This window comes from Streptomyces torulosus, assembly GCF_001419765.1.
Classification (GTDB): Bacteria; Actinomycetota; Actinomycetes; order Streptomycetales; family Streptomycetaceae; genus Streptomyces; species Streptomyces torulosus.
Map to the genome: position 1 here is coordinate 1 of NZ_LIRK01000151.1, position 51711 is coordinate 51711.

61 protein-coding genes and 2 pseudogenes are annotated in these 51711 nt (G+C 70.1%); 45 read left to right on the plus strand and 18 right to left on the minus strand.

Annotated elements, in window-relative coordinates; translation table 11 throughout:
* Positions 1–26 precede the first annotated feature (26 nt).
* Positions 27–677 carry a bifunctional DNA primase/polymerase gene (locus AOK23_RS11285; RefSeq protein WP_055712596.1) on the minus strand — a complete coding sequence of 217 codons (651 nt, stop codon included), beginning with the start codon at positions 675–677 and terminating at the stop codon, positions 27–29.
* A 426-nt stretch (positions 678–1103) separates the two neighbouring features.
* On the opposite strand from AOK23_RS11285, the gene nsdA reads away from it, so the two are divergent.
* The 5 genes from nsdA to ffh all read left to right on the plus strand — a co-directional run bounded on the left by nsdA (position 1104) and on the right by ffh (position 8851).
* Complete coding sequence (nsdA, locus tag AOK23_RS11290) at positions 1104–2579, plus strand: transcriptional repressor NsdA (protein ID WP_055712597.1); 1476 nt, start codon at positions 1104–1106, stop codon at positions 2577–2579.
* Between the two features lie 450 nt (positions 2580–3029).
* Complete coding sequence (locus AOK23_RS11295; RefSeq protein ID WP_055712598.1) at positions 3030–4325, plus strand: ammonium transporter; 1296 nt, start codon at positions 3030–3032, stop codon at positions 4323–4325.
* Entirely contained in the window at positions 4322–4660 is a 339-nt protein-coding gene (locus AOK23_RS11300; RefSeq protein ID WP_003997576.1) for a P-II family nitrogen regulator, read from the plus strand. The genes AOK23_RS11295 and AOK23_RS11300 overlap by 4 nt, the downstream gene beginning before the upstream one ends.
* Positions 4661–4686: 26 nt before the next feature.
* Entirely contained in the window at positions 4687–7146 is a 2460-nt protein-coding gene (locus AOK23_RS11305; RefSeq protein ID WP_055712599.1) for a [protein-PII] uridylyltransferase, read from the plus strand.
* Positions 7147–7288: 142 nt separating this feature from the next.
* Positions 7289–8851 (plus strand): signal recognition particle protein, encoded by a 1563-nt coding sequence (ffh, locus tag AOK23_RS11310; RefSeq protein WP_055712600.1) that lies wholly within the window; start codon positions 7289–7291, stop codon positions 8849–8851.
* 374 nt (positions 8852–9225) lie between these two features.
* Here ffh and AOK23_RS11315 read toward each other — a convergent pair whose 3' ends face one another.
* Positions 9226–10086, minus strand: a complete 861-nt coding sequence (locus AOK23_RS11315) for an SAM-dependent methyltransferase (RefSeq protein WP_206336181.1) — start codon at positions 10084–10086, stop codon at positions 9226–9228.
* Positions 10087–10288: 202 nt separating this feature from the next.
* Here AOK23_RS11315 and proS point away from each other — a divergent pair, with 202 nt between their 5' ends.
* From proS to AOK23_RS11395, 16 genes and pseudogenes are all read left to right on the plus strand, one after another.
* Complete coding sequence (gene proS / locus AOK23_RS11320; RefSeq protein ID WP_055712601.1) at positions 10289–11704, plus strand: proline--tRNA ligase; 1416 nt, start codon at positions 10289–10291, stop codon at positions 11702–11704.
* Positions 11705–11963: 259 nt separating this feature from the next.
* The gene (locus AOK23_RS11325; protein ID WP_055517136.1) at positions 11964–12560 is read left to right on the plus strand and encodes a hypothetical protein; all 597 of its coding nucleotides are present in this window, start codon (positions 11964–11966) and stop codon (positions 12558–12560) included.
* Between the two features lie 358 nt (positions 12561–12918).
* On the plus strand, positions 12919–13347 hold the full coding sequence (gene rpsP, locus AOK23_RS11330) for a 30S ribosomal protein S16 (protein ID WP_055517138.1): 429 nt from the start codon (positions 12919–12921) through the stop codon (positions 13345–13347).
* 2 nt (positions 13348–13349) lie between these two features.
* The gene (locus tag AOK23_RS11335) at positions 13350–13589 is read left to right on the plus strand and encodes an RNA-binding protein (protein WP_033526925.1); all 240 of its coding nucleotides are present in this window, start codon (positions 13350–13352) and stop codon (positions 13587–13589) included.
* A 103-nt stretch (positions 13590–13692) separates the two neighbouring features.
* Positions 13693–14235, plus strand: a complete 543-nt coding sequence (gene rimM, locus AOK23_RS11340; protein ID WP_055712602.1) for a ribosome maturation factor RimM — start codon at positions 13693–13695, stop codon at positions 14233–14235.
* On the plus strand, positions 14235–15068 hold the full coding sequence (gene trmD, locus AOK23_RS11345; protein WP_055712603.1) for a tRNA (guanosine(37)-N1)-methyltransferase TrmD: 834 nt from the start codon (positions 14235–14237) through the stop codon (positions 15066–15068). The genes rimM and trmD overlap by 1 nt, the downstream gene beginning before the upstream one ends.
* A 134-nt stretch (positions 15069–15202) precedes the next feature.
* Positions 15203–15553, plus strand: coding sequence for a 50S ribosomal protein L19 (gene rplS / locus AOK23_RS11350; protein ID WP_053848457.1), 351 nt, complete (start codon positions 15203–15205; stop codon positions 15551–15553).
* A 46-nt stretch (positions 15554–15599) separates the two neighbouring features.
* A complete protein-coding gene (gene lepB / locus AOK23_RS11355; protein ID WP_055712604.1) occupies positions 15600–16346 on the plus strand; it encodes a signal peptidase I in 747 nt (248 codons plus the stop codon).
* On the plus strand, positions 16339–17457 hold the full coding sequence (gene lepB / locus AOK23_RS11360; RefSeq protein ID WP_055712605.1) for a signal peptidase I: 1119 nt from the start codon (positions 16339–16341) through the stop codon (positions 17455–17457). The genes lepB (AOK23_RS11355) and lepB (AOK23_RS11360) overlap by 8 nt, the downstream gene beginning before the upstream one ends.
* On the plus strand, positions 17423–18313 hold the full coding sequence (gene lepB / locus AOK23_RS11365; RefSeq protein ID WP_055712606.1) for a signal peptidase I: 891 nt from the start codon (positions 17423–17425) through the stop codon (positions 18311–18313). The genes lepB (AOK23_RS11360) and lepB (AOK23_RS11365) overlap by 35 nt, the downstream gene beginning before the upstream one ends.
* Positions 18314–18394: 81 nt before the next feature.
* On the plus strand, positions 18395–19138 hold the full coding sequence (gene lepB / locus AOK23_RS11370; protein ID WP_055712607.1) for a signal peptidase I: 744 nt from the start codon (positions 18395–18397) through the stop codon (positions 19136–19138).
* Between the two features lie 145 nt (positions 19139–19283).
* Positions 19284–19769, plus strand: coding sequence for an NUDIX hydrolase (locus AOK23_RS11375; RefSeq protein WP_055712645.1), 486 nt, complete (start codon positions 19284–19286; stop codon positions 19767–19769).
* Positions 19770–19825: 56 nt separating this feature from the next.
* Positions 19826–20134 (plus strand): DUF2469 domain-containing protein, encoded by a 309-nt coding sequence (locus AOK23_RS11380; RefSeq protein ID WP_005311352.1) that lies wholly within the window; start codon positions 19826–19828, stop codon positions 20132–20134.
* Positions 20135–20276: 142 nt separating this feature from the next.
* The gene (locus tag AOK23_RS11385) at positions 20277–20642 is read left to right on the plus strand and encodes a YraN family protein (protein ID WP_055712608.1); all 366 of its coding nucleotides are present in this window, start codon (positions 20277–20279) and stop codon (positions 20640–20642) included.
* Positions 20642–20893, plus strand: a pseudogene (locus tag AOK23_RS11390) (magnesium chelatase domain-containing protein); the annotation flags it as partial. The gene AOK23_RS11385 and the pseudogene AOK23_RS11390, both read left to right, overlap by 1 nt.
* Before the next feature lie 42 nt (positions 20894–20935).
* On the plus strand, positions 20936–22756 hold the full coding sequence (locus AOK23_RS11395; RefSeq protein ID WP_055712610.1) for a recombinase family protein: 1821 nt from the start codon (positions 20936–20938) through the stop codon (positions 22754–22756).
* 68 nt (positions 22757–22824) lie between these two features.
* Here AOK23_RS11395 and AOK23_RS48820 read toward each other — a convergent pair whose 3' ends face one another.
* On the minus strand, positions 22825–23403 hold the full coding sequence (locus AOK23_RS48820; RefSeq protein ID WP_055712611.1) for a hypothetical protein: 579 nt from the start codon (positions 23401–23403) through the stop codon (positions 22825–22827).
* Positions 23404–23516: 113 nt separating this feature from the next.
* Between AOK23_RS48820 and AOK23_RS44835 the strand changes: the two genes are divergently transcribed.
* The 14 genes from AOK23_RS44835 to AOK23_RS11465 all read left to right on the plus strand — a co-directional run bounded on the left by AOK23_RS44835 (position 23517) and on the right by AOK23_RS11465 (position 32945).
* Complete coding sequence (locus AOK23_RS44835; protein ID WP_079049421.1) at positions 23517–23756, plus strand: helix-turn-helix transcriptional regulator; 240 nt, start codon at positions 23517–23519, stop codon at positions 23754–23756.
* A complete protein-coding gene (locus AOK23_RS11405; protein ID WP_055712612.1) occupies positions 23753–23941 on the plus strand; it encodes a hypothetical protein in 189 nt (62 codons plus the stop codon). Before AOK23_RS44835 ends, AOK23_RS11405 begins: the two co-directional genes overlap by 4 nt.
* 126 nt (positions 23942–24067) lie before the next feature.
* On the plus strand, positions 24068–24754 hold the full coding sequence (locus AOK23_RS11410) for a hypothetical protein (protein WP_157878002.1): 687 nt from the start codon (positions 24068–24070) through the stop codon (positions 24752–24754).
* Positions 24755–24915: 161 nt separating this feature from the next.
* Positions 24916–25227 (plus strand): hypothetical protein, encoded by a 312-nt coding sequence (locus AOK23_RS11415; RefSeq protein ID WP_055712614.1) that lies wholly within the window; start codon positions 24916–24918, stop codon positions 25225–25227.
* A gap of 137 nt (positions 25228–25364) precedes the next feature.
* Complete coding sequence (locus AOK23_RS11420) at positions 25365–27653, plus strand: YfjI family protein (RefSeq protein WP_157878003.1); 2289 nt, start codon at positions 25365–25367, stop codon at positions 27651–27653.
* A gap of 333 nt (positions 27654–27986) precedes the next feature.
* A complete protein-coding gene (locus AOK23_RS11425; RefSeq protein WP_055712616.1) occupies positions 27987–28367 on the plus strand; it encodes a hypothetical protein in 381 nt (126 codons plus the stop codon).
* The gene (locus AOK23_RS47780; protein ID WP_157878004.1) at positions 28364–28519 is read left to right on the plus strand and encodes a hypothetical protein; all 156 of its coding nucleotides are present in this window, start codon (positions 28364–28366) and stop codon (positions 28517–28519) included. The genes AOK23_RS11425 and AOK23_RS47780 overlap by 4 nt, the downstream gene beginning before the upstream one ends.
* 65 nt (positions 28520–28584) lie before the next feature.
* On the plus strand, positions 28585–29016 hold the full coding sequence (locus AOK23_RS11430) for a hypothetical protein (protein ID WP_055712617.1): 432 nt from the start codon (positions 28585–28587) through the stop codon (positions 29014–29016).
* Positions 29017–29093: 77 nt separating this feature from the next.
* The gene (locus tag AOK23_RS11435; protein ID WP_055712618.1) at positions 29094–29420 is read left to right on the plus strand and encodes a hypothetical protein; all 327 of its coding nucleotides are present in this window, start codon (positions 29094–29096) and stop codon (positions 29418–29420) included.
* Between the two features lie 62 nt (positions 29421–29482).
* Entirely contained in the window at positions 29483–29878 is a 396-nt protein-coding gene (locus AOK23_RS11440) for a hypothetical protein (protein WP_055712619.1), read from the plus strand.
* Complete coding sequence (locus AOK23_RS11445; RefSeq protein WP_055712620.1) at positions 29875–30180, plus strand: hypothetical protein; 306 nt, start codon at positions 29875–29877, stop codon at positions 30178–30180. The genes AOK23_RS11440 and AOK23_RS11445 overlap by 4 nt, the downstream gene beginning before the upstream one ends.
* The gene (locus tag AOK23_RS11450) at positions 30177–30368 is read left to right on the plus strand and encodes a hypothetical protein (RefSeq protein WP_055712621.1); all 192 of its coding nucleotides are present in this window, start codon (positions 30177–30179) and stop codon (positions 30366–30368) included. Before AOK23_RS11445 ends, AOK23_RS11450 begins: the two co-directional genes overlap by 4 nt.
* A 47-nt stretch (positions 30369–30415) precedes the next feature.
* Positions 30416–30904 carry a hypothetical protein gene (locus AOK23_RS11455; RefSeq protein WP_055712622.1) on the plus strand — a complete coding sequence of 163 codons (489 nt, stop codon included), beginning with the start codon at positions 30416–30418 and terminating at the stop codon, positions 30902–30904.
* A 997-nt stretch (positions 30905–31901) separates the two neighbouring features.
* Positions 31902–32945 (plus strand): site-specific integrase, encoded by a 1044-nt coding sequence (locus AOK23_RS11465; RefSeq protein WP_063791320.1) that lies wholly within the window; start codon positions 31902–31904, stop codon positions 32943–32945.
* On the opposite strand, the gene AOK23_RS44845 is transcribed toward AOK23_RS11465, so the two are convergent.
* On the minus strand, positions 32888–33397 hold the full coding sequence (locus AOK23_RS44845; RefSeq protein WP_079049423.1) for a helix-turn-helix domain-containing protein: 510 nt from the start codon (positions 33395–33397) through the stop codon (positions 32888–32890). The genes AOK23_RS11465 and AOK23_RS44845 overlap by 58 nt on opposite strands.
* Before the next feature lie 309 nt (positions 33398–33706).
* Between AOK23_RS44845 and AOK23_RS11470 the strand changes: the two genes are divergently transcribed.
* The 4 genes from AOK23_RS11470 to AOK23_RS11485 are packed head-to-tail and all read left to right on the plus strand — an operon-like array spanning position 33707 to position 39112.
* The gene (locus tag AOK23_RS11470) at positions 33707–33928 is read left to right on the plus strand and encodes a helix-turn-helix transcriptional regulator (protein WP_240496354.1); all 222 of its coding nucleotides are present in this window, start codon (positions 33707–33709) and stop codon (positions 33926–33928) included.
* Positions 33928–38571 (plus strand): hypothetical protein, encoded by a 4644-nt coding sequence (locus tag AOK23_RS11475; RefSeq protein ID WP_055712625.1) that lies wholly within the window; start codon positions 33928–33930, stop codon positions 38569–38571. The genes AOK23_RS11470 and AOK23_RS11475 overlap by 1 nt, the downstream gene beginning before the upstream one ends.
* The gene (locus AOK23_RS11480; protein ID WP_055712626.1) at positions 38568–38873 is read left to right on the plus strand and encodes a hypothetical protein; all 306 of its coding nucleotides are present in this window, start codon (positions 38568–38570) and stop codon (positions 38871–38873) included. Before AOK23_RS11475 ends, AOK23_RS11480 begins: the two co-directional genes overlap by 4 nt.
* Complete coding sequence (locus AOK23_RS11485) at positions 38870–39112, plus strand: hypothetical protein (RefSeq protein WP_055712627.1); 243 nt, start codon at positions 38870–38872, stop codon at positions 39110–39112. The genes AOK23_RS11480 and AOK23_RS11485 overlap by 4 nt, the downstream gene beginning before the upstream one ends.
* Positions 39113–39187: 75 nt before the next feature.
* On the opposite strand, the gene AOK23_RS11490 is transcribed toward AOK23_RS11485, so the two are convergent.
* The 3 genes from AOK23_RS11490 to AOK23_RS11500 are packed head-to-tail and all read right to left on the minus strand — an operon-like array spanning position 39188 to position 40822.
* Positions 39188–40039, minus strand: coding sequence for a helix-turn-helix domain-containing protein (locus AOK23_RS11490; protein ID WP_055712628.1), 852 nt, complete (start codon positions 40037–40039; stop codon positions 39188–39190).
* 23 nt (positions 40040–40062) lie between these two features.
* On the minus strand, positions 40063–40590 hold the full coding sequence (locus tag AOK23_RS11495; protein ID WP_055712629.1) for a DUF6879 family protein: 528 nt from the start codon (positions 40588–40590) through the stop codon (positions 40063–40065).
* The gene (locus AOK23_RS11500; RefSeq protein WP_055712630.1) at positions 40562–40822 is read right to left on the minus strand and encodes a hypothetical protein; all 261 of its coding nucleotides are present in this window, start codon (positions 40820–40822) and stop codon (positions 40562–40564) included. The genes AOK23_RS11495 and AOK23_RS11500 overlap by 29 nt, the downstream gene beginning before the upstream one ends.
* 208 nt (positions 40823–41030) lie before the next feature.
* Here AOK23_RS11500 and AOK23_RS11505 point away from each other — a divergent pair, with 208 nt between their 5' ends.
* From AOK23_RS11505 to AOK23_RS47785, 3 genes are read left to right on the plus strand one after another with little or no spacing between them, the layout of a single operon-like run.
* Complete coding sequence (locus AOK23_RS11505; RefSeq protein WP_055712631.1) at positions 41031–41255, plus strand: hypothetical protein; 225 nt, start codon at positions 41031–41033, stop codon at positions 41253–41255.
* Positions 41252–41449 (plus strand): hypothetical protein, encoded by a 198-nt coding sequence (locus tag AOK23_RS11510; protein ID WP_055712632.1) that lies wholly within the window; start codon positions 41252–41254, stop codon positions 41447–41449. Before AOK23_RS11505 ends, AOK23_RS11510 begins: the two co-directional genes overlap by 4 nt.
* Positions 41446–41643, plus strand: coding sequence for a hypothetical protein (locus AOK23_RS47785; protein WP_157878005.1), 198 nt, complete (start codon positions 41446–41448; stop codon positions 41641–41643). The genes AOK23_RS11510 and AOK23_RS47785 overlap by 4 nt, the downstream gene beginning before the upstream one ends.
* Before the next feature lie 80 nt (positions 41644–41723).
* Here the strand turns inward: AOK23_RS47785 and AOK23_RS11515 are convergent, their stop codons facing one another.
* The 11 genes from AOK23_RS11515 to AOK23_RS11560 form a co-directional block, all read right to left on the minus strand.
* The gene (locus tag AOK23_RS11515; protein ID WP_055712633.1) at positions 41724–41948 is read right to left on the minus strand and encodes a hypothetical protein; all 225 of its coding nucleotides are present in this window, start codon (positions 41946–41948) and stop codon (positions 41724–41726) included.
* A 151-nt stretch (positions 41949–42099) separates the two neighbouring features.
* Positions 42100–44157, minus strand: coding sequence for a cell division protein FtsK (locus AOK23_RS11520; protein WP_055712634.1), 2058 nt, complete (start codon positions 44155–44157; stop codon positions 42100–42102).
* Positions 44158–44242: 85 nt separating this feature from the next.
* Positions 44243–44425 carry a DUF6257 family protein gene (locus AOK23_RS11525; RefSeq protein ID WP_055712635.1) on the minus strand — a complete coding sequence of 61 codons (183 nt, stop codon included), beginning with the start codon at positions 44423–44425 and terminating at the stop codon, positions 44243–44245.
* Positions 44425–44631: a hypothetical protein gene (locus AOK23_RS11530; RefSeq protein WP_055712636.1), complete on the minus strand. Its 207-nt coding sequence runs from the start codon at positions 44629–44631 to the stop codon at positions 44425–44427. Before AOK23_RS11530 ends, AOK23_RS11525 begins: the two co-directional genes overlap by 1 nt.
* 98 nt (positions 44632–44729) lie before the next feature.
* Entirely contained in the window at positions 44730–45062 is a 333-nt protein-coding gene (locus tag AOK23_RS11535; RefSeq protein ID WP_063791323.1) for a hypothetical protein, read from the minus strand.
* Positions 45059–45220 carry a hypothetical protein gene (locus AOK23_RS48420; protein WP_169800292.1) on the minus strand — a complete coding sequence of 54 codons (162 nt, stop codon included), beginning with the start codon at positions 45218–45220 and terminating at the stop codon, positions 45059–45061. The genes AOK23_RS11535 and AOK23_RS48420 overlap by 4 nt, the downstream gene beginning before the upstream one ends.
* Complete coding sequence (locus AOK23_RS44020) at positions 45217–46215, minus strand: DUF2637 domain-containing protein (RefSeq protein ID WP_063791321.1); 999 nt, start codon at positions 46213–46215, stop codon at positions 45217–45219. Before AOK23_RS44020 ends, AOK23_RS48420 begins: the two co-directional genes overlap by 4 nt.
* Positions 46212–46415, minus strand: coding sequence for a hypothetical protein (locus tag AOK23_RS11545; RefSeq protein ID WP_055712638.1), 204 nt, complete (start codon positions 46413–46415; stop codon positions 46212–46214). Before AOK23_RS11545 ends, AOK23_RS44020 begins: the two co-directional genes overlap by 4 nt.
* A gap of 82 nt (positions 46416–46497) precedes the next feature.
* Positions 46498–46872 (minus strand): DUF6907 domain-containing protein, encoded by a 375-nt coding sequence (locus tag AOK23_RS11550; protein ID WP_055712639.1) that lies wholly within the window; start codon positions 46870–46872, stop codon positions 46498–46500.
* The gene (locus AOK23_RS11555) at positions 46869–47399 is read right to left on the minus strand and encodes a hypothetical protein (RefSeq protein ID WP_055712640.1); all 531 of its coding nucleotides are present in this window, start codon (positions 47397–47399) and stop codon (positions 46869–46871) included. Before AOK23_RS11555 ends, AOK23_RS11550 begins: the two co-directional genes overlap by 4 nt.
* The gene (locus tag AOK23_RS11560) at positions 47399–47869 is read right to left on the minus strand and encodes a hypothetical protein (protein WP_055712641.1); all 471 of its coding nucleotides are present in this window, start codon (positions 47867–47869) and stop codon (positions 47399–47401) included. The genes AOK23_RS11555 and AOK23_RS11560 overlap by 1 nt, the downstream gene beginning before the upstream one ends.
* 74 nt (positions 47870–47943) lie before the next feature.
* Between AOK23_RS11560 and AOK23_RS11565 the strand changes: the two are divergent.
* The 3 genes and pseudogenes from AOK23_RS11565 to whiG all read left to right on the plus strand — a co-directional run.
* Positions 47944–49365 (plus strand): annotated as a pseudogene (locus tag AOK23_RS11565) (YifB family Mg chelatase-like AAA ATPase); the annotation flags it as partial.
* Positions 49366–49399: 34 nt separating this feature from the next.
* Positions 49400–50560 (plus strand): DNA-processing protein DprA, encoded by a 1161-nt coding sequence (dprA, locus tag AOK23_RS11570; RefSeq protein ID WP_055712643.1) that lies wholly within the window; start codon positions 49400–49402, stop codon positions 50558–50560.
* Positions 50561–50832: 272 nt separating this feature from the next.
* Positions 50833–51669, plus strand: a complete 837-nt coding sequence (gene whiG, locus AOK23_RS11575; RefSeq protein WP_055541821.1) for an RNA polymerase sigma factor WhiG — start codon at positions 50833–50835, stop codon at positions 51667–51669.
* The last annotated feature ends 42 nt before the right edge of the window (positions 51670–51711 follow it).

Below are 51711 nucleotides of genomic sequence, written 5' to 3' on the forward strand. Positions count from 1 at the left end.
GGGTGGCGGGCCGGATGCCGAGCGGGCTACGCCCGTGACCGGTGTGCCACGTACGCCAGGGTGCCCAGCAGCAGCCGCGCGGCCGGTGGCCTCGTCGCCGAGTCGAGGGCGGGGGAGCGGAGCCAGCGGACCGGGCCGAGGCCACCACGGTCGGACGGCGGGGCGGTGATGTGGGCGCCGGGGCCGAGGCCGCGCAGGTCGAGGGCGGACGGGTCGTCCCAGCCCATGCGGTAGAGCAGCTCCGGCAGCTCGGCGGCGGCCCCGGGCGCGACGAGGAAGTGGGCGCGGCCCTCGGGGGTGGCGATCACCGGGCCGAGCGGCAGGCCCATGCGTTCGAGCCGGACCAGCGCGTGCCGCCCGGCGGACTCGGCGACCTCGATCACGTCGAACGAGCGGCCGACCGGCAGCATGATCGAGGCGCCGGGGTGCTCGGCCCAGGCTGCGCTCACCTCGTCGAGGGTGGCGCCGGCGGGCACCGGGGGAGCGAAGTCGAGGGGGTGCGCGCCGGGCGCGTCACAGGTCGTCCTGCCGCAGGAACAGGCGCCCGAGACCGCCCGTGCGCCGGGGGCGACGTCCCAGCCCCAGAGGCCGGTGAACTCGGCCACCGCCGTGCAGTCCGAGGAACGGCCGCGCCGCCCAGATCGCAACTCGCGAATGCCGCCGATCGTGAAGCCCATGCCCCCTCCAACGGGTCCAGCGCGCCGGTGGTTACGTGACGGAGGCGGATCGTGACGCTCCGTCTCCGCCGGGGCGGCGCACTGCGGCACCCCCGGGTGGTGCGATCGGAGCGCACGCCCTTGAATGCATCGCTCCGCCGACCCCCGGCCGTCATGTGTCAAGTGAATCGCGTACGGGGGACCGTTAGTTCATTCGAAGGGGTGGCGAATGGTGGCGATTCTGGGATCGCCGTGGCCGGACGCGTGATCGTGGGATTACTTTGAGTGCACAGATCCTGGGGATGCACGCGCTCGTGGGTATGCCGGAGGCAAGTCGTCTTTCCGTTCGACGGGTGACAACGGACGGACGTACGGCGCGGTAACCGGCATTCTGGTAGGGCTTGGCGCACACAGCGCACAAGTGGTTTCAGGGATGGGGGCGTTCCAGTGGGCGGCAACGGCGGAAGCGGTACGAACGCTGAGAAGCGCCCGAACGAACTGCTGGGCTCGTGGTTCGTCCGCAGCGGCTGGTCCAAGGGGGAACTCGCCCGTCAGGTGAACCGCCGCGCCCGCCAGCTCGGGGCCAACCACATCTCCACCGACACCTCGCGCGTACGGCGCTGGCTCGACGGGGAGAATCCGCGCGAGCCGATCCCGCGGATCCTGTCCGAGCTGTTCTCCGAACGGTTCGGCTGCGTCGTCGCCGTCGAGGACCTGGGGCTGCGCGCCGCGCACCAGGCGCCGTCCGTGTCCGGCGTCGATCTGCCCTGGACGGGCCCGCAGACCGTGGCGCTGATCAGTGAGTTCTCGCGCAGCGACCTGATGCTGGCGCGGCGCGGCTTCCTCGGGAACTCACTGGCCCTGTCCGCGGGCCCGGCCCTCATCGAGCCGATGCAGCGCTGGCTCGTCCCCACATTGCCCGCGCCCCGCCCGGAGCCCGAACCCTCCGCCGCCGCGCGCCGCGGCGGTCGCCTGTCCAAACCCGAGCTGGACCTCCTGGAGTCCACCACGGTGATGTTCCGGCAGTGGGACGCCCAGTGCGGGGGCGGCCTGCGCCGCAAGGCGGTCGTCGGCCAGCTGCACGAGGTGACCGACCTCCTCCAGGAGCCCCAGCCCGAGGCCACCAACCGGCGTCTGTTCAAGGTCGCCGCCGAGCTGGCGGAGCTGGCCGGCTGGATGAGCTACGACATCGGCCTCCAGCCCACCGCCCAGAAGTACTTCGTCCTCGCCCTGCACGCGGCGAAGGAAGCGGGCGACAAGCCCCTCGGCTCGTACGTCCTCTCCAGCATGAGCCGCCAGATGATCCACCTCGGCCGGCCCGACGACGCGCTCGAACTGATCCACCTCGCCCAGTACGGCAGCCGCGACTGCGCGAGCCCGCGCACCCAGGCGATGCTGTATGCGATGGAGGCCCGCGCCTACGCCAACATGGGACAGCCCGGCAAGTGCAAGAGGGCCGTCCGGATGGCCGAGGACACCTTCGCCGACGCCGAGGAATGGGACGACCCGGACCCCGACTGGATCCGCTTCTTCAGCGAGGCCGAACTGCACGGCGAGAACTCCCACTCCTACCGCGACCTCGCCTATGTCGCCGGCCGCAGCCCCACGTACGCCTCCCTGGCCGAGCCCGTGATGCGCCGCGCGGTCGAACTCTTCGCGACGGACACCGACCACCAGCGGTCGTACGCGCTGAACCTGATCGGCATGGCCACGGTCCATCTGCTGCAGCGTGAGCCCGAACAGGGCGCCGACCTGGCGCAGCAGGCCATGACGGTCGCCCGGAAGGTCCGCTCGGAGCGGCTCAACACCCGTATCCGCAAGACCGTCGACACGGCCGTACGCGATTTCGGCGACCTCGCCGAGGTCGTCGAGCTCACCGACCAGCTCGCCGTGCACCTCCCGGAGACCGCCGAAGCGGTCTGACCCGGCCCGGCCCGCCGACCCCGAGGGCCCCCGACTCCGGCCGCGGCCGGTCATCCCTACTGCCCGACTCGGCTCCCCCATGCCAGGTCATCGGATGGCCGCCGTGGCCGGTCCCGTACACGACACGCGCGAAGGCGACGCACCGTCGCGCCCCTGCCGCGGCGGGTGCGTCGTCCCCCGCACGGCCCACGGCCGGAGTTCCATCGGATACGAAGCCGGTGCCCGCGGACCCGCCCGCAGGGGCCGGGCCCCGCGTGGTCCCAATCCGCCGTGACCCACGTTTCACCCGCCCGTAACGCGACATGCGGGTTCGTCACGTGCAGGAAACAATTCCAATCTCCCCGTGAAACGGTGCTGCGCCAGTCTCCTCAGCACAGTCGGCCCTCCCCGAGAGCTCCCCCAGGCTTCAGCATCCGCACGGGCCGTTCCGACCACGAGGAGATACCGGCATTGAACGGCACAGATACCGGATTCGTATTGATCAGCGCGGCGCTCGTCATGGTGATGACGCCGGGCCTCGCGCTCTTCTACGGCGGCATGGTCCGGGCCAAGAGCGTGCTGAACATGCTGATGATGTCCTTCATCTCGCTGGGCATCGTCAGCATCCTGTGGGTGTTGTTCGGCTACTCGCTCGCCTTCAGCGGTGACGTCGGCCACTTCATCGGCAACTTCGACGCCATCGGCCTCAAGGGCATCGACGTCACGAGCACGGTCGACAGCTTCGTCACCAACGCCAAGGGCGAACCGCACAAGATCGCCGCGTTCTCGTTCATCCTCTTCCAGATGCTGTTCGCGGTGATCACCCCGGCCCTGATGAGCGGCGCCCTCGCCGACCGCGTCAAGTTCAGCGCCTGGATGGTCTTCGTCGCACTCTGGGTCACCCTGGCGTACTTCCCGGTCGCGCACTGGGTCTGGGCGCCCGGCGGCTGGCTCTTCGACATGGGTGTCATCGACTTCGCCGGTGGTACCGCGGTCCACATCAACGCCGGTATCGGCGCGCTCGCCGCGGTCCTCGTCGTGGGCAAGCGGATCGGCTTCAAGAAGGACCCGATGCGGCCGCACAGCCTGCCGCTGGTCCTGATCGGCACCGCCCTGCTGTGGTTCGGCTGGTTCGGCTTCAACGCCGGTTCGTGGCTCGGCGTCGACGGCACCACCGCCCGCATGGCGATCAACACGCAGATCGCGACCGCCGCGGCCATCATCGGCTGGCTGATCTACGAGCGCATCCGCCACGGCGCGTTCACCACCCTCGGTGCCTGCTCCGGCGCCGTCGCCGGCCTCGTCGCGATCACCCCGTCCGGCGGTCACGTCAACGCCTTCGGCGCCATCCTCATCGGTGTCGTCGCCGGTGTCGTCTGCTCCTGGGCCGTCAGCCTCAAGTACAAGCTCGGCTACGACGACTCCCTCGACGTCGTCGGCGTCCACCTGGTCGGCGGTGTCATCGGCACCCTGATGGTCGGCTTCCTGGCCACCGGCGGCGTGGGCGGCCTCGACCAGTTCGGCAAGCAGGCCACGGGCGCCTTCTCCGTCATGGGCTACACCTTCGTGGTGACCTGGATCATCGCCTTCGCCATCCAGAAGACGATCGGCTTCCGCGCCTCCGAGGAGGACGAGACCACCGGCGTCGACCAGACCCAGCACGCCGAGACCGCGTACGACTTCAGCTCGGCCGCCGGTTCGCACATCTCCTCCGGCGTCACGAGCCCCGTCGCCGCCGCCACCCAGAGCAAGAAGGTCGAGGCATGAAGCTGATCACCGCCGTCGTCAAGCCCCACCGGCTCGACGAGATCAAGGAAGCGCTGCAGGCCTTCGGGGTGCACGGACTTACGGTCACCGAGGCCAGTGGGTACGGTCGGCAGCGGGGACACACCGAGGTGTACCGCGGCGCCGAGTACACGGTGGACCTGGTTCCCAAGATCCGGATCGAGGTACTGGCCGAGGACGACGACGCCGAGCAGTTGATCGACGTCATCGTCAAGGCCGCCCGCACCGGCAAGATCGGTGACGGCAAGGTCTGGTCCCTCCCGGTCGAGACGGCCGTACGGGTCCGGACGGGTGAGCGCGGCCCGGACGCGCTCTGACCGCACAGAAGAACAGGAGTCACTGGGTGACGAGTACGGACGTACGTACGGATGCAGAGGACTCGGGACCCAGCGGCTACGCGGCGGCCCGGCTGCGCCTCCTCCAGGAGGAGGCGCGGTCCGGGCCGCCGCGCCGTGGCGCCCTCGCCGAGCTGACCGACGACTGGCTCGCCGGACTCTTCGGCGCGGGCGCCGGCGAGCTGCGGGGCGCCTCCCTCGTCGCCGTCGGCGGATACGGGCGCGGCGAGCTGTCCCCCCGCAGCGACCTCGATCTGCTGCTCCTGCACGACGGCTCCGACGACAAGGCCGTGGCCGCCCTCGCCGACCGCATCTGGTACCCGGTCTGGGACCTGGGGCTCGCCCTCGACCACTCGGTCCGCACCCCCGCCGAGGCCCGCAAGACCGCCGCCGAGGACCTCAAGGTGCAGCTGGGGCTGCTGGACGCCCGGCACCTCGCCGGTGACCTCGGTCTCACCGCCGGACTGCGCACCGCCGTCCTCGCCGACTGGCGCAACCAGGCGCCCAAACGCCTCCCCGAGCTCCAGGAGCTGTGCGCCGAGCGCGCCGAGCGGCAGGGGGAGCTGCAGTACCTCCTCGAACCCGACCTGAAGGAGGCGCGCGGCGGGCTGCGCGACGCCACCGCCCTCCGCGCGGTCGCCGCCTCGTGGCTCGCCGACGCCCCGCGCGAGGGGCTCGCCGACGCCCGGCGCCGCCTCCTCGACGTACGGGACGCGCTGCACCTCACCACCGGGCGCGCCACCGACCGGCTCGCGCTCCAGGAGCAGGACCAGGTAGCGGCCGACCTCGGGCTGCTGGACGCCGACACCCTGCTGCGCCAGGTGTACGAGGCGGCGCGGGTCATCTCGTACGCCAGCGATGTCACCTGGCGTGAAGTGGGGCGCGTACTGCGTTCGCGCGCCGTGCGGCCCAGGCTGCGCGCCATGCTCGGCGGTGGCAAGCCGGTCGCCGAGCGGTCACCGCTGGCCGAGGGCGTGGTCGAACAGGACGGCGAGGTCGTGCTCGCGCGCGCCGCCCGGCCCGAACGCGACCCGGTGCTGCCCCTGCGCGCCGCCGCCGCGGCGGCCCAGGCCGGACTGCCGCTGTCCCTGCACGCCGTACGGCGGCTCGCGGCCACCGCCCGGCCGCTGCCCACGCCCTGGCCCGCCGAGGCCAGGGAGCAGCTCGTCACCCTGCTGGGGTCCGGGCGGCCGACCGTCGACGTCTGGGAGGCCCTGGAGGCCGAGGGGCTCATCACCCGCCTGCTGCCCGACTGGGAGCGGGTCCGCTGTCGCCCGCAGCGCAACGCCGTCCACATCTGGACCGTCGACCGGCACCTCATCGAGACCGCCGTCCGCGCCTCCGCGCTGACCCGCCGGGTCCACCGGCCCGACCTCCTCCTCGTCGCCGCGCTGCTACACGACATCGGCAAGGGCTGGCCCGGCGACCACTCCGTGGCCGGGGAGATCATCGCCAAGGACGTGGCGGCCAGGATCGGCTTCGACCGCGAGGACGTGGCCGTGCTCGCCACCCTCGTCCGCCACCACCTGCTGCTCGTCGACACCGCCACCCGGCGTGACCTGGAGGACCCGGCCACCGTGCGGTCCGTGGCCGAGGCCGTCGGGTCGCCGGGCACCCTCGAACTGCTGCACGCCCTCACCGAGTCGGACGCCCTGGCGACCGGACCGGCCGCGTGGTCGTCGTGGCGGGCCTCGCTCGTGTCCGACCTGGTCCAGCGGGTGGCCGCGCTGTTCGCCGGGGACGTCCCGGAGGAGCCGGAGCCGGCCGCGCCCACCGCGGAGCAGGAGCGGCTCGCCGTCGAGGCGTTCCGCACCGGTGGACCCGTGCTGTCGCTGCGCGCGCAGACGGAGGCGCCGGCGGAGGACAACGACGACAAGGACGAGAAGGCCGACCCGGAGCCGCTCGGCGTGGAACTCCTCATCGCCGTGCCCGACCAGCCCGGCGTCCTGCCCGCGGTCGCCGGAGTCCTCGCCATGCACCGGCTCACGGTGCGCACGGCGGAGCTCCGGGCGCTCGACCTGCCGGACGGCGTCGAGGGCTCCGTCCTGCTGCTGGACTGGCGGGTCGCCGCCGAGTACGGCTCGCTGCCCCAGGCGGCCCGGCTCCGCGCCGACCTCGTACGGGCCCTCGAGGGCTCGCTGGACATCGCGGGACGGCTCGCCGAGCGCGACGCCGCCTACCCCCGGCGCCGGGGCGTGGTCGCGCCCCCGCCGCGCGTCACGGTGGCCGCGGCCGCCTCCCGGCACGCGACGGTGATCGAGGTCCGCGCCCAGGACGCCCCCGGTCTGCTGCACCGCATCGGGCGGGCGCTGGAGGACGCGCGCGTGCGGGTGCGCAGCGCCCACGTCAGCACGCTCGGGGCCAACGCGGTGGACGCCTTCTACGTCACCGGCCGCGACGGCGCCCCCCTCCCGGGCGACGACGCGGCCTCCGTGGCGCGGAAACTGGAGGAGACGCTGCGCGGCTGAAGCCCGGGGTCACGGGGCCGCGACCTGCTCCGTGACCCCGGGCCGGGCACCGTTGTCCACAGGGGTGGAGACCCGACCACACCCAGACAGATACCCTGGAGGGCACGTCAGACTGCCCCCGACTCCGAGGACCGACACCGCCGTGTTCGATACGCTCTCCGATCGCCTCTCAGCGACTTTCAAGAACCTGCGCGGCAAGGGGCGCCTCTCCGAGGCGGACATCGACGCCACGGCACGCGAGATCCGCATCGCGCTCCTCGAGGCGGACGTGGCGCTGCCGGTCGTCCGGGGCTTCATCAAGAACGTCAAGGAGAGGGCGCTCGGCGCCGAGGTCTCCAAGGCGCTCAACCCCGCCCAGCAGGTCCTCAAGATCGTCAACGAGGAGCTGGTCGGGATCCTGGGCGGCGAGACCCGCCGCCTCCGCTTCGCCAAGAACCCGCCGACCGTGATCATGCTCGCGGGTCTCCAGGGTGCCGGTAAGACGACCCTCGCGGGCAAGCTCGGCAGGTGGCTGAAGGAGCAGGGCCACTCCCCGCTGCTGGTCGCCTGTGACCTCCAGCGGCCGAACGCGGTGAACCAGCTGAGCGTCGTCGCCGAGCGCGCGGGTGTGGCGGTCTACGCCCCCGAGCCGGGCAACGGCGTGGGCGACCCGGTCAAGGTCGCCAAGGACTCCATCGAGTTCGCGAAGTCGAAGGTCCACGACATCGTGGTCGTCGACACCGCCGGTCGTCTGGGCATCGACCAGGAGATGATGCGGCAGGCGGCGGACATCAGGGACGCCGTCTCCCCGGACGAGATCCTCTTCGTCGTCGACGCGATGATCGGTCAGGACGCGGTCAACACCGCCGAGGCCTTCCGCGACGGCGTCGGCTTCGACGGCGTGGTGCTCTCCAAGCTCGACGGTGACGCCCGCGGTGGTGCCGCCCTGTCGATCCGCCAGGTCACCGGCAAGCCGATCATGTTCGCGTCGAACGGCGAGAAGCTCGACGACTTCGACCAGTTCCACCCGGACCGGATGGCCTCCCGCATCCTCGACATGGGTGACCTGCTCACCCTGATCGAGCAGGCGGAGAAGACCTTCAGCCAGGAAGAGGCCGCCAAGATGGCCTCCAAGCTGGCGTCCAAGAAGGGTCAGGACTTCACCCTCGACGACTTCCTGGCCCAGATGGAGCAGGTCAGGAAGATGGGCAGCATCAGCAAGCTGCTCGGCATGCTGCCCGGCATGGGCCAGATCAAGGACCAGATCAACAGCATCGACGAGCGCGACGTCGACCGCACCGCCGCGATCATCAAGTCGATGACCCCGGGCGAGCGCCAGGACCCGACGATCATCAACGGCTCCCGCCGGGCCCGCATCGCCAAGGGTTCCGGTGTCGAGGTCAGCGCGGTGAAGAACCTGGTCGAGCGGTTCTTCGAGGCCCGCAAGATGATGTCCCGCATGGCCCAGGGCGGCGGCATGCCCGGGATGCCGGGCATCCCCGGCATGGGCGGCGGCCCCGGCCGGTCCAAGAAGCAGCCCAAGAGGGCCAAGGGCAAGCAGCGCTCCGGCAACCCGATGAAGCGCAAGCAGCAGGAGCAGGAGGAGGCCGCCCGCCGGGCGGCCGCCGCCCAGGGCGGCGCTCCGGGCGGTGCCCTCGGTCTGCCGGGCCAGCAGGCCGGGCAGGACTTCGAACTGCCGGACGAGTTCAAGAAGTTCATGGGCTGACGGTCGCCCGCGTTCGACCGCTCCGCCCGTGTTCGCGGCCGTGTACGGTCCCGGGCCCGCATACGCCACTTGGGGCGCCCTCCGAGCGGAGGGCGCCCCAAGTGGCGTGTCAGGTGTGGCGGCGGGCGCCGCGCGGTCGGCCGGGGGGTGTGGCCGGGCGCGCGGCGCCCGTGCCGTGCGTGGACGGCACATTCGTGGTTGTCGGCATCCGAGTGCGTGTTTCGGCCGGACGGTGCGTCAGGCTATGAGGATGGTGCTTCACTTCGCGAAGTGAGAGGCACCCCGTCCCGCTTTCTCCACATCATTCACACGTGTATCGGCCGAAAGTGTCGAAGACCTTCTCAGCGCACCCATGTCGGGGCCGTCCACGCCTCTCAGGGCGTCCGCGCGATCAGATACCGGAACACGTTCGGCATCCACACCGTGCCGTCCTGGCGGCGGTACGGGTGCAGGGCCTCGGTCAGTTCCTTGTTCACCTGGACCGGGTCCGTGGCCGCGATCGCCGCGTCGAACAGCCCCGTCGACAGCAGCCCCCGCACCGCGTTGTCCACGTTCGCGTACCCGAAGGGGCAGGCCACGCGCCCGGAGCCGTCCGGCCTCAGGCCGGCCCGTTGGGCGACCTCCTCCAGGTCGTCCCGCAGCGCGAGGCGCCAGCCACCGGTGCCGCGCAGCGGATCGGCGAGCTTGGTGGCGACACGGAGCACCGTGGACGTGGCACAGCGCTCGGGGGGACCCCATCCCGCGAGCACCACGGGGGTGCCCCGCCCGGCGAGCGGGGTCGCGCGGGCGAGCAGCTCGCCCAGGCCCTCGGAGTCCCCGGCCAGACAGCCGATCGGCTCGAAGGCGGTCACCACGTTGTACGGGGGAGCGCCGGATGCCCCGGCCGCGTCCTCGGGAGCGCCCTCCACGACGCGGGCGTCGGCACGCGCGTGTGCGCCCCATCCCTCCGGCAGCAGCCGCTCCCGCGCGAGAGCGGTTCTCTCGGGCGACGACCCGTCGACACCGGTGACCGTGGCGCCCCGCGACGCCGCCATCAGCAGTGCGAGCCCCGACCCGCAGCCGAGGCCCAACAGCCGGGTGCCGCTGCCCACGTCGAGCCGGCGGTAGACCGCCTCATAGAGCGGGACCAGCATCCGTTCCTGGATCTCGGCCCAGTCACGCGCGCGTGCACACCGGTCCACACGGGGTGCGGTCCCCGGGCGAGGCAGTTGCTGCCGCACGAGCGTAGGTGTCATATCGAAAGCGCCCCAATCCGCCGAGAGTCGTCTCTGTGCCCGTTTTCAGGGCCCCCGTGACAGTGCGCTCGCACTCCCCCCGTATGCCAGATAACTCCGCACATGCCGTGCCGTCCAGGGGTAGCGGACACCGGTTTGCGGACTGTCTACGCGTGGATAAAAGAATTCACATCCCCGCAACGTGGGCCCGTACGATCGCGACATGGCTAAAGCACCCGTTCTCACCCCCCGGGCGGACGACTTCCCGCGCTGGTACCAGGACCTGATCGCCAAGGCGGAACTGGCCGACAACGGCCCGGTGCGCGGCACCATGGTCATCCGACCGTACGGGTACGGCATCTGGGAGCGGATGCAGCAGGAGATGGACGCCCGGATCAAGGAGACGGGCACGCAGAACGCGTACTTCCCTCTCCTGATCCCGCAGTCGTACCTGACCAGGGAGGCCGAGCACGTCGAGGGCTTCGCGCCCGAACTGGCGGTGGTGACGCACGGCGGCGGCAAGGAGCTTGAGGAGCCCGCGGTGGTCCGCCCCACCTCCGAGATGATCATCAACGACTACTTCTCGAAGTGGATCCAGAGCTACCGTGACCTGCCCCTGCTGATCAACCAGTGGGCCAACGTGGTCCGTTGGGAACTGCGGCCCCGGCTGTTCCTGCGCACCAGCGAATTCCTCTGGCAGGAGGGCCACACGGCGCACGCGACGTACGAGGAGGCGCGCGACTTCGCCGCGCACATCCATCGGGAGGTCTACGAGGACTTCATGGTGAACGTCCTCGCGATGGACGTCGTCCCCGGCCGCAAGACCGTCAAGGAGCGCTTCGCGGGCGCCATCAACACCCTCACCCTCGAAGGCATGATGGGCGACGGCAAGGCCCTCCAGATGGCCACCAGCCATGAGTTGGGCCAGAACTTCGCCAAGGCCTTCACCACCCAGTACCTGTCGAAGGAGGGCAGGCAGGAGCTCGTCTGGCAGACCTCCTGGGGCTCCACCACCCGCATGATCGGCGCCCTGGTGATGATGCACGGCGACGACAACGGCCTGCGGGTCCCGCCGCGGCTCGCCCACATCCAGGCCGTCGTCCTCGCGATCAAGGGCGACGACGCGGTTCTGGCCAAGGTCCGCGAGATCGGCGACCGGCTGAAGGCCGCGGGCGTACGCGTCCACGTGGACGACCGCACGGACGTCCCGTTCGGCCGCCGCGCCGTCGACTGGGAGCTGAAGGGCGTCCCCGTCCGCATCGAGGTCGGGCCCCGCGACCTGGAGAACGGCACCGCGATGCTCGCCCGCCGCATCCCCGGCGGCAAGGAAGCGGTAGCGATCGACTCCCTCGTGGGGCTGCTGCCCACGATCCTCGAGGAGGACCAGGCGCTGCTCCTGAGGCAGTCGCGCGAGCGCCGGGAGTCCCGTACGACCGAGGTGTCGACGATCGGAGAGGCCGTCGAGGTCGCCGGCGCGGGCGGCTGGGCGCGCATCCCCTGGGCCGTGCTCGGCGAGAAGGGCGAGGCCGAGCTCGCGGAGCACGCCGCGAGCGTACGGTGTCTGGTCGCCGAGGACGGGTCGGTGCCCGACTCCTACGACGCACCCGGTAACGTCGCGGTCGTGGCGCGCGCTTACTAGAGCGATCCGTTCCGTCGCGAGAGCGACCGAAACGCCCCTTGCGCATCTGACGACCACAGGTGCCCCGGCGTGCGTACCTTGTCTACGCGCCGGGGCTACGTGTTACTACGTACCGCCTTGCGTGGAGCTGCGAGGCTTCTCCGCAGATCAGCGCACCCGCCCTCGTCGGGACGCACTAGTGGCAACTGACGGGTACGTGCAAATTATTTGGGATGCCCCGGAATCGGAACACAGGGGCACTCAGGCTCGTTGTCATTACGTGAGCACGACACAGACACCACCCGTTCTCGCCGCAGAACTGGCGCAGGCGTGGGCCGACATTCAGCGGTACCACCCCGAGCTGCCGGATCTTGCCGCCCCCGAGTCCCTGATCGGGGAGTCGTCGTCCGCATGCGGGCACGAACTCTCCTTCGAGCGACTGCTCCATGAGGCAGTCCACGGCATCGCCGCCGCCCGCGGGGTCCGCGACACCTCCCGCGCCGGCCGCTACCACAACCGGAGATTCCTCGCGATCGCCGAGGAACTGGGTCTCGACCACCCCGAGGAACCGCATCCCAGCAGCGGCTTCTCACTGGTCACCCTCAACCCCGAGGCGAAGCGTCGCTACCGCCCGACCATCGAGAGACTGCAACGCGCCCTGAAGGCCCACACGGCGGCCACCTCCGCCGACACGGCCCGCAGCTTCCGGGGCCCGGCCGCCCGCCACGGCTCCTCCGGCGGAGGTGTCCGGGTCAAGGCGGTCTGCGACTGCGGACGCAACGTCCGGGTCGTCCCCTCCGTACTCGCCCAGGCCCCCATCGTCTGCGGCGGCTGCGGAAAGCCCTTCCGGATCCCGGAGGTCGTGGGCGCGGCGTGACGCGACGACGAACTGAACAGACGGCTGCTCGTGGCGGCCGTACCAGTGAGTCGTACGTCGAGTCGTACATCGAGCCTCACGTCGAGTCGGGAGTGGAGGGTGCCGTCCCGGCGGCATCCTCCACGCGCCGGTGAGCGCGACGCACCCCTGGCGCGGGGTGCCGCTCCGGCATGGCCGCACGCGCCCCCTCGCGGCAAGCGCGACCCGCGGGGTGTGGCACAATGGCTAGCTGTACTCGACAGTCGCATAGGACCCCTCTCTCCTCCGGCTGACGCGTCCATCGGGCACTCGGGTACCGCAACCCCACGCGGCTTTCTCGCCGTGCCCAACCACGTCAAATCCAGGAGAACCCACTCCCGTGGCAGTCAAGATCAAGCTGAAGCGTCTGGGCAAGATCCGTTCGCCTCACTACCGCATCGTCGTCGCCGACTCCCGTACCCGTCGTGACGGTCGTGCGATCGAGGAGATCGGCAAGTACCACCCGACGTACAACCCCTCGGTCATCGAGGTCGACGCGGACCGCGTCGCCTACTGGCTGGGTGTCGGCGCGCAGCCGACCGAGCCCGTGCTCGCCATCCTGAAGAAGACGGGCGACTGGCAGAAGTTCAAGGGCGAGCCCGCCCCGGCGCCGCTCCTCGTCGCCGAGCCGAAGTCCACGCGCCCGTCGTTCGAGGCCCTCGGCGGCGACGACGAGGGCAAGGGTGAGGCGATCACCCAGAAGAAGAAGGCTGAGAAGAAGGACGAGGCCGCGGCCGAGTCGTCTTCGTCTGAGTCGACCGAGGCCTGAGCATGCTCGAGGAGGCTCTCGAGCACCTCGTCAAGGGCATCGTTGACTACCCCGACGACGTACAGGTCGCTTCGCGCAACCTGCGTCGCGGGCGCGTCCTCGAGGTCCGGGTCCACCCCGATGACCTCGGCAAGGTGATCGGCCGCAACGGCCGTACCGCCCGCGCCCTGCGCACCGTCGTGGGTGCCATCGGCGGCCGCGGAGTCCGTGTCGACCTCGTCGACGTGGATCACGTCCGCTGACGCAATTCGCAGCACCGGCTCGGGCCGGGGAAGGCCATCGAGCCGTCCCCGGCCCGACGTCGTACGGTCGTCCGGACCGTCCGATGACAGGAGATCAAGCACAGTGCAGCTGGTAGTCGCACGGATCGGCCGCGCCCATGGCATCAAGGGCGAGGTCACCGTCGAGGTACGTACCGACGAGCCGGAGCTGAGGCTCGCGCCCGGCGCCGTACTGGCCACCGACCCCGCCTCGACGGGGCCCCTCACCATCGAGACCGGCCGGGTGCACAGCGGCCGCCTCCTGCTGCGCTTCGAGGGCGTGAAGGACCGCAACGCCGCGGAGGCGCTGCGCAACACCCTGCTGATCGCCGAGGTGGATCCGGAGGAACTCCCCGAGGAAGAGGACGAGTACTACGACCACCAGCTGATCGACCTGGACGTGGTCACGAAGGACGGGGTCGAGGTCGGGCGGATCACGGAGATCTCGCACCTGCCGTCCCAGGACCTCTTCATCGTCGAGCGGCCCGATGGCAGCGAGGTGATGATCCCCTTCGTCGAGGAGATCGTCACCGAGATCGACCTCGAGGAGCAGCGCGCGGTCATCGACCCGCCGGCCGGACTGATCGACGACCGCGCGGAGATCGCGTCGTCGCGGGACGAGGCCTGATGCGGCTCGACGTCGTCACGATCTTCCCCGAGTACCTCGACCCGCTGAACGTCTCCCTCGTCGGGAAGGCACGCGCGCGTGGACAGCTGAATGTGCACGTGCATGATCTGCGCTCCTGGACGTACGACCGGCACAACACCGTCGACGACACGCCGTACGGCGGCGGCCCCGGCATGGTCATGAAGACCGAACCCTGGGGTGACGCGCTGGACTCCGTCCTCGCCGACGGTTACGAGACCGGCGCCCGCCGGCCCGCCCTCATCGTCCCCACCCCGAGCGGTCGCCCCTTCACCCAGACCCTCGCCGTCGAACTCTCCGAGCGGCCCTGGCTGGTCTTCACCCCGGCCCGCTACGAGGGCATCGACCGCCGTGTCATCGACGAGTACGCCACCCGGATGCCCGTGTACGAGGTCTCCATCGGCGACTACGTGCTCGCCGGAGGAGAGGCGGCCGTCCTCGTCATCACGGAGGCCGTGGCCCGTCTGCTGCCCGGTGTCCTCGGCAACGCCGAGTCCCACCAGGACGACTCCTTCGCGCCCGGCGCCATGGCCAACCTCCTGGAGGGGCCGGTCTACACGAAGCCGCCCGAGTGGCGGGGCCGGGACATCCCCGACGTGCTGCTCAGCGGCCACCACGGCAGGATCGCGCGCTGGCGCCGGGACGAGGCCCTGAGGCGCACGACGGCCAACCGGCCCGATCTCATCGAGCGCTGTGACCCCAAGGCCTTCGACAAGAAGGACCGGGAGATGCTCTCCATCCTGGGCTGGGCACCCGACCCCGAGGGCGAGCCCCACGGCCGATTTTGGCGTCGGCTGGAGGGCGTGGAAGAATAGGCCGCTGTTGTGCGTCGTCCGGCGTGCGCCCCTGCCACAGGGGGACACGACGCCCGCCCCGACACGGACAGCATCCTCTTGGAAAACCTAACTCCCGCTTATGACCTGTGGCATGGGCGAAGAAAGCAGACGCAATGTCTCACCTGCTCGACTCCGTCGACTCCGCGTCGCTGCGCAGCGACATCCCGGCCTTCCGCCCGGGTGACACCGTCAACGTCCACGTCCGCGTCATCGAGGGCAACCGCTCCCGTGTGCAGCAGTTCAAGGGCGTTGTGATCCGCCGCCAGGGCGCCGGTGTCCGCGAGACCTTCACGGTCCGCAAGGTCTCGTTCTCCGTCGGCGTCGAGCGCACCTTCCCGGTGCACACCCCGATCGTCGAGAAGATCGAGCTCGTCACCCGCGGTGACGTCCGTCGCGCCAAGCTGTACTACCTGCGCGAGCTGCGCGGCAAGGCGGCGAAGATCAAGGAGAAGCGCGAGAACTGAGCGCGCGCCCGCGTGTCACAGAGGGGCCGGATACGATCTGGCCCCGATGGACACCGAGGCACAGCAGTACAAGGAGCGCGACCGCTCCCCCCGCCCTTCCGAAGCCGGGACGTCATCCGTCCCGGCCGGTTCCGAGGAGACCTCGGACACGGAGCGGCCGGAGGGGCGGTCGCGTTTCGCATGGGCGGGCCGGGCCGCCGAGTCCGTTCCGGGTGGGCGATACACCCTTGCCGTACTGATCTGCCTGCTTTTTCTGACGCTCTTCAGCAACTTCGTGATGCAGCCGTTCCAGATTCCCAGCAGCTCCATGGAGCGTTCATTGAGGATCGGGGACCGCGTTCTCGTAAATAAGTTGGCGTACCGTTTCGGTTCTGAGCCGCGGCGAGGTGACGTCGTCGTCTTCGACGGCACCGGCTACTTCGGGAACGCCGACTACGTCAAGCGCGTTGTCGGCGTGGGGGGAGATCGGGTGGTCTGCTGCGACCAGGAGGGGAGGCTTGAGGTGAACGGCCGGTCGGTCGACGAGTCGTCGTTTCTGTACCCGGGGGACAGCCCGTCGAGCGTGCCCTTCGACGTGGTCGTACCCGAGGGGCGCCTGTTCCTCCTCGGCGACCACCGCGGCGACTCCAGCGACTCCCGCAACCACCTGGGCTCCCCGGGTGGCGGCATGATCCCCCTCGACGCCGTGATCGGCCGGGCCGACTGGATCGCCTGGCCCGCGGACCACTGGACGCGTCTGCACCGCCCCGACGCCTACGCGCGCGTGCCCGCCGCCGGCGGTGCGCATGGGTAACCGTGGCAGGCCCCGCGGTGCCGCCAGCGCCCCGTCCGACAATCTGCTGCCCACCGGCACCCGGCGAGCCGGCGGTGCCGCCCGGCCGAGCCGGGTCGAGCGGCGCAAGCTCGCCCGCAAGATCAAACGACGCAGGCGCCGCTCGGCGGTCAAGGAGATCCCGCTCCTCGTCGGCGTCGCCGTCCTGATAGCGCTGGTCCTGAAGACCTTCCTCGTCCAGGCGTTCGTGATCCCGTCGGGCTCCATGGAGCAGACGATCCAGATCGGCGACCGCGTCCTGGTCGACAAGCTCACCCCGTGGTTCGGCTCGAAACCTACCCGGGGGGACGTCGTCGTCTTCAAGGACCCCGGCGGCTGGCTGGAGGACGAGCAGACCACGGCCACGACCGAGGACCCCATCGTCATCAAGCAGATCAAGGAGGGTCTGCAGTTCATCGGACTGCTCCCGTCCGACGATGAGCAGGACCTGATCAAGCGGGTCGTCGCGGTCGGCGGCGACACCGTCAAGTGCTGCGACCTCCAGGGCCGCGTCACCGTCAACGGCATGCCCCTGGACGAGACGGCCTACGTCCACCCGGGCAACAAGCCCTCCACACAGGAGTTCCAGGTCACCGTGCCCCAGGGACGGCTCTGGGTCATGGGCGACCACCGCGAGAATTCGGCCGATTCACGCGCCCACCAGGCGGACGACTCGAAGACGGCCCAGTTCAGCGGTACGGTCCCCATGGACTCCGTGGTCGGCAGAGCCGTGGTCATCGCCTGGCCGGTCGGCCACTGGGGGCAGTTGGAGGAACCTGACACGTTCTCCGCCGTGCCGAGCGGGTCGCCCATCGCCCTCGGCGCTTCGCATAGGGTGGCCCCCGCGGATCGAAACGGATTGATCCCCCTCCCGACCCCTGCGGAACTCCCGCTCGTTATGGGAGTGGTGGGCCTGCACCGGATGTGGCGCGGGCGGCGGTACGGCGTGAGGAGTGGATGTGGGGGATTTGGCGGTCGGCGCACGGTCCGGACACGGTGGTTCCGAGGAGCGGCCCGAGCAGTCCGACGAGGCGGCTTCCCCGGCCGCGGAGAACGCCGTGGGTTCCGAGGGTTCCGTGTCCGACGGGAGTGACCACCCGGACGGGGCGGACGGCGGGGAAGACACCCTGACCTCGACGGACGACGGCGAGCAGAACCGTACGCCCAAGAAGAAGCAGCGCTCCTTCTGGAAGGAACTGCCGATCCTCATCGGGATCGCGCTGGTCCTCGCGCTGCTGATCAAGACCTTCCTGGTCCAGGCGTTCTCCATCCCGTCGGACTCGATGCAGAACACCCTCCAGGAGGGCGACCGGGTCCTGGTCGACAAGCTCACCCCCTGGTTCGGCTCCGAGCCGGAGCGCGGCGAGGTCGTCGTCTTCCACGACCCGGCCGGCTGGCTCAAGGGCGAGCCCACCCTGGAGCCCAACCCCGTGCAGCGGGTCCTCGGCTGGATCGGCCTGATGCCGTCCGCGGAGGAGAAGGACCTCATCAAGCGGGTCATCGGTGTCGCCGGCGACACCGTGGAGTGCAAGGGCACGGGCCCCCTGAAGGTCAACGGCAAGGCGCTGAACGAGCCGTACGTCTACCCGGGCAACACCCCCTGCACCGTCGACGACACCGGCGGCCAGTTCAAGGTGAAGGTACCCAAGGGCAAAATCTGGGTCATGGGTGACCACCGGCAGAACTCGCTGGACTCCCGTTACCACCAGAACGACAAGAACAAGGGCATGGTCCCGGTGGACAGTGTCGTCGGCCGCGCCATCGTGGTCGCCTGGCCGCCCACCCGCTGGTCCACGCTGCCGATTCCCGACACGTTCGACCAGAACCTGAGCGCCGCCGCGCCCGGCGCGCTCGGTCTCGCGGGCGCGGTTCCGCTGGTGCTCTGGCGTCGGCGTCGTCTCCTCGCGACCGAGAGCCCGAGGGTTTCTGGCACGGGTACCGCCGGGTAGGGTGCCGTCCCAGATCGCCGATCATCCGTGGCTCCGCACGGCGCCCGGGCGATCGAATCTCCGAACTGGGGGAGCACTGGGATGAGCGGGACGACAGGCCGTACGGACGAGGGCCGCGGACGGCTCGGCAGCAAGCTGTCGGGGCTGGCCGTGGCCCTCGGCTGTGTGCTCTTCCTCGGCGGCTTCCTGTGGGGTGCCGTCGCCTACCAGCCCTACACGGTGCCGACCGACTCCATGTCGCCCACCATCACCTCCGGCGACCGCATCCTGGCCCAGAGGGTCGACGGCGCCGACGTCCAGCGCGGTGACGTCGTGGTCTTCCGGGAGGAGGCCTGGGGCAACTCGCCCATGGTCAAGCGGGTCGTCGCCGTCGGCGGGGACACGGTCGCCTGCTGCACCGACGGCAAGCTGACCGTCAACGGCAAGAAGATCGACGAGGCGTATCTGCCGAAGGGCCAGGACGCCGAGCTGACCGGCATCCCCGAGATCACCGTCCCCAAGGGCCGCCTCTTCCTCCTCGGTGACGAACGCAGCGGTTCCCTGGACTCCACCGCCCACCTCACCGAGGCCGGCCAGGGCACGGTGCCGCGGGGCAACGTCGACGCGCGCGTGGACGCCGTCGTCTGGCCGATGGACGGCATGCTGGCCCGCCCCACGGGCTTCGAGAAGCTGGGCGCGCTGTCCTCTCCCGGCCCGCTGCGGCTGATCACCGCCGCGCTGGTCGTGGGCATGCTGCTCGTCCTGGTCGGCGCGGCCTACGGCCCCGTGGCCAAGCGGCTCGGCGGCCGCGACCGCACGCCGACGGAGCCCGCTCGTGTCGGCTGAGCCGTCGCGTGAGCCGTCGTACGGTGCGTCACCGAAGCCGTCGCACGCGCAGCAGCCGGTGTCGTCGTACGGGGCCTCGTACAGCCCGTACGGCGGTGACGACCGGGATGCCGGGCACGCGGCCGAGGACACGTACGAGGGCGGGCTGCGCAAGGTGGCCCGGTTGATCCTGTTGGATCCGCTGGACCGGATCCTCCTGCTGCACGGGCACGAGCCGGACGATCCGAAGGACGACTGGTGGTTCACCCCCGGCGGCGGCGTCGAGGGCGCGGAGACCCTGGAGGAGGCCGCCCTGCGGGAGCTCGCCGAGGAGACCGGGATCACGGACGCGGAACTCGGCCAGGTCCTCTGGCGGCGGAGGTGCTCCTTCCCCTTCGCCGGGCGCCGCTGGGACCAGGACGAGTGGTACTTCCTGGCCCGTACGGCCGTCGCGCACCAGCCGCTGCCCGGTGCGGCGGGCCTGACCGAGCTGGAACGGCGCAGTGTCGCGGGAGCACGCTGGTGGACGTGCGGGGAACTCACCCGCACGCATGAGACTGTGTACCCGACCAGACTCGCCGAACTGCTGCGCACGCTGCTCGACGAGGGTCCCCCGGCCCAGCCCGTGGTCCTCGAGACCGAAATTGTCTAGAGGCGTGCGGGGCTGGCGCACAATGGTGGGATCGCACGGCTGAAGGGGAACATGCCATGAGCGCCGAGGACCTCGAGAAGTACGAGACCGAGATGGAGCTGAAGCTCTACCGGGAGTACCGCGATGTCGTCGGTCTGTTCAAATACGTGATCGAGACCGAGCGGCGCTTCTACCTCACCAACGACTATGAGATGCAGGTGCACTCGGTACAGGGCGAGGTGTTCTTCGAGGTGTCCATGGCGGACGCCTGGGTGTGGGACATGTACCGCCCGGCCCGGTTCGTGAAGCAGGTGCGGGTGCTCACGTTCAAGGACGTGAACATCGAGGAGCTCAACAAGAGCGATCTGGAGCTGCCGGGCAGCTGAGTCCGGGGCCGGGTGTCGCTGGGCGGCGGGTGCTGTCGTCATCCGTGTGGGTGACGAGGTTGTCCACAATCGTCGGCTTTTCCACCAAGATCCAATAGCGGGCGGGGATGCCCTCAGTGTTGGCGCCGGAGGTGGTGCCGACATGGGCAACGTACGAGGAGCACTCGGCAGGTACGGCGAGGAGCTGGCCGCACGGCGGCTGGCCGAGGCCGGGATGACGGTCCTGGAGCGCAACTGGCGCTGCGGCAGGACCGGTGAAGTCGACATCGTGGCCAGGGACGGCGACGCGCTGGTCGTCTGCGAGGTCAAGACCCGAAGGGCCGGCCCCTTCGAGCACCCGATGGCGGCCGTCACGACCACCAAGGCGGAACGCCTGCGCGGCCTCGCCGAACGCTGGCTCCAGGAACACGGAGGGGCCCCACCGGGCGGCGTCCGCATCGACGTGGTGGGAGTCGTCCTGCCCCACCGCGGCGCACCCGTCGTGGAACACGTGCGGGGGGTGGCCTGATGGGATTCGCCCGCACCTGCTCCGTGGCCCTCGTGGGCGTGGAGGGCGTCGTCGTCGAGGTCCAGGCGGACCTCGAACCGGGCGTTGCGGCGTTCACGCTGGTGGGCCTACCGGACAAGAGCCTGACGGAGAGCAAGGACCGGGTCAGGGCGGCGGTGGTGAATTCCGGCGCCGAGTGGCCCCAGAAGAAGCTGACGGTGGGCCTGAGTCCCGCGTCGGTGCCCAAGGCGGGCAGCGGCTTCGACCTGTCAAGCACTACGACAGGACGCCTTTAAGCGCTACCCTCATCCGCTATGAAGACCGAGCCTGCCAACGGCGCACGGCGCCGCGTCGTGATCTACACCCGGATCTCAGACGACCGTGAAGGCCGCCGCTACGGCGTCAGACGCCAGGAACGCGACTGCCGGAAACTGGCCGAAGAACTGGGCGTTGACGTCGTCGAGGTCCTGGTGGAGAACGACATCTCCGCATACTCCGGCAAGCCGCGCCCGAAGTACGACCGCATGCTCAAGATGCTCCGCGCCGGGCAGGCTGACGGCGTCCTAGCCCTGACATCCCGGCGTCTCCAGCGCCGCTACCGCGAAGCCTTCGACTTCCTGGACCTCGTCGAGGAGAAGAACCTCCTCGTCGCCACGGTCAAGGGCGGCACCTACGACCTCACCACCGCCGACGGCCGACGCGAAGCCCGCCGCAAGGCAGTGGACGACCAGCACGAGGCCGAGGAGATCGCCGAGCGCGTCCGGGACGCCAAGAAGGACAACCTCCGCGAGGGCACCTACCGAGGCGGCCCGCGGCCCTTCGGGTACGAGCGCGACGGCGTCACACCGCGCTCGCTGCGGTGCCCGCAGTGCCCCGCCAAGGACGGCTTCATCATCGACCGCGAGGACGCCCCCGATACCGGCGACTTCATCGTCACCACCACCTGCGGCGAGTGCGGAGCCGAGGCGGAGATCGCCGAAGGATCGGAGGCATGGCACCTCGGCAAAGCCATTGACGCGATCATCGCAGGCGACTCGCTGCGCTCGGTCTGCCGAGAGTGGGCTGAGAAGGGCGTGCGCACGGTGCCCCGCCGCAAGCGGACGGAGGATGGCGGCCGTACAGAGCCGGTCGCGCGCGAGTGGCAGGCGACCGAGCTGCGCCGCACACTGCTGCGGCCACGGAACGCAGGCCTGATCGACCACCGCGGGGAGATCGTCGGCAAGGCCGCTTGGCCGCCTCTGACGACCGAGGACAAATGGCGGGCGGTCAAGGGCATCCTGGAACAGCCGGAGCGCCGTACGACGCCCGGCAACGCCCGCAAGTGGCTCGGCTCGGGCATCTATCGCTGCGGAGCGCTCGTGACGCTCTACAGGGCCGCAGACGGCCGGGAGTTCGTGCACACGGGCCAGTACACCGACGACGAGATGGCGTGGCCGTTGTACGCCGCCGCAGAGGCCCCAGGCGGGCAGCGGTGGACCCCGCCAGAGCTGGAAGCGTCCTTCGGTAAGCTCAAGGCGGCCAAGGTTGAGCCTGAGCCAGAAGGCCGGCGGGGGTGCCGCGAAACCCTGCGCTGCTCTACCTCAGGCACTGGCGCCGAGCGGAAGCACCTCGTGGCCTACCGGTGCCGCTCTGCCGTCCACGTCACGCGTACCGCCGAGCTGCTGGATGGCTACGTTGAAGCCGTGGTCGTCGAGCGGTTGAGCAGTCCGGACGCCGTGAGTCTGTTCGCTCCGACCCCGGACAAGGGTGAGTCGACGGAGCACCTGGCGACGAGGGCGAACACGCTGCGCGCGAAGCTCGATCAGTACTCCGCCGACTACGCCGACGATCTGATCACCCGGAAGCAGATGATCGACGGCACGGCCCGCGCTCGCGCGAAGTTGGCGGAGATCGAGGCGGAGATGGAGCGCCGGGCCACGGTGCCTGTCCTCGCCCGCCTACCGCTCGGCACCCCGGAAATCGGGAAGGCGTGGGAGGGGTACACGCTGGAGCGGAAGCGGGCGATCCTCGACGCCATCATGGAGGTGACCGTATTGCCGTCGCGGCGGGGTCGGCCGAAGGGGTTCAAGCCGGGGACCGGGCAGGTGTACTTCGATCCGGAGTACGTACGGATCAAGTGGAAGACACCCAACTGAGACTCCCCCGACGAGACGTGAAGATGGCCCGGCTGGGGTGTCCCCAGCCGGGCCATCTGGTGAGTCCTTCAGCGGAAGCCGATCTCGAATTCATACCTGAGCTTGGGGCCAGCCTCGGCGCCGGCTCGGCCCTTGACGCTGGGTCCTAGCCATTCCTCGCGGCGGGCCCTGGCTACCCATGTGCGGATCGTCTCTTCAGGGCGCTGGAAGTCTGCGGCAAGGCGCTTGATGGCGCCTGATGGCTGACCCGGTCCTGTGTAGACCCAGTACCGGTGTGCCACCTCACGCAGCAGTTCGTCGTTGAGTGTCACTCGACCGCCCTCGCGAATGCGACGCACAAGCGGTGTGTCCTCAAAGGTGGTCGGCGGCGGCCCAGAGTCGGGCCCCAGTTCGGCCCGCACGTGGCGCAAGATGTGACCGACGGGGACTTTTTGCAGCATTCCGCCGGTCACGCCCCCGATGCCGTTGGGGCCCGGGCTTACTTCGAGCCGGGAGATGACAAGGCCTTGCTCTCTGCGGCTCACGTCCCCGGACGCCAACCACTCGCCAGCATCTGATTCGCACTTGAAGGTGGCCACCACGTCGGTCTCGTCGTCGGCGCTCAACGAGACACGAATGGCCGGCTCTGCCCCGGGCGCGCTTGTCACCACGTCTCCTTTAGACACCTGGTGAGTATGTCTACGGGGGAAACAGGGCGTCAACTCACACCACGTCGGGTGAGGTGGTTGTTTTGAGTCACCATCTCTGGTTACATGGCTACATGACCGCAACGGTAGCGGAGAAAATCCGCTCACGGCTGCGTGTCCACCTCGATCTGCCGCCCCCGGACGAACGCCGGGAGCTCAGGGAGAAGGCCGGACTCTCGCAGCAGGAACTCGCCGACGTCATCGGCGCGACCCGTCAGGCCGTAAGTCACTGGGAAGCCGGTCTTCGCACCCCGCGCGGAGTGCTGCTCGATCGGTACGTCGAAGCGATCCGCACCCTCAGGGAGGCGGCGTGAGGGCGGCGGAGCGGGCTCGCATCGCCCGCGAGCAGGGCAACGAGCGTGAAGCCACCTACTGGCAGAGCATCGCCGACCTGGTCGCTACCGCGCCGCCCCTCAGCCCCGAGCAGAAGGCCCGCCTCCAGATCCTGCTCCACACGGAGGACACGGCACCGACGGTGTCTCGGCAGAGCGCCGCATGAAAGCGGCCCCCAGCAGGCGCGCCAACGCCTGTAGCCGGGGGCCTATCCGATCCCAGGAAACGCCGAAGCCCCGGCGTAGACCTTCCACAGCCAGCCGGGGCCCCAACAAGAACGGATGTGAACAGCATGGCACACGCTGCGCTCCCCAGCACCACCCCGGCCCCCGCCGACATCCCGTGCATGCTCGCGGGTCAGAGCCGCAAGGTCCGCGTCGCCGGACTGAAGCCCGTCACCGTCATGCTCCGCCCCGGCCAGCTCGAAGACGACGGCAGCCTGACCATCCAGTGGTCGTACCTCAAGGGCGGCACCTACGACATCGAAGCCGCCTACGACCACCGGATGATCAGCCGCGAGGACGCCGAGACCCGGCTCAGCGCCGACCTCGCCGAGCGGGGCATGACGGTCACCGCGTTCCTCGACGAGCAGCGCACCACCGCCCTCGCCGCCGCCCTCTGGATCGCCCGCTACGGCTACGCGCAGGCCATCACCAGCCCCAACCCGGCCGCCAGGCTCGACGACATGTGCGACGCCGTCGCCGAACTCTGGGACGACATCACGCCCACGCTGCCAACGGAGTTCGCGGGCGTGGACTTGGAGTTCGCCAAGACCATGCAGGCCGCCGTCGCCGACAGGCTGTGGGCGTTCACCGCCGTCGAGTACGCCCGTATCGAGGCGGGCGACGGATACGGCTACCTGTTCGACCTGCTGGCCGATGGCCTGAAGGGCGGCGCCGACCCGCAGACGATCAGGACGGCCGCACTCGACGCGCCCCGCCGGATCCGCGAACTCGCCGAACTGGCCGACTGCGCGTGATGTCCCGTCCGGCCGCCGCACCCGCCGCCCCGCTCGTGGCCGGGCGAGGGTGCGGCGGCCGGACACCACAACCCGCACTTCCCATCCGTTCGCGAAGCCGCCTTCCTTCCAAATCAACCCGCACTGGCCGGCTCCGCTGCTCGCGACAGGACACGCACGACGTGAACACGAACGAGCCGACGGCATCCGCCGACGGCACCACCGCGGGAATCACCAGCCTGGACCTGAATGCGGCCTTCGCCCGCATCCCAGATCTCGACGACGAGACGTTGCGAGAGCTGGTCCACGGCCTCGACACCGACCTGAAGGACTGCCGAAGCGGTCACCTCGACGAGTCCGACTTGGACCTGATCGCCGTAGCAGCCGCCGCGCGCATCACCCTGCGCCGCCGCAAAGCAGCTGCCGCCCGAAGCCGGGCAATCCACCGCGTTAGCCAACTGATCAACAACGACACCCCCGGCGGTACGGCGTGACGACTGTTGCCTACACCGCCATCGACAGACTTCGTGACGTCCTGCGCGACCTCGGCGAGCCGCCCCGCATGGACCGCGGCGACAGCTTCCGCACCCGCGGCCTGTGCCACGACGGCGACAGCCCCGACACCGTGTCCGTGCGGCGCGGCGACGGCAAGGTCGACATCCACTGCCACAAGTGCGACGGCGACGACCAGTACCTGACCGCGATCGGATGGACTGCGGCAGATCTGTACGACGAGCCACGTGAGCGCGGCCAAGGGCCGTCCACGGCGCTGCCCCGGCCACGGCCGAAGCCTTCCCGGCCGAAGACCCCACGGGCGCGCACAAAGGCCAAGAGGCCCCTTCGTGGCGAGACCGCCAGCTACCCGTACTGCGACGAAGACGGCGTACTCCTCTTCGAGGTCGTCCGGATCGAGATCCCAGGCCAGAAGAAGACCTTCCAGCAGATCAGCGCGGACGGCTACTACGGCACGTCCGGTATCCGCCGTGTCCTCTACCGACTGCCGGGCGTCATCAAGGCCGCGCAGGCCGGTGAGATCGTCGCCGTCGCCGAGGGCGAGAAGGACGTCGAGACCCTCGCCGCAATGGGCATCACTGCGACCACGATGCCCGGCGGTAGCGGCATGGGATGGAGCGATGACTACACCCAGTCGCTGAAGGGCGCGGTCGAGGTCATTGTCATCGCCGACAACGATGAGTCCGGATTGGCACACGCCGAGACTGTCGCGGCGTCCCTCGACCGGCACGGGATCGGCTACCGCGTTCTCGTCTCCGACCGAGCGAAGGACATCACCGACCACGTCGCGGCCGGCGGAACCCTCGAAGACCTGGTGCCCGTGGAAGCACCATCAGCTGCACCCGCCACCTTCAACGACTACCTTGCGCAGCGCGGCCCGACAGATGCCGGCCTCAACGCCGTACGCCACCACAGCGCCGACGACAGCACGCGGAAGCCGGAGCCCACCCAGGGGCTGGCGACGCTGTCCGAGTCGCCCAACATGCGGCTTCCCGAAACGTTCTGGAGCAAGAGCACGCAGCTCACCGCCATCCGTGAGGCAGCCCGCCGACGGCACAACTCGCCGGAAATGCTCATGGTCATCGTCCTCACCCGTATCGCCGCGCTGTGCGGTCCAACCGTCCGCGTAGCCACCGGCGCCGGTGACCCTGCCACCTTGAGCGTCTTTGGCGCGGGCGTCGGCGAATCAGGGTCCGGGAAGGGCCGCGGCGACAAGACCGGCAGGAAGCTGGTCCCGTTCGACTACAAGACCCTCGGCGAGGACTTCGTGTCGATCGGCATCAGCACCGGTCGGGGCATCACCGCCGCCTTCCTCGCGAAGAAGGAAGTGCAGCTCGGGCACCCGGACTTCGACGAAGAAGCCGACGCGAAGGGGAAGCCGCAGGAGAAGCGACTCACGCAGGTCGCCACCCGCGCGTACGCCACCGAAGACGAAGGGTCGACGATGATGGCGGCGATCCAGTCGAAGCACGGCGCCGACATCCCCGGAACCCTGTGCAAGTGCTGGATTGGGGAGGAACACCGGCAGTCCAACGCCACCGAGGAACTGCGGCGGAGTCTCGATGCGGACAGCTACACCATGTCGATGTTCGCAACCTTCCAGCCGGAACCGGCGGCCGAACTGCTCGCTACGGGCAGCATCGGCCTGCCGCAGCGGACTCTGTTCACGCTCGCCTACCGGTCCGAGGAAGAGATCGAGGCGACCCGTGACCGGACCGAGATCACGGATGCGGACTGGGACGACTACGGCGACGACAGGCAGCAAAACTTTGTGCACGTCGCCGAGTTGATCGCGCCGGGAACCAACGGAATGACGGTCGCCAAGTTCGCCGAGAACCTCCGCGACGTGGTGATCCGGCTGCCCGTCGCGGCGCAGCGTGAGATCGCCCGGATGATCGCGGACGGCGAGTCGCGGGAAACGACCGTGCACCCGCTCGACAAGCACCGGCCGCTTCAACTCGCCAAGACCGCAGCAGTGTTCGCGCTCCTTCACGGGGAGACGGCCGTCCGCCGACTCCACTGGGAGATGGCGAACGACCTGTGGGGCGTGTCCGCCGCTGTGCGGTCCATGATCGAGGCGCTCGCCGAGACGAAGGTACGACAGGCAGCGGAGGCGCGCAGGGCGGACGCGGTGGCAACGAGCCGGGCCGTGAAGGCGGCGGAGATCGAAGTGGAGACCGGTGCGAATCCTGTCGTTGTTCGGCTGGCACGCAAGCTCGCTCGGAAGCTTCAGGCCAAGGGTCCGATGCGTTCCAGCGACGCTCAGCGCGGCCTGATCACAGGCGCCGACCGCAGGGCATACCAGGAGACGGGGGCGGACGCGCCGGTGTGGCCTGCGGTCGCCCGGTACGCATCCGATTCGGGCATCGTCAGCATCGACGGCGATGGGGTGTTCTCGGTTGTCTAGCGCTCCCGGCGGGTGGGCGCCGGCTCGCCCTTCACACTCGAACTTGTTCAAACAAGTTGCTCCGATGCAGTCGTGCAGTCGTGCAGTCATCGCGTCGGCCAGTGCAGTCATGAATCCAGGAATCCGAGTAACCGGAGAACACGGAGCGTCACACTCGGGATTCCATACAGGTTACATATGCGGACAAATTGCCCCAGTAGTGGTTACGCGTACCGCGAGGGACGGTGAAAAAGGGATGCAGTCAATGACTGCACGACTGCATGACTGCATGACTGCACTGAGAGTCGAGGCGAGCGCACACACTGCCGAAACCCGATCCGAACGGAGACCCCCATGCCCAAGGACATCGACTTCTACCCCGCACCCCGCCCGGTGTGGGTGCTGTTCAACGACGAGGAAGGCGTCACTTTCTCGCTCATGCCCGGCTGGGCAGCCGTCGAGAACGACGACGGCATCAGGTGGACGACCCTCACCCGGCAGAACCTCCACAACTTCGAAGCGGAGTCGCTCGATACAGACGAGCACAACCTGATCCGCATGTGGGACTTGGCAGTCCACGGCGCACCGACCCTCGAAGACGTCCTCGACGCGGTTCGGGCGCGGCACCACGGCGCGACGGCCAGCGAACTGGAGGCGGCCGAGGCCGACTACCGGATGTTCTTCAACATGCCGCCCGCACGGGGAAATACCGCTGAGTCTGAGGCGAAGCCGTGATCCCGCTCCCGTACCGCCAGAAGGGCGGCGCTCCCCAGGTCGGCGCCAAGGGTCCGGGCCAGACCGGTCCGTTCGGCCCGTACGGCGCCGACGACGAGCAGCTCCTCGACGAGGACCACGACCAGGACGACGAGCCCGACTGTTTCAGATGAAACACCCGCCACTGACTTCCGACCGCCGACCGGCGGCCGACCAACCCAACCGAAGGAGAAGCACCGTGACCATCACCAGCACCGACATCCGCAACCTCAACCACTGGATCGACGAAGCCACCGCCACCTACATCGCCGACCTCTGGAACACCGCCTACCCCGGCATGCGCGCCGACCTCACCGACGAGATCAAGCGCGCCACCCCCTTCGCCGAGACCGGCGACGAGAACAGCGACTACTGGAAGGGCCACCTCCTGCGCGCCAAGAACACCCGCAAGCGGCTCGCGCAGCTGGACAACGGCACCTTCAAGGGCTGCACCCGAAGCCCTGGCGGCTTCTCCGTCTCCGGCGCCCTGAGCGAGGTCAGCGCCCTCGTCCACATGCGTGCCGGTCACCTCGCCCGTCCGAACGACGGCAACGTCTACCGGCTGCTCGCCGAACTCTCCGACTCCACAGCAGCGCGGCACGCCGAACTCTCGACCCCGTCCACCGCCTGACCCCGCACGCATCGGTGGCCGCGCCTATCCGAGTTGGGCGCGGCCACCACCACCAGGATCACACCGAAGGAGAACCGGTGACCATCACCCGCGACGAGAAGAAGAAGATCCGCGAAGAACTCCGCGACCTCCGCGGCGACCTGAAGGTCTGGACGCTCAAGGCGCCCGGCTCCCACCCCGAGCTGAACGTCCTCTGCACCGAGCACCGCAGTTGGCGGCGCGGCATCACAACAGGCTGTGAGCCGTGCTGCTTCGTGGCATTCCGAGCGGAGAAGGCCGACAAGATCCGCGCCGAGATCCGCACGCTCACCAACCGGCTCGACGTCCCCGAGTCCGAGCCCGCACCGACGAGGAAGGCCACGGTCTTCACCGGCCGCGGCGAGCAGCTCGTCATGTTCGTCTGACCGCACTCGGCCCGGTCGTCCACACGGCGGCCGGGCCCGACCTGACAGATAGGTGACCGCCCATGACCAGAAATGGCCTGACGGAACTCGACGCGAAGGCCCAGGCCGTCATCCTGCTCGCGCGCGGCACGAACAGTGACAAGGTCGGCGAAACGGTCGGCGTGTCCGGGCGCACCATCCGACGGTGGGCCGAACAGCCCGACTTCAAGTCCGAGGTGGACGCGGCCCGACGGGCACTGCTCGACGAGGCCGTGCGGGCGCTCGCCGCCGCCAGCCGCGACGCCATCGCCACCTTGCACGCCGCCCTCGCCGACGACTCCCCGAACGTCCGCGTGCGGGCCGCGTCCGTGCTGTTGGGCAGCCTGCCCTCGCTCACGGAACACCTGGAGCTTTCCGAGCGGATCTCGGCCCTGGAGGCCGCCCTCGAAGTCAACCCGGATGGAAGGACCGTCGCATGAACCGTCGTCTCGGAGCCCGGCTGGCACGACTGGAAGAGGTTGCGCCGAAGTCCACCGACCCGCCGATGTGCGTGCATCACGGCCCGGCCTGCGGTCTCGGCACGGTCGAGTTGCCGGAGATCTACCGGCTCGCCGTCAAGGCGAAGCAGCGGTTGGGGATGCCGGCGCCGCCGCTGGACGAGCACCGGGTAGCGACGCCGGCGGAGGCCGCCAAATGGCGGCGGGAGTACGCCGAGGCGTTGGCCGCGGCGCAGGCCCGGAACGCGCGCGCGGAGGCCGAACTACGGGGTGAAGCGTCGTGACCAGCCACGTCGAGGAACAGATAGCCGCCCGGATCGCCGCGGCCAAGCGCAAGGTCGAGCAGGAGAAGCGGCGTCGCGCCGAGCTGGCCGCCGCCCGCCGCGCGGGGCTTGCCCGCAGGCACGCCGCCAAGTTGGCCCGCGTCGCCGAGGCCGTCGAGAACACGTCGTGGGCCGCATCCGGCGCATGACCCACCAGCCAACCCGCACCCCCGTACCAACGAGAGCAGGAGACACCGTGACCGACTTCAACGGATCCGCCTTCCAGGCCGTCATCCCCGGCGACCGGGCGCACCACTTCGTCCTCCCCCTCGACCGCAGCACGGTCCCGCCCAAGACCCTCGCCGCGGTGGAGGCCGTAGAGAAGGCGGTCAAGGCCGCGGCCACCACCCGCGAGAAGAAGCCCCACGACCTCGACGCGCAGCGGGCCGCAGCCGACACGGTGCGTACGGCGGTGCACGACCTGTACGACAGGGCCGCGTCGACGAGCCGGGCCGACCGGCAGCACCACGAGGAGAACTACGCGTACGCGACGGCCAAGTTCGTTCGCGCGATCGGTGAGGCGCAGGCTGCACTTCAGTTGCTCGCCGACCACGCCCTTCAGGCCGACAACCCCGGCGGCGTCGGCTTCAAGGCCAACGAGCGGTCCACGTCGCCGACGGTGGCGCGTCTGCGGGTGATCGCGGACGCGTTGACGAACCTGCCGGCCGTGCCCGAGCTGGGCTGAGGGGAGCAGCAGTGGAGCGGAAGACGAGGACCAGGAGGGCCACTCCTGCGGAGCGGCACGCGGCCCGTGCCCTGGGCCAGCCGGAGCCCGAGGAGGTGATCGAGGACGTGACCCCGACGGCGGACCTGATCGTCGAGCGGATGACGGCACCACGGAAGTCGGCGAAGCCTCGCGGGATGCAGACCGCGGATTGGTATGCGATTCGTGCCCGTGGAGGTGACGGGCCGGAGGCCGCCTGAATTCATCATCTGCGGAATTGTGCCCGGTCGCCAGCTCGGTGGCCGGGCACCGTCGCGTTACGGCTACGCGTGAGACTTTCGCCGCCGGTACGACTTCTGACGACAAGCGGGCGAGCAGTACCGGGAGTCCGCCCGCCCGGTCGTCACTGGCTCGCCGCACGACTCGCACGGCTGGCCGCTCCCCTTCCCGCCGTTACGTTTACGCGTGAGGGACGTAGAGCAGGAATGCGAGCACGTCACCCGCTTCAGTAGCGGGTCGCTGGCCCGGACGACCAGACGCCCGCACGCCGCGCACGGCGCTGGCGGCTGCTCGGCGCCCCGGCCGACGAGGCGGTACCACTCGAAGTGCGGGCGCTGGCGGGTTGTCGCGGCGGCCGTCACGGATCGGCCGTCCATGGTGAGCCAGCCGCGCCGGAAGCAGGGCTCACAGATCAACTCCCGTACGCCCCACCGCCGGCGCCCCTTGGATCGACTGCCCTCGACGAGAAAGCCGGAGCCGGTGAACTCGGCGTCGCACATTGGGCAGACGGCCGGAGACTGTTCCTCACTCATAGCCGTAACGCTACTCGGGCAGGAGGCGTCTGTCACGCGTAGCCGTAACAACTGCGTGACGGGGTCCCGGAGTCGAGTCCTCGCAGTCCTGACTAGAGATAATCTTCCTTCTTATGAGCCAGAGTTCAGGGGTAGATGCATCCGGCAACAGCCTTGCGACCGCCGCTTCCGGCGGCCAGATCTTTCAACGGGTGAGCTTTCAACGGATGACAGACGACAACAGCCTTGCGGCCGTCGTCTCTAACGAGAGCCCCGCGCTCTCCGGTGCCGCACGCGAAGCCCTCGCCGCCGGCACCGCCGACTCAACACGGCGCGCCTACTCCGCCGACTGGACCGAGTTCACCGCCTGGTGCGCCAGCAATGGACATACCCCGCTGCCCGCCACTCCCGAGGCGGTCGTCGAGTACGTCGCCGCGCTGACGACCATCCCGCGCCCCCGGACCGGGCGGCCGTACTCGCCCAGCAGCATCGAGCGGGCCGTCGCCGCCATCCGCACCGCACACTCCGCCGCGAACGTCCCGCCGCCGTCGACCAAGGGGGCCCGCATCATCCTGCGCGGCTACCGCGACCGGCTCGCCCTCGCCAAGGACCCCGCCGCCAAGCCTCGCCGCGCGCAGCCAGCCGTGCCGACCGCGCTCCGCGCCATGCTGGCCACCCTCGACCGGGACACGCTGATCGGGAAGCGGGACGCCGCCCTTCTGCTGCTCGGGTATGCCACGGCCGCCCGCGTCTCGGAGCTGGTCGCCCTCGACCTGGCCGACGTCCCCGAGTCCGAGCACGGCATCGAAGCCTCGCTCTATCGCAAGAAGATCAAGGCGTTCAGCGACACCGCCGTGCCGTATGGCAGCAACCTCGCCACCTGCCCGGTGCGCGCCGTCCGTGCCCTGCGGGAGGCCCTGGCGGAAGTGGGCCGGACTGAGGGCCCGCTGTTCGTCCGGATCGACCGTCACGGCCGTATCGCGCCGCCGATGTACCGCCGCGGCGTACCGATCGGTGACCCGTCCGGTCGGCTCACCGCGCAGGCCGTTGCCCAGATCGTCGAGCGGACCGCCGCAGCGGCCGGCCTCGAAGGCCAGTGGACCGGCCACAGTCTGCGCCGCGGATTCGCCACCGCCGCCCGCAAGGCCGGTCACGACCTCGTACGGATCGGCCGGCATGGCGGATGGGCCGACGGCAGCAAGGCCCTGCTCGGCTATCTCGAAGACTCCGACCGGTGGGAGGACAACCCCGTCGCCGGGACGGGGCTGTAGACGGCGACGTTGCGCACGGAGGACGCCCACCACGAACCGCCCTGCATGGTCGGCGTCCCCGTCGCATTCAGCCCGGCGGCGATGGCCCGCCAACTCCGGCCGGCCGCACGCTCGCCCGCGATACGGGCGCGAACCTCCGACGGCACCGGCTGCCCTCTGCGGTGAACGTGGCGCACGCCTCTGCGGCTCCTGAGCCGGTCGGCCTCGACGGCCGCGGCCTGGAGCACGGCGTCTTCCCATGGGCCGAGCCGTAGGGTCGCCGAGATCCGCTCGGCCACCTCGACGGACGGCGGACGAACTTCTTCCTCCAGGGCCTGCACGAGCCCCTTCGAGGTCATGGCGGCCTCCGCGAGAGCCTCGCGGGACAGGCCCGCCCGTAGCCGCGCGGCGACCAGTGCCGCGCCGAGGCCGGCCGGGAGCGGTGACCAGCGGGGGGAAGTGGTGGATGCCATGTCCCACAGCTTTCACTAGGCAACGAATCAAAGGTGTGATGCGCCTCTAGCCTACGAATCGTAGGGCCGTTGGGGTATCCTCCCAAGTAGGACGACCGAGAAACCGCAGCCAGACCCATGACCGTGATGGTCACCCGGACGCGATGTCCACGGGCCAGAGCGGCGGAGCCAGGCGACAGCAGGACGGCCAGATGGGGGCCGCCCAGCGCTAGACCGTGATGGGAACGCCAGGGCAGGACGGGCGGGTCACTCGGGCCCGCGCGCGGTGCGTCTGCTCCCGCCAGCCCTCACGCCCGCCAGGGGTCCATCGTGCGTTCCTTTTCCGGCCAGCTGCTGCGCGCTCAGCGCGTCCGCTGCGGCCTCTCCGTCGCTGACCTCGCGGCCCGTACAGGGCGTTCCCCTTGGGTCGTCTACGACTACGAGACCGGCCGGGCCCAGCCCCCGCTCAGCGTCGCGGACGCACTCGCCGACGCGGTGGGCGTCAGCCTCGACGTGCTCCTCGCCGACGACCGCCAGGCGGTGACCGTCTGATGGCCGGCGCCTTTCGCATAGCCGAAGGTTTTGTCGAGGTCACGGCCGACGAGTCGGGCTACGACCGGGCGATGCAGCGGCTGAAGAACAAGAAGAACACCGTCGGCGTCGAGGTCGTCCTCGACGACAGGTCCGCGCTCGCCCAGATCGGCCGCATCACCGCGGACCGCGTCCTGAACGTCCGCGTCGACCTCGACAAGACGGCCCTGTCCCGGCTGAGGATGCAGGACGTCGAGGTGTCGGTCCTGCCGAAGATCTCTGACGCCGCCTACCGCCGCGTACAGACCCAGCTCGACCGGCTCACCGCCGAGCGCGTGGTCAACGTTCGCGCCTCGGTCGACACTCGGGTGGCTGCGCAGGAGATCCGCAATCTGCTTCAGCGCCGTCAGGTGCGGATTGGTGTCGACGTCGACACCCGTGTTGCCGCGGACTCGCTGGCGAACCTGACCCGACGGCGCACCATGACGGTGCAGGCCCGCGCGGACACCACGGCCGCCACGAACAGCCTGCGGTTCCTCACCCGTGACCGGACCGTCAACGTCCGCGCCAACATGTCGGGCCTCGGCGCCCTCACCAACCTCGCATCGAACGCCGGGGGCGCGGCAGGCAGCGTCGGCATGCTCGGCTCCCGGTTCGCCGCCCTCGCCGCTGCCGCACTCACCGCTCTCCCCGCCGTCGCCTCCCTCAGCCAGGCCATCGTCTCGATGGGGCCTGCTGCCGCTGTGGCCGTTCCCGCGCTGGGTGGGCTGCTCACCATGGGCGCCGCTCTCGCCGTCGGACTGCGCGGGGTCGGCGGAGCGTTCAAAGCCGCGTCCGAGGCAGGCACCCAGACCGGCGCCAAGGTTGCTGGCGCTGCACGCGCTTTGGAGTCCGCGCACCTCAACGTGGCCCGCGCCGCCCGCGCCCTGAAGGAGGCCGAGACCGACGCGGCCCGGCAGATCGCCGACGCCCAAGCGCGGGTGAAGGACGCCGCCGAGGACGTCCGTGACGCCGAGGTACGGGCCGCCGCCGACCGCAAGGCTGCACTGCGCCGGGTCGCCGATGCCGAGCGGGACCTGGCCGACGCACAGAAGGACGCCAAGCAGGCCCAAGAGGACCTGAACGAGGCTCGGAAGGAAGCGGCCGAGCAGCTCGAAGACCTCAACAGCCGCCTCGCCGGCGCGCAGCTGGACGAGCGGCAGGCCGTCCTCGACGTCACGGACGCGGAGAAGGACCTTGCCGCGGTCAAGGCCAAAGGCTCGAAGGCGACCGCTGAGGAGTTGGCGCAGGCCCAGCTCGACTACGAGCGCGCGGTGCAGCGGCTGCGTGACCAGCAGACGGAGACGGCCCGGCTCCGCGAGGAGACCGCCGAGGCGAACCGGGCGGGCGTCGAGGGTTCCGACACCGTCCGCGACGCACAGGACAGGCTCGCCGGCTCACAGCGCGCGGTGAAGGACCGCACGCGGGACGTTCGTGATGCGCAGGTCGAGGCCGCGCAGGTCGCCAAGGACGGCGCCGAGGCGGTACGGGACGCGCAGCAGCGCCTCGCCGACGCGCAACGTGGTGTCGCCGACGCGCAGATAGCCGCCGCCCGCCAGGTACGGAGTGCGCAGGAGTCCCTCGCTGACGCGCAGCGCGCGGTGACTGCGGCGACGGAGCGGGGCGCTGCGGCCACCGACAAGTACGCGGAGGCCATGGCGAAGCTGTCGCCGAACGCGCGGAGCTTCGTCACCGCCGTACGGGACATGGGCCCGGCGTTCTCGGCCCTGCGGATGGAAGTCCAGGACCGGCTATTCCGGGGTCTCGGGGAGTCGTTCACCCGCATGGCGACGGCTTCGCTGCCGGCGCTGCGGTCGGGGCTCGGGGGGATGGCCGACGTCCTCAACCGCATGGGCCGCGGCCTGATGGACACCTTCACGCGGCTCGCCAATCAGGGCCTGTTGAAGCGCATGTTCGACGGCTTCACGGCCGGTATGAAGCCGCTCGAAAAGGTCCCCGGCCAGTTCTCGGAGATGTTCGTCAAGCTCGGCATCGCCGCCGCGCCCGCTATGAAGCGCGTCTCGACGGCGATCGGGAACGCCTTCACCCGCGTCAGCGGCAAGCTCGATAAGGCGTTCAAGTCCGGGGCGCTGGAGAAGGCCATCAACAAGGCCCTCGACGTGGCGGTCGCGTTCGGCAAGGTCCTCGGGGACGTCTTCGGGACCGTCGGCAACATCATGGGCGCCGCCAGCAAGGGCGCCGGCGACGTCCTCGGCGGGCTCGGCGCCACGTTCAAGGAACTGCGGCGCATCACCGCAATGCCGGAGATCCAAGAAGCCCTCACGAGCATCTTCAAGGCCCTCAACGACATCGGAAAGCTCGTCGCCATCACCTTCGGCGCGGTCCTCCAGGCCGTCCTGCCGCTGCTGGCGAAGCTCGCCCCCGTGGTGTCGGAGCTGGCCCGGAAGTTCGCCCCCGTCCTGGTGCTCCTCGCCGACACCCTCGGCAAAGCCCTCGGCCCGATCATCGACGCGCTGCTGCCGGTGGTGTCCGACCTCGGTGACATCCTCGTGCGGGTCGTCCGTATGGTCCTGCCGCTGCTGAAGCCGATCGGTGACCTGCTCGGCACGGTGGTGAAGGCGCTGGCGCCGGTGCTGCCGGTCGTCGGGAACATCGTGACGACACTCGTCGGCGCCCTGGTCAAGGGCCTTCAGCCGGTGATTGCCGCGCTGATCCCGGCGGTGGCGACGTTCGGGAAGTTCCTCGGCCAACTGGCGCCGCTCCTCACGCCGCTGTACCAGGCGTTTGCGCCGCTGGTGCCGGTCCTCGGGCAGATGGCCGCCGCGCTGATCAACCTGGCGATGCAAGTGATTACGCCGCTGCTGCCGCTGATCGTCCGTCTGGCCGGCCTGATGTCGGGTCTGCTGGCTGGTGCGATCAACACGGTGGTGCCGGTCATCACGACCGTCGTGAAGTGGCTGACGACGTTCGCGGAGAAGGCCGCCGAGGTCGTGAAGTGGGTGGTCGACAAGTTCCGGTGGCTGTATGACGTGCTGGTCGGGCACAGCATCATCCCGGATTTGGTGCGGGACATTGTCCGCTGGTTCACGTCGCTGTGGACGAACACGAAGCGGATCTTCAATGTTCTGAAGGACTGGCTCGTCAAGACCTGGCGCGACTTGTGGTCGGGCATCCGGGAGCGCTGGAACAACTTCTGGTCGGGGCTGCGGACGTCGATGTCGAATGCGTGGCAGTCCGTCCGCAACAGCGTGACGAACCTGCGGACGACGGTGTCGAACGCGTGGAACGGGCTGTGGAACGGCGCCCGCGACAAGATCACGTCGATCTTCTCCACGATCCGCGACCGGATCAGTTCCTTCAAGTCGGCGATGCGGGACGCGTTCACGGCGCTGCGGGACAGCCTGGGCCGGATCTGGGACGGCGTGAAGGGGAAGATCGCCAGCCCTGTCCGCTACGTGGTTTCCCAGGTGTACAACGGCGGAATCCGCCGCATGTGGAACGCCATCGCCGGAAAGATCAACTCCAATATCACGCTGCCCACCATCAAGCTCGGCTTCAACAAGGGCGGCGTCGTCCCCGGCCACGGGAACAGCGACACCGTCCCCGCCATGCTCACCCCCGGCGAACGCATCCTCTCCACGCAGCAGGTCGCCCAACTCGGCGGGCACCGAGGCATCGACGCGATGCTCGGCCAGGACCGGCCCACCCAGACCGGGGGGAACCCGAGCAGGCAGGAAGAGCGCCGCCGTCAGCAGGGACCGGTGCAGCACTTCGACGAAGGCGGCATCGTCGGCAACATCACCTCCGGGCTGGGCAAACTCGGCGACGCCGCCTCCTGGGCGAAAGACCTCGTCGTCGGCGGGCTGAAAGAAGCCGCACAGAAAGCACTCCGGTCCCTGGTGCGCCCACTCATCGCCCGCATCCCCAACACGGGCATCGGGAACCTCCTGCGGGGCCTGTCGAACAAGGCAGTCGACGGAATGATGGGCTGGTTCACCAAGGAAGACAAGAAAGCCGTCGGCGGGCCCGGCGTACAGAAGGCGTTGTCGTGGGCGCGCACACAGGACGGCAAGCGGTACCAGTGGGGCGGCAACGGCAACCCCTCGTGGGACTGCTCCGGGTTCATGTCCGCCATCGAGTCCGTGATCCGTGGGCAGCGACCGCACCGCCGGTGGGCGACCGGCGCGTTCGTCGGGAACAACGGCCCCGCCGGATGGGTCCGCAACCTGAACTCCCCGTTCATGATCGGTATCACGAACGCGGGTGTCGGCCACACCGCAGGCACGATCGCAGGCGTCAACGTCGAGAGCAGGGGCGGGGACGGTGTCATCGTCGGGAAGCGGGCCCGCTCCTACAAGGACAGCCTGTTCACCAGCCGGTGGGGTTTCGCGCCGGCCGCGAAGTTCGATTCGGGTGGCCTGCTTCAGCCGGGGGCGACGATGGCCATCAACAAGACCGGGAAGCCGGAAGCTGTCCTTACGGCCGAGGAGCACGCCGCGTTCCGGAGCATGGTCCGCAGCGGAGGCAGTTTGACCGTGACCTTCGGAGACGTCGTGATCCGGGATGCCAACTTGACCAGCCCGGCCGACCGGAAGCGGGTCGTCAACACGCTGATCGGCGACATCAAGGAAGGCCTCCGGAACTTCGACAGGGCACGCGCATGACGACCCAACCGCCCGCCCTGCGCTGGCCCCTTCCCGGCCCCTCCATCGGCGTCACAGGACAGCCAGTCGTCTGCCCCGAGTGCGGGGAGCGGGAGCGTCTGCTGATCGGTCTCGACCTCGACGACCACAGCGACGAGCCCTCGTTCATGGCGTGCCCCGCCGGGCACCGGTGGCTCGAAGCGGGAATGCCGCGCCATGTCGGGGCGCAGCTGCTGGCGGATGCCTTCGACATCGACCCGAGCCTGTACGGGCGGCTCGACGAGCTACGGGACGTGCACGGGGGAGAGGAGCCGGGGACGTGATCGCCGACATCACCATGCCGCCCATGTTCAAGGCCGGCATCATCATCAAGTGCCCCGTGTGTGGGCGGGACGACGAGTTGCAGCTGACGGCGGACACGTCGGATACGAGTGAGACGGCGGCGTTCGTGAAGTGCGATGCCGGGCACCAGTGGGCCGAGCCGCGGGTGACCCGCCGGTTCGCCGCCGAGGTGTGCGAGATGCTGGCGAAGAACCACCCGGAGGTCATCACCTGGGTCTGAGCGTCGGAGCGCGCCCCTCCACGGCCGTAACGACCGCGCTGGCCACCGCCAGGGGTCCGCACTACTGCGGACCCTTCAGCGAAGCGCCTCGATGGCTCGCAGGACCAGGGCGCGCGCCTCCGCCCCGTACACCGCCATACCGCGCAGATGCTCGAACGCCTTCGCATACTGGGCGATCTCAGAGGGCTGCGTGACCTGGACGCGGGCCGCCAACAGTTCCACCGAGACAAGCGCCTCGTCGTACATGTGGAAGGTCTCCTGAGGCCACAGAGGGCGGTCCGGTGTCGCGCTGGGGATGATGCCCAAGGAGACCGCCGGCAGCGCGCCGGCCGTAAGCAGGTAGCCGAGTTGCGCGGCCATCGCGTCACTGTCGCCCAACTGGTAGTAGAGCACTGCTTCTTCAACGACCATGGCGAACCGGTGCCCAGGTTCGTGGATGATGCGGGAGCGTTCCAGCCGCGCGGCAACGGCTTCTGCTACATCGTTGGGAATGTCGCGGAACCTGGTGATCGAGGACAGCAGCCCCAGCGCGTACCCCTCGGTCTGAAGCAGGCCAGGGACCAAGGTGGGCGAGTAGATCCGGAACAGCTTCGTCGCCTTGTACAGCGGCACGTAGCTGTTCTGTAGCTGCTTCAGGCCGGTGCGGACCTTGCGCCGCCATTCCATGTACATCGACTCGGCGGTGCGGGACTGGGCGATGATGTCGGCGGCCTGATCCGCCGCCCCGCACGCCTCGCACCATCTGCGGATGTCGTCGGCCGAGGGCGGCGTGCGCGCGCCTTCGATCCGATACGTCTTCGGGTGGCTCCAGCCGCAACGCACGGCCAGCTCAGACCCGGTGATCCCAGCGTCGGCGCGGAGTTCCTTCAGCCGCCCGGCGACTGCTTCGCGGGCGGCCTGGGCCGATGAGGACGGGGAGATGGGCATGAGCTGGCCTGGTCACCTTCGCGCTAGCTGATCGTGTACTTCTCGTGCGGGACAGCGCGTGCCCACACTGCCTCGAAGGCTTCGGCGCACAGCTTCACTGCGGCCGGATCCTCGCTGATCTCGCCGCCTCCGGAAGCGCCTTCACCAGTGAAGTGGTTCCACCGGATCAGGCGGTCGTCGATCAGCCAGAAGTCGTTGCCGGGCAGAGCGAGATCGGATGCCTGGCGCCGGGGCAGCCACCTCACCTGCTCGCCCGCAGCGATGTTGGTGAAGGTGCCGTCGTACAGGAAGCGGGTGTACTCGCTGACGGGTTCGGAGACGATGCGGGCTCGGCGCACGACGACCCCGCGGGCGACGGTCTCCTCGATGAGGTCGAGCCATGGCCGCCACCAGGAGGCCCGGTCGGCTGGGTCGTGGCGGAAGCCTGCTCGCCATTCGGCGAACGGTCCCATCTCGTAGTCGACGGCGTAGGAGTCGCGCATCTCCAGGTGGACGGCGGAGCGTTGCGCCGCTCCGAGCAGTTCATCGAACGTCGGCACGCTCGACGGCATCGCACGCCTCCCTGATCATGTCCACCATCCTGGCGGGGATGCGGATGACGGCCTCGTGGTCCGGGATTCCCTTGGCGTGGCCGGGAACCTCGAACGCGGCACACGTTGCTTCGAGTTCGGGATCGGGCTTCCAGCCTTGGAGTACGAGTTCCTTCTTCTCTTGGTCGACCCACACGGTGGGGCTTTCGCCGTCTCCAGTGTTGGGGTCGATTCCGATGAACTGTAGGTGCACGGCCGCCTCCGTCGCGTGGTGTGTTCAGCGATGTACACCACCGTCCTGTGACGGTGATGACTGGTCAAGGCCGCCTCGTACTCGCGTGTACATCGGTGCACATTGCTGGAGGTGGTGCACAACGCGCTCCTAGCGTCGGCAGACACGACAAGGCCCCGGCGAGGTGGCTGCCTCCCGAGGCGTGGCCGACGCTACGAGGAGCGCCGACATGACAACTTCTACCACCCGCCCGGCCCAACAGACCACGGCGGAACAGCCGATCACTCTCGGCCTCCCCCTCGACGATCCGCAGCCGCCCGAGGACTGCGGGGTGTGTGCCGCGCTCGTGAAGCAGCGCGCCGAGGCCCGCGGGCGAGGAGACATGTCGAAGGTGTCGGATCTGAACGTCGAGATCCGGAGCCATCACGCGTCGCGCCCCCGGAAGAGGCGGTGACCGTGGAGACCCGCGAGAGCACCGAGACCGGTAGCTCGTTCCAGTGGTGTGCGTGGCACCAGGGCTACACCCGCACCGCGCGCCTGGTACGCGACCCTGCGGACCAGGGTTCCGGGGCCGGCGCACCCAGCCTGTACGCGTGCGCGCCGTGCCGCTACGCCCTCGACCTCGTCCCGCTCGGTGGGCAGTCGTGAGCGCGGCCACGGTGCCGACGGTGTGGGCCCTGTCGCGGCCGGTACGGGACGGTGTCCGCTGCCTCCGCTGCTCCCTGCCCCTCGACGACGAGCGGGTGCCCGCCGGGATAGCCCGCGGCTACTGGGGGGCCCATGATCTGAGCGTCACCGTGTACGCGCATCCGGCGTGTATGAGCCCCCGGCCTGGCGGCTGAGCACCCCCGGCGGAGCCGCCAGGCCGGGCATGACGAAGGCCCCCGTCCTCGACGATCGAGGCGGGGGCCGTTGTCGTGCTTCAGCGGGCGCCGGCCTGGTGGGTGCGGCGCCAGGCGTTGTGGGCTCGGCGGCCGACGCGGAGCCGGAGCTTCTTGCCGAGGCAGCGCGGGCACATCCGGGTCTTGTCGCGGTGCTCGATCTCGCCGAGGCCGCCGCACCTGCGGCACGGGGCGAAGGGGCGGACGGCGCAGAGCACGGCGTAGCCGCCGAGCCACAGGACGGCCGCGGCCATAGCGATCAGCATCAAGTCTCTCCCTCTCGATTCCGGCCGATTGCCGGGGTTCCAGCGGTGCCCCTGCTAGACGCTAGACACCTGCTCAGGGGCCGTATTGGGCGCTAGTGGGGGTGCTAGACCTAGCGGGGCGGGGTGCTAGGTCTAGCGGCCGTTTCGGGGCTCAGGCCGCGAGCCGGTCGGCCTCGCGGCGGGTGACGGCGGCGACCACGTCGGCCCGCTTGATGCCGCGCCGGTTCTTGCCCTCGCCGTCGTCGGTGGTGCCCCATACCTGGTCGGTCTTGATGCCCCACGCCTTGACGGTGGTGGTGACGTTCTCGCCCTTCCACTCGCCGTACACGTCGGGGCGGAGCTGGGCGAGCCGGTCGGCGAGCCGCTCGCACCACACGGCCTTCTCCTCCGGGCCCATGACGGCCAGGACGTCGCCGAGGACGTCCATGCCGACGGTGGCGGACGGGCCTTCGCCGAGGGCGTGGCCGGTGATGTTGCCGTACTCCTCGCGCATCTTCCGCGCCCGCGTCACGATCTGCTCGGCCTTGGGTGCGTCGACGAACGCCGAGGCGACGATGCGCGGGTCGTCGCCCTCGCCGGACAGGTAGCAGATGCCGAGGTCGCGGCGGCTGAACATGGTCGCCCGGATCCCCGACTTGTACGCCCCGGTGCCGAGCACCATGTCGTTGGCCTGGTGGTTCATCACCTTCAGGCAGAACCGCAGGACGGCGTTCGCGGAGATACCGGTGGGCAGCGACTTCGAGTCGGGCCGCTGGGTGGCGAACATGCCGATGATGCCGAGGGCCGGGCCGCGCTTGGTGATGTCGGTGCAGATCGATTCAATCTCGGCGCCGTGCTTCTCGTGCTCAAACACGACCTGGCACTCGTCGATGCCGATGACGATGGGGTGCAGGCCGAGGCTCTTGTCGTTCGCGAGGGCCGGGGTGACCTTCGATTCGGGGCAGCGGGCGTGCGGCAGGCCCTTGATGACCTTGGCCCGGCGGCGCAGCTCCTCCTTGACCTCGCGGAGCGCGTGGAGGATGTACTCGATGTCCTCGTCCTCCTCGCCGGCCCGGTAGCGGTGGGCGACGGGTTCGAGCGCGCGGAGGTCGCCGGTGCCCTTCAGGTCGAACGGCAGCAGCCACGCGCGCGGGTCGAGGGCGGCGATGAGCATCAGCAGCCTGAGCAGGAACGTCTTGCCCATGCGGGGGATGGAGCCGATGACGATGGAGGCGAACATGAGGGTGACCTCGACCCACCGCATCCGCTGGTCGTTGCCGAAGATGACCGGGCGGAAGAGGTCGACCTGCCCGTCCTTGAGCAGCGGCCATGCGGGCTTGGTGGTCTCGTTCATCGGCTTGTCGCCGACCCACAGCACCAGGCGGCCCTCGTGCTCGTTCTCGTCGCCGGACGGCCATACGCAGCCGACCTTGCGGCGCAGGCCGGACGCCAGCTGCTCGCGCTTCTCCATGATGTCGTCGGGCGTGACGCCGTAGGGAAGGTCGAGGTCGGCGCGGTAGCCGGGCCCGTCGCGGACGATTTCGCTGGTGAAGCGCATGCCGTCCATGTCGCCGCCCTTCTTCAGCGCGGCGGAGATCTTCGGGTTACCGATGGAGTCGAGGCCGCGCAGCACGATCGTGCCGGTGAGCTTCTGCAACTCGGTGCGCATGACGGCCGGCCCGATGACGGGGGCATCGGGCTGCTGCCCGAAGTAGCCGAGGGTCATGACCCCGCCAGCGGCGAACGCCCACAGGAACGCGGGCGCCATCACGTACAGCCACAGGGCGAAGCCGAGGCCGAACACCGCGGCGACGACGAGGACCAGGCCGCGAAGTCGGACGCGGTTGCCGCGGAGCCGGGCCAGATGCAGGTACTCCTCGACGTCCTCGGTACGGACGGCGTGCCCGCGAAGCGGTGCGGCCTCGCGGTCCCACAGCCACCGGTTCGTCTCGGCGACGAAGCGGCAGGCACCGCGCGGGGCCATGACGGTCAACTGGATGCCGTACCAGGGCAGGCGGAGCCCGTGGTAGGCGGTGGCGTAGCCGAGGCGGCTGCTGGTGTGACGGGCGGCCGTGCCGAATTCGGTGCCGTCCTTCAGCCAGGCGGGGAGGATCGGCCGGCGCTTCTCGTCGGTGACGCCGGGCTTGGGCAGGTTCGGGTTGTCGACGGGCACCGGGGCGGCGGGCGCCTCGGGTGCGTCGGTGCTGGCGGATACGACGGTGTCCGTCACGATGGTCTCTCCGGTCGTTCTGATGGGACGTTCGGGGCCTGGGGGCGGCGCTGCTGTGGAGGCTGGACGCCGTCCCCAGGCGTGGTCACTTCTTGGTCTTGCGGCGGGCGGCCTGCCGCTCGATGCGCTCGACCTTGCGCTTCAGGTCGCTGATGTCGACGCCGTCACCGGCCGCGCCGCGCTTGGCCATGCGGGCGGTCAGGGCGACGACCCGCAGCTTCTCCGTCGTGGTGAAGTCGGCGAAGCGGATGTCGGGGTTGTCGGCCATCACTTCTCCCCGTTGGTCTCGGCCATGACGGCGGCGATGGCGGCGTGCGCGCGGGCGGCGTTCGCCCAGGCGGTGCTCGCCGCAGCGAGGTTGGACACGATGGCGCGCTGGTCGGCGTGGTGGGCGGCCTTGTCGGTCTCCTCAGCGAGGGCGGCGGCCCGGTTGGCGGCGGTGGTGGCCTGGTCGATGTGCTGCTGGCGGGTCACGGGTTCCTCCGGGGGTTGTGGGCTCGGCTGTTCCGGCCCCACCGCGCCCCCGCAACCGTGCTCATATCGACACGGTTGACGGAGGACGGAAGGGCAGGTCAGCGGCCCTTGCGCTGCATGTCGCGCCACATGTCCCGCAGGACGAGGACGACGATCGCGCCGACGCCGCCGAGGATCGCCAGGGCGAGGGACGCGAACGCGATGCCGACGCCCCCAACGCACACCGCGCACGCGATGCCGATCCATTCGCCGGTCGAGCGGCCGGCCTTGCGGTGGTCGTGCTGGCACTGGGGTGCGGGCGCCTGCGCCTGCTGCTGGGTGGCCAGCTTCGCCAGCTCCATCGCGGCGAGCGCCAGCTGCACGGCCGCGGTGTCGGTCTCGGCGGCGCGGACCGCGGCCTCGGCCTTCTCCACGGGGTTGAGGTCGGTCACCGCGACCACCTCCTCGGCCGGGCGAGGAGACCGGCGGCGAACGCCAGGATGACCGGCTGGGCAACCACGGCCGTGACGACCGTGGACGGCACGGTGACCGGCAACCCGAGGAGCAGCCCCAGCAGGGCGAGGACGGCCCCGTAAGCGAGCGGCTTCATGATCCGGCCTCCCCCGTGAACAGGGTCGCGGTGACCACTTCGCGCCGCAGCTCGGCCGCTTCACGGCGGCTCAGCCCGTACTCCTCGCGAAGCTTGTCGATGGTCACCTGCCGTCCGGTGGAGGCGACCAGCTCACGGTTGAGCTTCGAGGCCCGTCGCCGCAGCTCGGACGGGGTGAGGGCGATGACCTGGGTGACCACTTCGCGGGGGGTGTCAGCGGGTACCGCGCTGGTCACCTTCTCGGCCTCGGCGTGATCTGCAAACGGGTCCTCGTCGTCGAGGGCGGGTGACCACTCGTCGTACGGGTCGGTGACCGGCTCCGGCTCCTCGGGGGTGGGCCAGTCGATGTATCCGTTCGTGCTCCCGGACGGCATCCAGCTCTGCCGCGAGTGGTCGAAGACGTACGTCGTCTTCGGCTCGGGGAGCGCCACGATCGGAAGCAGGCGGACACCGGCGGGGACGATCTCCGGGGCCTCGGTGAGGGCGCGGGGCTGGTCGTCGTCGACGCGCTCCACGGTCACCTCGGCGGTCACCTCGGGCTCGGTCTCCGGCAGGGAGACGTGTCCGGATCCGGACACGTCCGTCAGGTCGCGTCCCGCGAGGGCCTGATGGATCTGCCGCATGAGCGCGCCGAACGCGAGGAGCGCGGCCGACGGGGGAACGGCGGCCACCACGTAGTCGAGCGGCTCGGCGGCCTGGCCGACGCCGGCGACGTTCAGGGCGATCGACGAGCCGGAGCCGACGACCGTGAGGCCGATCGCCCATGGGTCGACGGTGCCCTTGAGGGCGGCGCGGAGCATGAGCAGTTCCCCAGCGACGATGAACAGATCCAGGGTCGCGGGCCAGGCCCACGCCCGGATCTCCTTGTCCTCCATGCCGTGGGCGAGGGCGACCTCGGCGAGGTGCGCGTACGACAGCCAGAACGCGGCGGCCGTGAGCGCGACGATGACGAGGCCGGCCGCGATGGCGAGGGCCCGTGACGGGTTGGTCTTCATGCTTCGCCCACCTCCGTGGGGGCGGCGGCGCGCACGACGAGGTGCGCGGCGAGGGTGACGCCTTCACGGTCACGGCGCTCGTTCGCTTCGAGCAGCGCGGCCATCAAGGCGGGGACGGAAGGGAGTCGCCGGGCCGACCGGGCGACCGCGCGGAGGGCGGCCATTTCGGTCGGGCGGGCGATACGGGAGCGGCCGGCCATCAGCGCGGCCTTTGCTGGGTGCGCCGGTTGGCCTCGGCGACCTTGCGGGCCAGTTCGGCGCGCTCGGCGTCGGTCAGGGCGGTCATCGGACCTCACCCCCGTCGAGGACCGTGGCGAGCTGGTCGGCGAGGCCGCGCAGTTGGTCGGCGTACGCGTCGAGGCGGGCCGCCAGTTCGTACGCGGAGACCGGGTCGAGGGTCCGGCCGATCGCGGACACGGACACGCCGGGCGTACGGCCCCCGAGACCGGGGGTGGTGTGCTCTGCGAACGGGGACTGGACGAGGCTGGCGGCGGTGATGTGCTGGCCGTGGAAGGCGAGGACTACGTCCGGGCCCTGGTGGAGGATGTCGGCGCGGTGTCCGCCGTCCTCGTGGCGGCCGATGCACCAGGCGGGTTCGGGCAGGGTGACGGGGCCGTGGTCGAGGGTGTGCACGGTGATCGTGCGGGGCTCGGTCACCGCTGCTCACCCCTCGCACGGACTTCGTCGCGGGAGAGCTGCTCGTCGCGGGTGCGGGGGCCGTCGACCCAGCAGAAGGGGCGGATGCTGGCGGCGGCCTTGAAGACGCGGATGGCGGTGCCGGGGGTGGCGTGGGGGAGGCCGTAGACGCGTCCGCCGTTGAGGGAGGCGAGCATGCGGGCGGCGTGGTGCTGGCAGCCGTCCGCGCCGGCGTTCTTGGCGTCGAGGACGGTGACGGTGGGCGGGCCGCTGCACGGGGTGGGGTCCTCGGGGTGCGCGGCCGGGCAGCGTTCTCCCAGGTCGTTCAGCTTCCCCGATCGGGTAACCGGCTCGGAGTCGAGGGCGCGCAGCAGGATCCGCAGGGCCTCGGCGAGGCCGCCGTGCGCCTGGGCGTAGGCATAGATGTCGTAGCCGCTGGTGTTGCCGTAGTCGGCGAGCATGCGCTGCGCGACACGGATCGCGGTGTCGAGGCCGCTCGGCTCGGGGAGGGCCGGGGGCAGGGCGCCCGGCGTGGTGGTCTTCTCCATCAGGCAGCCACCCCCGCCAGAACCTCGCCAGCGGTCGGGACGACGTCGACCAGCTCGACCTTCAGCGAGGGCGCGCATGCCTTCATCGGCACGGGGCCGAGACCGAGGCGCTTGTACGTGGCGGTGATGGCGGCGAGGTCCGGGGTCTGCCGGGAGGACGGGGTGCGGAAGATTCGCCACGTGCCGTAGATACCGGCGGGCAGCTTGTCGAGGACCTTCTTCGCGGCGCGCTTGCTGCGGTCGGCGCGGCGGGCCTGGTCGGCGGCGCGGTCGTACTCGCGGGCGGCGGCCTCGATGGTCTCGACGGCGGGGATCTCGTCGGCGGTGTAGAGGCCGGCCGGGTCCGGGGCCTCGACGACGACGGGCGTTTCGGTCTGCTCGACGAGCGTCGCGGGGGCGACGACGGAGCGGACGGCGTCGGCAACCGTGCCGAGGATGCCGCGCACGGTGCGGGCAGTGCGAGGGGACATGAGAAGCTGAATCACAGCGGACTCCTGTTGCGTCAGGCTGTTCCGTCAGGCCCTCGGCTGGTGCTGGTAACACCGCCGGGGGCCGCTTTCGTGAGAAGCGTCTCAGCTCAACATTCGACCTGGCGGTCGCCTGCGCGGTCCTCGGAGCCTCCGAGCGGATCGATCCACGGGTGCTCTCCGACATCGTGATGATCGGTGAGCTGGGACTCGACGGGAGGGTCCGCCCGGTGCGGGGCATCCTGCCCGCTGTCCTGGCCGCCGCAGAGGCCGGGTACGAACAAGTGGTCGTGCCGGAGTGCTCCGCGGCGGAGGCATCCTTGGTGCCCGGGGTGTCGGTGCTGGGCGTTCGCACCTTGCGACAACTGATCGCCGTGCTCGCCGATGAGCCCGTGCCGGACGAGGAGCCCGACGAGGGACGTCCGGATCCCCTGCTGGCGGGGCTGCGTATGCCAGGCACGGGCGCCGCCACCGGTATGCACACCACGGGTGCCGCCCAGCAGGACCAGGGCCACGACCTGGCAGATGTCGTCGGGCAGCTCGCGGCGCGGACCGCGGTCGAGGTGGCGGCAGCGGGTGGACACCACCTCTTCCTGGAAGGCCCACCGGGCGCAGGGAAGACGATGCTCGCGGAGCGGCTGCCGGCCATCCTGCCGGAACTGGGCCGGGAGGAGTCCTTGGAGGTCACGGCTGTCCACTCGATCGCCGGGCTGCTGCCGGCGGGAAAGCCGCTGGTCGATACGGCGCCCTACTGCGCGCCGCACCACTCGGCGACGATGCAGGCCCTCGTCGGGGGAGGCCAGGGCGTCGCGCGGCCCGGCGCGGTGTCGTTGGCCCACCGAGGGGTGCTCTTCCTCGATGAGACTCCCGAGTTCAGCAGTCAGGCGCTGGACGCCCTGCGCCAGCCATTGGAGGCCGGCCACGTCGTGATCGCGCGCAGTGCCGGGGTCGTCCGGTTCCCGGCGAAGTTCCTCATGGTGCTTGCCGCCAATCCGTGCCCGTGCGGGCGTTTCTCCCGGACCGACGACCTGTGCGAGTGCCCGCCGGCCTCGATTCGCCGGTATCAGGCCCGGTTGTCCGGGCCGCTGCTGGACCGGGTCGATCTGCGTGTCGAGATCGACCGGGTCACCCGTTCCGAGCTGACCCAGCGAGGCGCCCGAGGCGAATCCACGGCGACGGTGGCAGCCCGGGTGCGCGCGGCCAGGGAACGAGCCGCGCTGCGACTGGCCGGCACGCCGTGGCGCACGAACAGCGAGATCCCCGGGCGTGAGCTGCGCAGCAGGTGGCATGCGGCGCCCGGTGCCATGGACGAGGCCGAGCGGAGCCTGGAGAGGGGCATCCTGACGGCGCGGGGACTGGACCGGGTTCTGCGGGTCGCCTGGACGATCTCGGACCTCGTCGGCCACGAGCGTCCCGATGCAGCGGACGTCAACCTGGCTCTGCAACTGCGCACCGGCGTTCCGCGTGGAGTGCCCATGGCGATCGGAGCCCTGGTATGAAGCCGGAGCACCGCGACGCGCGGGTGGGTGGGCCATGACTGGTGGCGGCGACTCGGACGCCGAGCGGGTCGCTCGGGCCTTCCTCGCCCGTGTCATCGAACCCGGGGACGAGCTCGCCGGGCGATGGCTACGGGAACTGGGAGCGGCAGAGACCGCGCGGCGGCTTTCCGAGGGTGGTGGGCCGCTGCCGGGCGCGTCGGAGAAGCGGTGGGCGGGGCTGCGGTCCCGCGCCGCACGCGCCGACCCGGAGGAAGACCTCGCACAGGCCCGAGCGGCCGGCGTCAGGTTTCTGGTGCCCGGGGACGTGGAGTGGCCCGGACAACTGGATGATCTGGGGGACGGGAGGCCGGTCGGGCTCTGGGTGCGGGGGACGGCCCATGCCCGGATGTGGGCCCTGCGGTCCGTGGCCGTCGTCGGGGCCAGGGCCTGCACGGAGTACGGGGCGCACATGGCGGGCGTCCTGGGGGCGGGGCTGGCCGAGCGCGGCTGGGTGGTGGTGTCCGGCGGCGCCTACGGCGTCGACGGTGCCGCTCACCGGGGCGTGCTCGGGGTCGGCGGGGCCACCGTCGCCGTGCTGGCCTGCGGGGTGGACCGGCCGTATCCACGGGGCCATGCCCAGTTGATCAACAGGATCGCCGAACAGGGGCTCGTGGTGGGGGAACTGCCGCCGGGGGAGCATCCCACCCAGAGCCGCTTCATCCTGCGGAACAGGGTCATCGCCGCCCTCACCAGAGGCACCGTGGTCGTCGAGGCGGCCCACCGCAGCGGCGCCCTGGTCACCGCGCGGGCCGCGCAGCGGCTGGGGCGGTTCACGATGGGCGTGCCCGGACCGGCGACCTCGGCCCTGTCGGCGGGGGTGCACGAACTGCTGCGCGGCGACGCCGTGCTCGTGTCGGACGCCGCGGAGATCGTCGAGCTTGTCGGCGACATGGGCGAGCTGGCGCCCGCCAAACGGGGCCCGGTCCTCCCGCGTGACCTGCTCGAACCCGGTGCGCGACAGGTCCTAGCCGCGCTGCCGGGGCGGGGCGCGGCGGCCGTCGACGCGGTGGCCAGGGGCGCCGGAACGACCGTGGACGACGCGGTCGGGAGACTGTACGAACTCCGCGCACTTGGTTACGTCGAACGACACGGCGACAGCTGGAAGTTGACACGCCAGGCGATGATCTCCGTTTCTTCGGATCGGAGGCCAAGTTGACCGTGCGTGTTCGGCCGTCCGGGGGAACGCCGACAGCCTTGCGGTTTCCGGTAGTTGGGCCCGGCGCCTCCGTCACGCAGTGCGACCGGCGTGACCTCGGGGTGCTCCCAGCGGAACGTATCTGCGCGCGGGTGATCCCTCGACCTTCGCGCACTGCGACTCCCCAGTCACGCTACGCTCACGAGGATTCCGACTCAGACAGGCATCTCGACATCAGACCGACAGCTCACCCAGGCACCCCCAGTTCACGGCAGAACGGCACAAGGCGACGAATGCCCCAGCACACCTCCGGGTCTGACCGGGCGGCGGTACCGTCCGCCGCTCGCGGCACCGTGCGCCCGCCCGCCCCCTCGACACTCGACGAGCTGTGGCGGACGTACAAGACGACGAACGACGAACGACTGCGCGAGCAGCTGATCCTCCATTACTCACCCCTGGTGAAGTACGTCGCGGGCCGGGTGAGCGTCGGCCTGCCGGCCAACGTCGAGCAGGCGGACTTCGTCTCCTCCGGGGTCTTCGGGCTCATCGACGCGATCGAGAAGTTCGACATCGATCGGGAGATCAAGTTCGAGACGTATGCGATCACCCGGATCCGGGGCGCGATGATCGACGAACTGCGCGCGCTGGACTGGATCCCGCGCTCCGTGCGGCAGAAGGCGCGCAACGTGGAGCGGGCCTACGCCACCCTGGAGTCCCGCCTCAGACGCACCCCGTCCGAAGGGGAGGTCGCCGCCGAGATGGGTATCCCGGTCGACGAACTCCACTCCGTCTTCAGCCAGTTGTCGCTGGCCAACGTGGTGGCCCTGGAGGAGCTGCTGCATGTCGGGGGCGAGGGCGGTGACCGGCTGAGCCTGATGGACACGCTGGAGGACACCGCCGCGGACAACCCGGTCGAGGTGGCGGAGGACCGGGAGCTGCGGAGGTTTCTGGCACGGGCGATCAACACGCTGCCCGAGCGGGAGAAGACCGTCGTCACGCTGTACTACTACGAGGGGCTCACCCTCGCCGAGATCGGCAACGTGCTCGGGGTGACGGAGAGCCGGGTGAGCCAGATCCACACGAAGTCGGTGCTCCAGCTGCGGGCCAAGCTGGCGAGTTTCGGCCGTTGAGCCGCGGGGCCGCTGGGGCGCCGGGGTAGCGGGGGCCGGGAG

What these genes read in the sequence shown, in the direction of transcription:
- AOK23_RS11285 (WP_055712596.1), bottom strand. Translation starts at nt 677, where the DNA reads ATGGGCTTCACGATCGGCGGCATTCGCGAGTTGCGATCTGGGCGGCGC.
- AOK23_RS11300 (WP_003997576.1), top strand. Translation starts at nt 4,322, where the DNA reads ATGAAGCTGATCACCGCCGTCGTCAAGCCCCACCGGCTCGACGAGATC.
- AOK23_RS11315 (WP_206336181.1), bottom strand. Translation starts at nt 10,086, where the DNA reads ATGACACCTACGCTCGTGCGGCAGCAACTGCCTCGCCCGGGGACCGCA.
- proS (WP_055712601.1), top strand. Translation starts at nt 10,289, where the DNA reads ATGGCTAAAGCACCCGTTCTCACCCCCCGGGCGGACGACTTCCCGCGC.
- AOK23_RS11335 (WP_033526925.1), top strand. Translation starts at nt 13,350, where the DNA reads ATGCTCGAGGAGGCTCTCGAGCACCTCGTCAAGGGCATCGTTGACTAC.
- trmD (WP_055712603.1), top strand. Translation starts at nt 14,235, where the DNA reads ATGCGGCTCGACGTCGTCACGATCTTCCCCGAGTACCTCGACCCGCTG.
- rplS (WP_053848457.1), top strand. Translation starts at nt 15,203, where the DNA reads ATGTCTCACCTGCTCGACTCCGTCGACTCCGCGTCGCTGCGCAGCGAC.
- lepB (WP_055712604.1), top strand. Translation starts at nt 15,600, where the DNA reads ATGGACACCGAGGCACAGCAGTACAAGGAGCGCGACCGCTCCCCCCGC.
- lepB (WP_055712605.1), top strand. Translation starts at nt 16,339, where the DNA reads ATGGGTAACCGTGGCAGGCCCCGCGGTGCCGCCAGCGCCCCGTCCGAC.
- lepB (WP_055712607.1), top strand. Translation starts at nt 18,395, where the DNA reads ATGAGCGGGACGACAGGCCGTACGGACGAGGGCCGCGGACGGCTCGGC.
- AOK23_RS11380 (WP_005311352.1), top strand. Translation starts at nt 19,826, where the DNA reads ATGAGCGCCGAGGACCTCGAGAAGTACGAGACCGAGATGGAGCTGAAG.
- AOK23_RS11385 (WP_055712608.1), top strand. Translation starts at nt 20,277, where the DNA reads ATGGGCAACGTACGAGGAGCACTCGGCAGGTACGGCGAGGAGCTGGCC.
- AOK23_RS11395 (WP_055712610.1), top strand. Translation starts at nt 20,936, where the DNA reads ATGAAGACCGAGCCTGCCAACGGCGCACGGCGCCGCGTCGTGATCTAC.
- AOK23_RS44835 (WP_079049421.1), top strand. Translation starts at nt 23,517, where the DNA reads ATGACCGCAACGGTAGCGGAGAAAATCCGCTCACGGCTGCGTGTCCAC.
- AOK23_RS11410 (WP_157878002.1), top strand. Translation starts at nt 24,068, where the DNA reads ATGGCACACGCTGCGCTCCCCAGCACCACCCCGGCCCCCGCCGACATC.
- AOK23_RS11425 (WP_055712616.1), top strand. Translation starts at nt 27,987, where the DNA reads ATGCCCAAGGACATCGACTTCTACCCCGCACCCCGCCCGGTGTGGGTG.
- AOK23_RS11440 (WP_055712619.1), top strand. Translation starts at nt 29,483, where the DNA reads ATGACCAGAAATGGCCTGACGGAACTCGACGCGAAGGCCCAGGCCGTC.
- AOK23_RS11445 (WP_055712620.1), top strand. Translation starts at nt 29,875, where the DNA reads ATGAACCGTCGTCTCGGAGCCCGGCTGGCACGACTGGAAGAGGTTGCG.
- AOK23_RS11465 (WP_063791320.1), top strand. Translation starts at nt 31,902, where the DNA reads ATGACAGACGACAACAGCCTTGCGGCCGTCGTCTCTAACGAGAGCCCC.
- AOK23_RS44845 (WP_079049423.1), bottom strand. Translation starts at nt 33,397, where the DNA reads ATGGCATCCACCACTTCCCCCCGCTGGTCACCGCTCCCGGCCGGCCTC.
- AOK23_RS11475 (WP_055712625.1), top strand. Translation starts at nt 33,928, where the DNA reads ATGGCCGGCGCCTTTCGCATAGCCGAAGGTTTTGTCGAGGTCACGGCC.
- AOK23_RS11480 (WP_055712626.1), top strand. Translation starts at nt 38,568, where the DNA reads ATGACGACCCAACCGCCCGCCCTGCGCTGGCCCCTTCCCGGCCCCTCC.
- AOK23_RS11490 (WP_055712628.1), bottom strand. Translation starts at nt 40,039, where the DNA reads ATGCCCATCTCCCCGTCCTCATCGGCCCAGGCCGCCCGCGAAGCAGTC.
- AOK23_RS11495 (WP_055712629.1), bottom strand. Translation starts at nt 40,590, where the DNA reads ATGCCGTCGAGCGTGCCGACGTTCGATGAACTGCTCGGAGCGGCGCAA.
- AOK23_RS11505 (WP_055712631.1), top strand. Translation starts at nt 41,031, where the DNA reads ATGACAACTTCTACCACCCGCCCGGCCCAACAGACCACGGCGGAACAG.
- AOK23_RS11515 (WP_055712633.1), bottom strand. Translation starts at nt 41,948, where the DNA reads ATGCTGATCGCTATGGCCGCGGCCGTCCTGTGGCTCGGCGGCTACGCC.
- AOK23_RS11525 (WP_055712635.1), bottom strand. Translation starts at nt 44,425, where the DNA reads ATGGCCGACAACCCCGACATCCGCTTCGCCGACTTCACCACGACGGAG.
- AOK23_RS48420 (WP_169800292.1), bottom strand. Translation starts at nt 45,220, where the DNA reads ATGAAGCCGCTCGCTTACGGGGCCGTCCTCGCCCTGCTGGGGCTGCTC.
- AOK23_RS44020 (WP_063791321.1), bottom strand. Translation starts at nt 46,215, where the DNA reads ATGAAGACCAACCCGTCACGGGCCCTCGCCATCGCGGCCGGCCTCGTC.
- AOK23_RS11545 (WP_055712638.1), bottom strand. Translation starts at nt 46,415, where the DNA reads ATGGCCGGCCGCTCCCGTATCGCCCGCCCGACCGAAATGGCCGCCCTC.
- AOK23_RS11555 (WP_055712640.1), bottom strand. Translation starts at nt 47,399, where the DNA reads ATGGAGAAGACCACCACGCCGGGCGCCCTGCCCCCGGCCCTCCCCGAG.
- AOK23_RS11560 (WP_055712641.1), bottom strand. Translation starts at nt 47,869, where the DNA reads ATGTCCCCTCGCACTGCCCGCACCGTGCGCGGCATCCTCGGCACGGTT.
- dprA (WP_055712643.1), top strand. Translation starts at nt 49,400, where the DNA reads ATGACTGGTGGCGGCGACTCGGACGCCGAGCGGGTCGCTCGGGCCTTC.
- whiG (WP_055541821.1), top strand. Translation starts at nt 50,833, where the DNA reads ATGCCCCAGCACACCTCCGGGTCTGACCGGGCGGCGGTACCGTCCGCC.